The 57671-nt window shown below is 30.5% G+C and carries 46 protein-coding genes, 2 tRNA genes and 1 riboswitch (2 of these 49 only partly in view); of the genes, 26 read left to right on the top strand and 22 right to left on the bottom strand.

What is annotated here, in order from left to right:
- Positions 1-3187 carry the end of a T9SS type A sorting domain-containing protein gene (locus H0I27_RS03295; protein WP_218732486.1) on the top strand. The gene continues 5336 nt to the left of window position 1, outside the view, so the window shows 3187 of its 8523 coding nt (coding positions 5337-8523); the start codon falls outside the window, past its left edge; it ends in the stop codon at positions 3185-3187.
- 379 nt (positions 3188-3566) lie between these two features.
- On the opposite strand, the gene H0I27_RS03290 is transcribed toward H0I27_RS03295, so the two are convergent.
- Positions 3567-5162, bottom strand: a complete 1596-nt coding sequence (locus tag H0I27_RS03290; protein ID WP_218732485.1) for a hypothetical protein — start codon at positions 5160-5162, stop codon at positions 3567-3569.
- Positions 5163-6056: 894 nt separating this feature from the next.
- Here H0I27_RS03290 and H0I27_RS03285 point away from each other — a divergent pair.
- From H0I27_RS03285 to H0I27_RS03270, 4 genes are all read left to right on the top strand, one after another.
- A complete protein-coding gene (locus H0I27_RS03285) occupies positions 6057-10115 on the top strand; it encodes a T9SS type A sorting domain-containing protein (RefSeq protein WP_218732484.1) in 4059 nt (1352 codons plus the stop codon).
- A gap of 18 nt (positions 10116-10133) precedes the next feature.
- Positions 10134-10298 (top strand): hypothetical protein, encoded by a 165-nt coding sequence (locus H0I27_RS03280; protein WP_218732483.1) that lies wholly within the window; start codon positions 10134-10136, stop codon positions 10296-10298.
- 182 nt (positions 10299-10480) lie between these two features.
- Entirely contained in the window at positions 10481-11365 is an 885-nt protein-coding gene (locus H0I27_RS03275; RefSeq protein ID WP_218732482.1) for a LysR family transcriptional regulator, read from the top strand.
- Positions 11366-11441: 76 nt separating this feature from the next.
- On the top strand, positions 11442-12362 hold the full coding sequence (locus tag H0I27_RS03270) for a YeiH family protein (RefSeq protein WP_218732481.1): 921 nt from the start codon (positions 11442-11444) through the stop codon (positions 12360-12362).
- 108 nt (positions 12363-12470) lie between these two features.
- Here H0I27_RS03270 and H0I27_RS03265 read toward each other — a convergent pair whose 3' ends face one another.
- The 4 genes from H0I27_RS03265 to H0I27_RS03250 all read right to left on the bottom strand — a co-directional run bounded on the left by H0I27_RS03265 (position 12471) and on the right by H0I27_RS03250 (position 18132).
- Complete coding sequence (locus H0I27_RS03265; protein WP_218732480.1) at positions 12471-13589, bottom strand: PKD-like domain-containing protein; 1119 nt, start codon at positions 13587-13589, stop codon at positions 12471-12473.
- Between the two features lie 38 nt (positions 13590-13627).
- Entirely contained in the window at positions 13628-14767 is a 1140-nt protein-coding gene (locus H0I27_RS03260; protein WP_254713135.1) for a YncE family protein, read from the bottom strand.
- Entirely contained in the window at positions 14764-16773 is a 2010-nt protein-coding gene (locus tag H0I27_RS03255; protein WP_218732479.1) for a TonB-dependent receptor, read from the bottom strand. The genes H0I27_RS03260 and H0I27_RS03255 overlap by 4 nt, the downstream gene beginning before the upstream one ends.
- A 100-nt stretch (positions 16774-16873) precedes the next feature.
- A riboswitch (cobalamin riboswitch) is annotated at positions 16874-17061 on the bottom strand.
- Positions 17062-17637: 576 nt separating this feature from the next.
- Positions 17638-18132: a response regulator gene (locus H0I27_RS03250; RefSeq protein ID WP_218732478.1), complete on the bottom strand. Its 495-nt coding sequence runs from the start codon at positions 18130-18132 to the stop codon at positions 17638-17640.
- Between the two features lie 702 nt (positions 18133-18834).
- On the opposite strand from H0I27_RS03250, the gene H0I27_RS03245 reads away from it, so the two are divergent.
- The gene (locus H0I27_RS03245) at positions 18835-19506 is read left to right on the top strand and encodes a DUF6796 family protein (RefSeq protein WP_218732477.1); all 672 of its coding nucleotides are present in this window, start codon (positions 18835-18837) and stop codon (positions 19504-19506) included.
- Complete coding sequence (locus H0I27_RS03240) at positions 19503-21143, top strand: CRTAC1 family protein (RefSeq protein ID WP_218732476.1); 1641 nt, start codon at positions 19503-19505, stop codon at positions 21141-21143. The genes H0I27_RS03245 and H0I27_RS03240 overlap by 4 nt, the downstream gene beginning before the upstream one ends.
- Before the next feature lie 199 nt (positions 21144-21342).
- On the opposite strand, the gene H0I27_RS03235 is transcribed toward H0I27_RS03240, so the two are convergent.
- Together H0I27_RS03235 and H0I27_RS03230 are read right to left on the bottom strand one after the other, a co-directional pair.
- Positions 21343-21489, bottom strand: coding sequence for a hypothetical protein (locus H0I27_RS03235; protein ID WP_218732475.1), 147 nt, complete (start codon positions 21487-21489; stop codon positions 21343-21345).
- A gap of 356 nt (positions 21490-21845) precedes the next feature.
- The gene (locus H0I27_RS03230) at positions 21846-22043 is read right to left on the bottom strand and encodes a hypothetical protein (RefSeq protein ID WP_218732474.1); all 198 of its coding nucleotides are present in this window, start codon (positions 22041-22043) and stop codon (positions 21846-21848) included.
- Between the two features lie 353 nt (positions 22044-22396).
- On the opposite strand from H0I27_RS03230, the gene H0I27_RS03225 reads away from it, so the two are divergent.
- Positions 22397-23593, top strand: coding sequence for an Ig-like domain-containing protein (locus H0I27_RS03225; protein ID WP_218732473.1), 1197 nt, complete (start codon positions 22397-22399; stop codon positions 23591-23593).
- 7 nt (positions 23594-23600) lie between these two features.
- Positions 23601-24461 (top strand): hypothetical protein, encoded by an 861-nt coding sequence (locus tag H0I27_RS03220; RefSeq protein ID WP_218732472.1) that lies wholly within the window; start codon positions 23601-23603, stop codon positions 24459-24461.
- 253 nt (positions 24462-24714) lie between these two features.
- On the opposite strand, the gene rpsT (H0I27_RS03215) is transcribed toward H0I27_RS03220, so the two are convergent.
- The 5 genes from rpsT (H0I27_RS03215) to proS all read right to left on the bottom strand — a co-directional run bounded on the left by rpsT (H0I27_RS03215) (position 24715) and on the right by proS (position 27364).
- Positions 24715-24966 carry a 30S ribosomal protein S20 gene (gene rpsT / locus H0I27_RS03215; protein WP_068449447.1) on the bottom strand — a complete coding sequence of 84 codons (252 nt, stop codon included), beginning with the start codon at positions 24964-24966 and terminating at the stop codon, positions 24715-24717.
- 36 nt (positions 24967-25002) lie between these two features.
- Positions 25003-25074: transfer RNA gene (locus H0I27_RS03210), tRNA-Glu, on the bottom strand.
- Between the two features lie 358 nt (positions 25075-25432).
- Entirely contained in the window at positions 25433-25684 is a 252-nt protein-coding gene (gene rpsT, locus H0I27_RS03205; RefSeq protein WP_165733745.1) for a 30S ribosomal protein S20, read from the bottom strand.
- A 34-nt stretch (positions 25685-25718) separates the two neighbouring features.
- Positions 25719-25790 (bottom strand) — tRNA-Glu (locus tag H0I27_RS03200).
- Between the two features lie 95 nt (positions 25791-25885).
- On the bottom strand, positions 25886-27364 hold the full coding sequence (gene proS, locus H0I27_RS03195) for a proline--tRNA ligase (protein WP_165733746.1): 1479 nt from the start codon (positions 27362-27364) through the stop codon (positions 25886-25888).
- A 155-nt stretch (positions 27365-27519) separates the two neighbouring features.
- On the opposite strand from proS, the gene H0I27_RS03190 reads away from it, so the two are divergent.
- The 5 genes from H0I27_RS03190 to H0I27_RS03170 all read left to right on the top strand — a co-directional run bounded on the left by H0I27_RS03190 (position 27520) and on the right by H0I27_RS03170 (position 32775).
- Positions 27520-28788: a hypothetical protein gene (locus H0I27_RS03190; protein ID WP_218732471.1), complete on the top strand. Its 1269-nt coding sequence runs from the start codon at positions 27520-27522 to the stop codon at positions 28786-28788.
- A 43-nt stretch (positions 28789-28831) separates the two neighbouring features.
- Positions 28832-30217: an OmpP1/FadL family transporter gene (locus H0I27_RS03185; protein WP_218732470.1), complete on the top strand. Its 1386-nt coding sequence runs from the start codon at positions 28832-28834 to the stop codon at positions 30215-30217.
- Between the two features lie 132 nt (positions 30218-30349).
- Positions 30350-31255: a NifU family protein gene (locus H0I27_RS03180; RefSeq protein ID WP_218732469.1), complete on the top strand. Its 906-nt coding sequence runs from the start codon at positions 30350-30352 to the stop codon at positions 31253-31255.
- Between the two features lie 66 nt (positions 31256-31321).
- The gene (gene ubiE / locus H0I27_RS03175) at positions 31322-32053 is read left to right on the top strand and encodes a bifunctional demethylmenaquinone methyltransferase/2-methoxy-6-polyprenyl-1,4-benzoquinol methylase UbiE (protein ID WP_218732468.1); all 732 of its coding nucleotides are present in this window, start codon (positions 31322-31324) and stop codon (positions 32051-32053) included.
- Positions 32053-32775: a porin family protein gene (locus H0I27_RS03170; protein ID WP_254713134.1), complete on the top strand. Its 723-nt coding sequence runs from the start codon at positions 32053-32055 to the stop codon at positions 32773-32775. The genes ubiE and H0I27_RS03170 overlap by 1 nt, the downstream gene beginning before the upstream one ends.
- A 41-nt stretch (positions 32776-32816) precedes the next feature.
- On the opposite strand, the gene H0I27_RS03165 is transcribed toward H0I27_RS03170, so the two are convergent.
- Complete coding sequence (locus H0I27_RS03165) at positions 32817-33548, bottom strand: RNA methyltransferase (RefSeq protein WP_218732467.1); 732 nt, start codon at positions 33546-33548, stop codon at positions 32817-32819.
- Between the two features lie 69 nt (positions 33549-33617).
- Here H0I27_RS03165 and H0I27_RS03160 point away from each other — a divergent pair, with 69 nt between their 5' ends.
- The 7 genes from H0I27_RS03160 to H0I27_RS03130 all read left to right on the top strand — a co-directional run bounded on the left by H0I27_RS03160 (position 33618) and on the right by H0I27_RS03130 (position 44108).
- Positions 33618-36131 carry a BamA/TamA family outer membrane protein gene (locus H0I27_RS03160; protein ID WP_218732466.1) on the top strand — a complete coding sequence of 838 codons (2514 nt, stop codon included), beginning with the start codon at positions 33618-33620 and terminating at the stop codon, positions 36129-36131.
- 99 nt (positions 36132-36230) lie between these two features.
- Positions 36231-37298 (top strand): class II fructose-bisphosphate aldolase, encoded by a 1068-nt coding sequence (fbaA, locus tag H0I27_RS03155; protein WP_208891027.1) that lies wholly within the window; start codon positions 36231-36233, stop codon positions 37296-37298.
- Positions 37299-37462: 164 nt separating this feature from the next.
- Positions 37463-38320 carry an acetyl-CoA carboxylase, carboxyltransferase subunit beta gene (accD, locus tag H0I27_RS03150; protein ID WP_165733754.1) on the top strand — a complete coding sequence of 286 codons (858 nt, stop codon included), beginning with the start codon at positions 37463-37465 and terminating at the stop codon, positions 38318-38320.
- Between the two features lie 195 nt (positions 38321-38515).
- Positions 38516-38785: a 30S ribosomal protein S15 gene (gene rpsO / locus H0I27_RS03145; protein WP_068449458.1), complete on the top strand. Its 270-nt coding sequence runs from the start codon at positions 38516-38518 to the stop codon at positions 38783-38785.
- A 282-nt stretch (positions 38786-39067) separates the two neighbouring features.
- The gene (locus H0I27_RS03140) at positions 39068-41302 is read left to right on the top strand and encodes a polyribonucleotide nucleotidyltransferase (RefSeq protein WP_218732465.1); all 2235 of its coding nucleotides are present in this window, start codon (positions 39068-39070) and stop codon (positions 41300-41302) included.
- Positions 41303-41403: 101 nt separating this feature from the next.
- Positions 41404-42528 (top strand): 2-amino-4-hydroxy-6-hydroxymethyldihydropteridine diphosphokinase, encoded by a 1125-nt coding sequence (folK, locus tag H0I27_RS03135; protein WP_218732464.1) that lies wholly within the window; start codon positions 41404-41406, stop codon positions 42526-42528.
- A 65-nt stretch (positions 42529-42593) separates the two neighbouring features.
- On the top strand, positions 42594-44108 hold the full coding sequence (locus H0I27_RS03130) for an OmpA family protein (protein ID WP_218732463.1): 1515 nt from the start codon (positions 42594-42596) through the stop codon (positions 44106-44108).
- A 344-nt stretch (positions 44109-44452) separates the two neighbouring features.
- On the opposite strand, the gene gldC is transcribed toward H0I27_RS03130, so the two are convergent.
- Positions 44453-44785, bottom strand: a complete 333-nt coding sequence (gldC, locus tag H0I27_RS03125) for a gliding motility protein GldC (protein WP_165733758.1) — start codon at positions 44783-44785, stop codon at positions 44453-44455.
- Positions 44785-45744 carry a gliding motility lipoprotein GldB gene (gene gldB, locus H0I27_RS03120; protein ID WP_218732462.1) on the bottom strand — a complete coding sequence of 320 codons (960 nt, stop codon included), beginning with the start codon at positions 45742-45744 and terminating at the stop codon, positions 44785-44787. The genes gldC and gldB overlap by 1 nt, the downstream gene beginning before the upstream one ends.
- A 59-nt stretch (positions 45745-45803) precedes the next feature.
- Between gldB and nadE the strand changes: the two genes are divergently transcribed.
- A complete protein-coding gene (gene nadE / locus H0I27_RS03115) occupies positions 45804-46592 on the top strand; it encodes an NAD(+) synthase (protein ID WP_218732461.1) in 789 nt (262 codons plus the stop codon).
- A 59-nt stretch (positions 46593-46651) separates the two neighbouring features.
- Here nadE and H0I27_RS17715 read toward each other — a convergent pair whose 3' ends face one another.
- From H0I27_RS17715 to H0I27_RS03090, 6 genes are all read right to left on the bottom strand, one after another.
- Positions 46652-46783: a hypothetical protein gene (locus H0I27_RS17715; RefSeq protein WP_302849953.1), complete on the bottom strand. Its 132-nt coding sequence runs from the start codon at positions 46781-46783 to the stop codon at positions 46652-46654.
- A 102-nt stretch (positions 46784-46885) separates the two neighbouring features.
- Positions 46886-48904: a DNA primase gene (dnaG, locus tag H0I27_RS03110; protein WP_218732460.1), complete on the bottom strand. Its 2019-nt coding sequence runs from the start codon at positions 48902-48904 to the stop codon at positions 46886-46888.
- A gap of 263 nt (positions 48905-49167) precedes the next feature.
- A complete protein-coding gene (gene clpX, locus H0I27_RS03105) occupies positions 49168-50406 on the bottom strand; it encodes an ATP-dependent Clp protease ATP-binding subunit ClpX (RefSeq protein WP_218732459.1) in 1239 nt (412 codons plus the stop codon).
- Between the two features lie 77 nt (positions 50407-50483).
- Entirely contained in the window at positions 50484-51146 is a 663-nt protein-coding gene (gene clpP / locus H0I27_RS03100) for an ATP-dependent Clp endopeptidase proteolytic subunit ClpP (RefSeq protein ID WP_165733763.1), read from the bottom strand.
- A gap of 168 nt (positions 51147-51314) precedes the next feature.
- Positions 51315-52637 (bottom strand): trigger factor, encoded by a 1323-nt coding sequence (tig, locus tag H0I27_RS03095; protein ID WP_218732458.1) that lies wholly within the window; start codon positions 52635-52637, stop codon positions 51315-51317.
- 92 nt (positions 52638-52729) lie between these two features.
- Positions 52730-53089, bottom strand: coding sequence for a phage holin family protein (locus H0I27_RS03090; RefSeq protein WP_218732457.1), 360 nt, complete (start codon positions 53087-53089; stop codon positions 52730-52732).
- Positions 53090-53772: 683 nt separating this feature from the next.
- Here H0I27_RS03090 and H0I27_RS03085 point away from each other — a divergent pair.
- From H0I27_RS03085 to H0I27_RS03070, 4 genes are read left to right on the top strand one after another with little or no spacing between them, the layout of a single operon-like run.
- Positions 53773-54216, top strand: a complete 444-nt coding sequence (locus tag H0I27_RS03085; protein WP_218732456.1) for a GNAT family N-acetyltransferase — start codon at positions 53773-53775, stop codon at positions 54214-54216.
- 48 nt (positions 54217-54264) lie between these two features.
- Positions 54265-55071 carry a pyrroline-5-carboxylate reductase gene (proC, locus tag H0I27_RS03080; protein ID WP_218732455.1) on the top strand — a complete coding sequence of 269 codons (807 nt, stop codon included), beginning with the start codon at positions 54265-54267 and terminating at the stop codon, positions 55069-55071.
- A 1-nt stretch (position 55072) separates the two neighbouring features.
- Positions 55073-55843, top strand: coding sequence for a glutamate 5-kinase (gene proB, locus H0I27_RS03075; RefSeq protein WP_218732454.1), 771 nt, complete (start codon positions 55073-55075; stop codon positions 55841-55843).
- Positions 55844-55853: 10 nt separating this feature from the next.
- The gene (locus tag H0I27_RS03070) at positions 55854-57053 is read left to right on the top strand and encodes a glutamate-5-semialdehyde dehydrogenase (RefSeq protein ID WP_218732453.1); all 1200 of its coding nucleotides are present in this window, start codon (positions 55854-55856) and stop codon (positions 57051-57053) included.
- Between the two features lie 271 nt (positions 57054-57324).
- Here the strand turns inward: H0I27_RS03070 and H0I27_RS03065 are convergent, their stop codons facing one another.
- Positions 57325-57671, bottom strand: the 3' portion of a protein-coding gene (locus H0I27_RS03065; protein ID WP_218732452.1) for a lysophospholipid acyltransferase family protein. The gene runs 1462 nt beyond the window's last position; only the last 347 of its 1809 coding nucleotides appear in the window; its start codon lies off the right edge, out of view — the gene reads right to left on this strand; its stop codon occupies positions 57325-57327.

Here is a 57671-nt window from a genome sequence, read left to right as displayed (position 1 = left end):
AAAACCTTCTGGAGTAGGCAACGGAATAATAGACAACAACAATAATGGTGTAGATGACCAATATGAATTTAGCGCTAATATTGGCTTTATTCCAGAAAATACTGATGGAACGGATACTCCAGATTACTTAGATGCAGATTCAGATAATGATGGTGTACTTGATATTGCTGAAAATGGAGATTTACAAAATGAGCTAGCAACAGATGCAAGCGGTAAATTATTAGATACAGATGGTGATGGTTTAAATGATGCATTTGATGATAACCTAGACATTCTAAATAACGGATTTACAGTAAATGATGGAGGAATAGCACCTAATAACATAGTAACAACATTAGCTATTTTAGAAAACTCTTTTGGAGATACAGATGGTAATTTCGATCCAAATAACCCAACTAGTGGTAACCTAGATTATAGGGACATACCAGAAGCTGCAGACGTTATGATTACGCAAGTATATCAATTTGGCACTGAAAGATGGATTGAAATAACAAATATCGGTTCAGAAGATATTCCTGCTAACACCATTAAAATTCAATTGTATAAGAATCAAACAGTAGCTCAGGTAGATGCACTAGCAATAGCAACACCAACTGAAGAAGTTGTGGTAGATTCTGAGTTAAAAGTAGGTAAATCTGTCCTATTTAAAAACAATACAACTTCTGAAATAACAAATTTAGGTGATGCAACAATTATAGAAAACAGCGCATTAACTGATATCAGCGGAGCAAATGATATTATAACACTTTCTTCTGCTACAGGAAATTATGCATGGGCAAATAGATATGATATAATTTCTGATATTACCGACAAAACTTCATTTGTTAGAATAGATGAAGTAACAGCACCTAATAAAAATTATGATTCTAGTGAATGGGTAGTTTTTATAGATGATGCAATAAACTCATATCAATCTGGTTATGAAACTGGAGACAATAGTACAAAAAGACACTCTTTAGATCCATTAATCTCAGAAATAGAGAATTCTAATTCTGAAGCTAACACTTTGTTAGGTTTACATAGAATTAAGGAAACTACCACAAATACAGGTGGTACTTGGGATAATGGTTATCCAGACAGATCTCGTTATGTTATAGTTGATGAGTCTTACAACCATCAAAATAATCGATTAAGTGCTAGAAAATTAAAGGTTCTTAACACAAATGAGTTAAAAGTAACAGATCAATTATTAGTAGTTACAAATGATATAGAGTTAGACGGAGACATTCGTTTATCTGGTTCTTCTGCTCAATTGATACAGACGCATGAAAATGCTAGTACTGTTTCTGGTGATGGAAGATTGTTTGTAGATCAAAACTCAGAAGTACCAAGTAAATACCGTTATAATTATATGAGTTCTCCGGTTACTACTTTAAATAAGGCAACCTATTCTTTAGAATCTGTTCTTAGAGACGGTACAACAGCAAATACACCTAAAGAAATTACTTTTGTTGGTGGATATGATGGTTCTTTTACTGAATCGGGTATTTCCTTAGCAGATTACTGGGTATACACGTATGCTCCAGCTAGTAACGGAAGAGCAAATTGGTCTCATAAATATAAAAGCGGAACAATAGATAGAGGTGATGGTTATACATTTAAAGGACCTGGAAGAGAACAAAACTATACATTTGTGGGTACCCCTAATGATGGTGAGTTTAAAACAAAACAGATAACTGAAGGACAATCTTATTTAATTGGAAACCCCTTCCCTTCTGCTTTAAATGCAAGAAAATTTTTAGATGACAATAACGATTTAATATCAACACTTTATTTTTGGCAACATGTAGCAGAAACGAATGCTTCAGGAACTGCTGGTCATAATTTTGGAGGATATATTGGTGGTTATGCTGCTCAGAACGTTAGTATGGCAACAGCAGTAAAAACGGGAGAGACAGGTCCTGTTGACTTCACGTTAGAAGCTGAACATGTACCTGATGCAAATACAGATGGTGAAAAATTATCAATTCTAAATATTTTAGGTACAGTCGTTTCTTTAAATGATAGAAATTTTATTAAATTTTCAAATATTCCTAGAGGAGTAGAATCTTTAAAAATAAACTACGCATCTTTCTTGACTAAAACCTTTAATATAAAAATTAATAACGTAGATAAAGGAGAGTTTACTTTTCCTTCTACCGGTCTACTTTACAGTAATATAACATTTGAATTATGTATACCTGCTGGTAGTGATATTACCTTTACAGGAACCAACGATTCAGGTTTATTATATATGAATAATTTAACATTTCAAGATGATGACGGCCTTATATCTTGTGTTGCTAACTCTGGTGGTAATGAATATGAAAATTTATACAAATCTCCAGAACCTTATGTTGCAATAGGTCAAGGATTCTTTGTAGAAGGTATTGGTACCGGACAAATTAAATTTAATAATAGTCAAAGAGAATATAAAACAGAAGGAACTGGTGAATCTATATTCTTAAAAAGCGATCAGAAAACAACTTTAAAAGCAGTTAATAACAACCTATCTATATTAAAATTAGGAATGAGCTACTCTAATGATGAAGGAAGCAATTTACATCGTCAAATTGGAATTTCTTTTAATCAAGCAAATTCTTTTGAATATGAAAAAGGGTATGACTCTGAAATGTATGATGTGAACCCTACAGATTTCTATTGGAAGTTTCCAAATGATACAAATAGTTATGTAATTTCTGGAGTACAAGAAATATCGAATGCACTAGAAGTACCACTAGAAGTTATTGTAAGCGAAAACAGTATTATTACAATTGGTATTGATGAAATAAACAACATCAATCAAAATGTATACATTAAAGACAAATTAACAGGTAAAACACAGCTAATAAATGATGTTAGTACAGCATATCAATTAGAAGCAGGTACATACACAGACAGGTTTGTTTTGGCTTTTGAAGCGGCAGAAGACAGTGTACTTGGTGTAGAAGAAGATCTACTTGCTGGACAAACCAATATTTATGCAGATAACGACAATAACAAAATTGTAATTTCTAAAAATCAAGAGGTGAATATTCAAAAAGTAGAGTTATTTGATATTCTTGGTAAAAAAGTAAGTACTTGGAATATTAACGAACAAAAATCTACTTACCAATTAGACATCAAAAAACAAATACCAACTGGTATTTACATTGTTAAAATGAACACAGATAAAGGAGCAATCAATAAGAAAGTAGTAATTGAATAATAAACATCCCATGCCTCTAGTTAAAAAATGAGGTATAGATTTAATAAAAAACTCTAAAGATAATAATCTTTAGAGTTTTTTATTATTAGGAAGTTTTTAATGGTAATATAAGTTTCTATTAACCCCAACTATAAAAGTTCTTTTCTGAATCGTAATCCTACACATTATAAAATTCTAGGCTATTTTTTTAGAATGTAACCCAACCGCTACTATTATAAATTATCTACAAAATTATACGATATAGAGATGTAATCTGACAATATATTATTATATTTTAAAGAATTTAATTAAAAAGGATCAGTATATAATAGCTATTTCCATACAGTTAGCTTCTATCAATAGAGAAACCAATTCTAATTAGATGTTAATACTCTTAATTTTATGAGGAAAAAGAAGTGGTATCCTTAAAGGTTTCTTTTAAATAATCTACTAATTTAAAATCTTCTTTTTTAATACCTAACTTATTTGTAATTCGATATCTTTTACTCTCTACAGATCTAACAGAAGTGTTTAAGAAAACACTAATCTCTTTCGTTTTAAAGCCCATAAATAGATAGTAACATATAATCACTTCAGAAGGGTTTAACTCTGGGTGTTTTATAGACATTTGATTAAAAAACTCTGCATTAAGGTTATTTATTAAATCTAAATGATCTTCGCCTTTTACTAAAAGAACAGAAGAACTATGATGAATATCTTTATGAAGGCTTTTAATTTTATTTCTTTGGTCATCTATATTTGTAATTGAAGAAATGCTTTTAATTTCCTTCTTTAAATCTACGATATAGTTTTCTAAGCCTTTAACTTTCAACTTTAATTTATCATGATTATTCTCAATTAGAGAATATTCTCTTCTCCGTTTAGAAAAATCTTTTAAAACTCTTTTTAGACTCTTATATTTTACAAAAACAAAAACAACACCTACTACTAAAAGAGTAACTAAAAATGCAATCCAATTTCTATTTAAAAAGTTTTTCTTGGTTTCTACTTCTAAAATTCTAGAATTTTCTAAAAAAGATTCATTGATATTAAAACTGGCGTCGATATTTTCACTTATTAAATTCTGATTATGATTTTTAAGGGAATCTATATAATTGTTTTTATTTTGTGTATCCTCTAATTCATCGTAATAGGCTATATAGTTTTTAAACTGATTTTCTTTATCAAAATTATTCATATAAGATCGCATACCATCCACCTTTTTTAAATAAATAGCAGCAGAATCTAACTGTTTTCTTCTCAAAAATAGATCAGAAAAACTTATATTTAAGGTAACATCATGTATGTTATAAAGATATTTTGTAAGGGTAGTATCGTTCTCTAAAGTTTTAAAATCTGTATAATATTTTTTAATATTTGCGTCATCATTTAAATCTACAAAATTAGTTATAAGCATAAATAAAGCATATAATTGATAAAAAGAATCCTCTTTTATCGACTTATAATAATCTAACTTGGCAAGAATTAAATCGTTACTTTTTTTATAATTGTTATTATACAGTTCAGTATATGCTTTCATTTGCATCACATCTATCAAACCATATTTATCCTTAACAATTGTATAGAATTTTTCTGCTTTTTTAAGATAGTTTAGAGCTGTAGTATCTTTTTTTACGATATACAAATTATAGAACAACTCTATACTAGCTGTACCTGCTAACTTATAATTCTTCTCTAATTCTGCATATTTTAGTCCAAGAATATTATAATGATAAACTTCGGCACTCCTATTTAAGTAACTACTTAAAACTGCTTTAAGATGATAATAATCTGCAAGTTTACCCTTAATATTTTTTTCTAAAGGATTAGGGATAGAATCTAAAAATTGCTCAGCTATTCTTGGGTAATTATCTATTCTATTACTCGCAGAATCTATATATTTTAAATAAATATCCCCAGATTCCTGTGCATAAAAATTTATGCTTAGAAAAAAGATTATCAGCTTAAAAATGCTGTTATTATTATTTTTAATCAAAATAAGCGGAGACTTTAAAATTTGTTAGGATAATAAACAAAAATAGTAAAGTTTCATTAACAACCATAGCAATTAATAACTTTAACCTAAAAAGAAAGATAAGAAGTTCTATGGCAATATTTTATAAAAATGCTATAAAACCAACGTTAATTTTATTATTAATGTGCGTAGTTAGTGAGTAGTATAAAACAAGAACTATTCTTTTAAACTTATCCATATTTGTACTTTTAATTAATTCCCTATTTTAAAAACATGATTGATTCTTTAATGAGACAAAAATACTTTTAGAGAATAATTTGTGATCGCAAATAAACGTTTAACTTTTTACCCAATAGTTGATCTAAAAATAGTTGATTCGATATACATTTACCAAAACGTAGAGCACATCAAAACTGAATTCATGAAGACATTATTTTAACAAGTACAGAAATGTATGATGTAAATAAATATTGATGAGTTAGGTAATACAAATTACTAATAAAGCAGAATTAACTCTATCTAATAAAATTTTACCAGTAGTAAGTAATTTTACAATTATTGTAGCTGAAAGTAGTTGGGGGACTATGTTTGGCTAATGTCTTCCTTTTGATCGAGGGAAAAACATTAACAATTACTACTACTGGTTTTATCTAATTTAAGTGCTTTTAAATAAAACATAGTACTATTGTTACAATTAACGATATAAAAAATATCCCAATTATTAATACTGACTAGCACAACACACTTCAAGAAAAAAAGGAACCCCCAACTTAAATACCCTCTAATTAAATAACAACTAAAGAGCATGATACCAAAGTGCGTAGCTTGTGCGTAGTTTTATTTATTGAACCTGAATGTTTTTAAATTAAAAAAATATGATATTTGTATTAACATACTTTTAACATTAAATAAAACATGAAAAATACATTACACATCGTTTATTTTACTTTATTTTTTATTGGTTGCTTTCAGGTAAAAGCACAAACAATAAATTATAAAAAAGAAGCTTTAAAAGAAAATAGTAATTTCTTTGAAATTGTAAATAAAACAAGAAAGCAGTTTATAGAAAAAAGTAAATACGCTAAAAAAGCCGAAACTCGATTAGAGAAAAAAGAAAAAAAACAATTTGAACGTTGGGTTTGGATTTGGAAAGATAGAGTAAATGCAGACGGTACTTTTCCTAAAGAAGCAGTAAACAAACAAGACTATTTAAATTTATTAGAAAACAAGGCTAACACACTAGCAAGATCTTCTTCTACTGTAAAACCTTGGACACAAATTGGTCCAACAAAAATTGTAGAAAAAAATGGTAATTTCGATTACCCTGGTCCTGGTAGAGTTGATGTTGTAGCTGTAGACCCAAACGCTTTAGACCCTAATAATCCTATGATTATGTATGTAGGTACTCCTTCTGGTGGGTTATGGAAAACTACAGATGGTGGTGCTACTTGGTCTCCAAAAACGGATAATCTTGCTGGTATGGGGGTTACAGATATTTTAATAGATCCAACAAATACAAATATTCTCTATATGGCAACCGGAGATAGAGATAGTCAACATGTTAGTTCTATAGGTTTATTTAAGTCTACAGATGCAGGAGAAATTTGGCTACCAACCGGACTTACTTTTTCTTTATCTGAAAATGAATATATAAGAGATATAGCCTTTGCACCTGGTTCCACCTCCACAATATTTGCATTAACAAACTCTGAGATAAAAAAATCTACAGATAGTGGGGCAACTTGGACTAACATGACTGTTACAAGTAATGGTTCTACCCCAATTGCTTACGAAGCCAAATTCCAATCAATGGTTTTTGACCCAAATGATGCAAACAAAATTGTGGTATCAGATTATTGGGATGCAATTTATTATTCTACAGATGGTGGAAATAACTTTAAAGTACATCCTGCTTTTCCAGGTGGTGATAGCTCAAAAATATTAAGAATCGCCGCTTCTCCGGCAGATAACGATTATTTTTATGGTATTAATCAAGACGGGGTTTTTAGAAAATATTATTTTGACTTTGATGATACTGCGGCAGATATAGCAAAATCTACTAACGTTACAGCAAAAATTTTTGGTACTGACACACCATTTGATTCTCAACATGGGTATATACAATGTATCGCACTTTCTCCAACAGACCCAAATAATTTAATGGTAGGTGGTGTACAAGGATGGAAATCTACAGATAATGGAGATACCTTTACTCCTGTTTTAAATGCATATTCAAATCCACTACCTGCTGGTCAAATTCACGTACATGCAGATCATCACTTTTTCTTATTTACAGATAATTCTCATATTATCAATGGAAATGATGCAGGACTAAGAATGGGGTCTTTTTCACCAACTTCAGATGCAGATTTCCCTGATATTTCTAGCGGATTAATTATAACACAATCTTATAATATTGCAATTACTCATGGTTTAAATGGCGATGATTATATGATGGCAAACCAAGATAATGATGGTTTTTCTAAAGTTTTACAAGGCGGAGAACAAAAATGGGTTGCAGCTGTTGCAGGAGACGGAACAGGAACTGCTATTGATATAGCTGAACCTAATATTAGATATTTAGGGGGTACTAATGGCCAATTAAGTAGAACTGATGATGGCTATGCAAATGGTTACGCTTCAGCTATCAAAATTCTTAAGTCAGATGCAGCAAATGCGGCATTTATTTCTCCTATAGCTACGCATCCAACAGATGCTAACATCATTTATGTAGGTCATGGAGATGTAAAAAGAACTACAGATAAAGGTGGTGATGTGGACCTTGATTATAATGATGGAGCTTCGGATACTTTTACAGCACTTGGCTCAGGGTTAACAAAAACAGAATTTTTAGACGTTTCTCTTAATAATGCTGTTGTTAGAATATTCGCAATTGGAGAAATTGCAGAAATTTCAACACTTAAAAGAAGTGTAGATGACGGTGCAACTTGGTCTACCATAGCAAGCCCAAGTGGTGTTAAGATTAATAGCGTATACGCTGTACCTAATACAAACACAGTATATGCAACAGTAAAAAGTTACAGTGCAGGAAATAAAGTGTATAAAAGTATAAATAACGGAGATACTTGGACAAATATTAGTGGTGACCTACCTAATATCATCATGTTTAAAGTTATTTTAGATCCAAATAAAAATAATGAAACTATTTATTTAGCTACAGAAATAGGTGTTTATTTTACCGACAATTCTACTACCAACTGGTCTAAATTAGGTACCGATTTACCAAATGTAAGAATTAGTGATATTAAGATAAGTCCGAATAACGGAAACATTTATGTTGGTACATTTGGTAGAGGTATGTGGGTATATAATGACCAAAAATATTTTGATAATACAATTCCTGCAAACGTATATTGGTCAGACACTTCTAGTTGGGAAGGTAAAACTTTACCAACAACTGCAGATGATGTTTTTATAAAAACATCCGAAGAGGTAACTTTAGATTCTAATAGTGCCGTTGCAAAATCTTTAGAAATTGCAGACGGTGGTTATTTAAATATTGAAAAAAATGCTGACTTAACAGTTGAAAATGATGTTGATTCTCATTCTACAAATAGCGGTATATACATATATTCTGATACAGATAATAGTGGTGTATTAATTGCAAAAGGAAATAGCACAGGTAAAGTAACCTATGTTAGAGGTGGTTTATTAGCTTCTAAATGGAGTCTTGTTACACCACCCGTTACAGGACAAAAAGTAAAAGATTTTGCTTTAGATGCAAATAATGATATCAGAAAGAATACAGATACTGGCACAGATCCAAACAGATATGCAATTGCTAAATATAATGATGTAAATGCAACCAGTGAAAAATGGGAATATTTTGATGTAAACATTGATGCAGATGTAGAGTTCGAAAAAGGTATTGGATATTCTATGTCTAAAGGAACAGATGGTGAAGTTACTTTTACAGGTACTATACAAACAAGTTCTTTAAATATAGATGCCACGCATAACAAATGGGTTACAGTTGGTAATCCTTTTACAGCATATTACCCAGCAAATAAAGAAGCTACAGGAAACTTTATTTTAGAAAACACAACAAAACTTGCAGTTGATGCGCCAGCAGTATATGTTTGGGAAAATAGCCAAGAAAAATATGTTGCTTTTACAAATGATGCTTCTGCAGATTTAAAAGTATTGGCTCCAGGGCAAGGATTCTTTATAAAAATGAAACCATCTGGAACTGATGAAATAGTTACTTTTAACAATGCTTATTTAGGTACTAAAACATCATTAACAGGTAATCATACTTTTAGTAAAACTACGGAAACAACACCTTTTGTAAAACTATATGTTGCAAAAGGAGCTATAAAAGTAAATACAGATATTATCTTTTCTGAAGATGCAACTATAGGATTTGATGCAGGAAAAGATATTATCAATTTTAATTCATCGGCATTTGACTTAACAACTAAATTATTAGACAACTCTAGCGATAAAGATTATACAATTCAGTCTATACCTAATAACGATTACGAAAATCAAATAGTTCCTTTAAACCTTAAAGGAAAAGCGAATGAAGAAATTACTTTTTCTGCTTTAAATAGTAATTTACCAGAAGGATTAAAAATTTTCTTAGAAGATAAAGAGACTGGTAGTTCTTACGAGTTAAGCGATACAGAAAAACACACATTAACATTAAGTAGTGATACTAGTGGTTTTGGACGTTTTTATGTACACATCTCTTCACAAGCTCTAAGTGTAATTTCAGATGATGTATCAAAAATTCAGATTTTTAATCAGAATAACTTCTTACAAATAAAAGGAATAAACACTGGAACTTTAAAAATTGATTTATTTGATCTTAATGGTAAAACTATATTAAAAGAAAACCAATCTTCAGAAAAATATAGCCCTCTAGATTTAAATGGTCTTTCTAAAGGAGTTTACCTTGTAAAAGTTACTGCTGAAGGAAAATCAGTTTCTAAAAAAATAATTATAGACTAACCTCTTAATAACGAACACATGAATATTAAAGACAACAAAAAAATAGATAGAAAAGAAGCTCTAAAAGAAATAGGAAAGTATGGAAAGTATGCTGCTTTAACAGCCTTAGGTACCTATATGATCTTAAGCCCTCAAAAATCTCAAGCTTCATCAGCTCCAGAGAATCTTGGAAACGGATTTTAATAATTTTTAAAAAACTCGATACTAATACAGTATCGAGTTTTTTATTATTATAAATTCTACAAACAGTGTTATAAAATTATCAGTTTACAAACTATAGAATAATAAGATTACACGTACCTTTAGGCTATCAAAGAAATAATAGATTCATTTTACTGATAATTCTATTTTAGACTAAACTGCTGATGAAAACAAAACTTCTTATTTTTAAAACCGTTGCAACATATTTAAGTTTTACAAAAGCTGCTGAACAATTGTTTATTTCTCAGCCAGCTATTTCTAAATCAATACGAAATTTAGAAGAATCTTATAAAACTACCTTATTTTTAAGAAAAAGAAACTCCATAGAATTAACAAATGAAGGAAAGGCGTTTTTAATTTACACCAATAAAATTTTAGAAATTTATGCAGAAATGGAAAATCAATTCTTGCATAAAAATGAAAATCATCCAGATTTAATCAACTTTGGTGTGAGTACCACTTTGGCAAATTATATTATGCCTAAAGTAATTGCAAAATTTAGAGTACAATTTCCTAATACTAAATTTGAAATAACTGCTGGAAACTCAGACGATATTGAAGAACTCATACTAAACCAAACATTAAACTTCGGAATTATAGAAGGTAAAAACACCAATCGTAAATTACAGTTTAGTAAGTTTATGAAAGATGAAATTGTGTTAGTTACAAATGCTAAAAACAACACTTTTAAGAAAGGAGTTATTAGTTTAGAAGTTTTACAAAAAATTCCGTTTATTATGCGTGAACTAGGTTCTGGTACTAAAGAAATAGTTGTAGAACATTTAAATAAATACCACATTAAAAAACTAAATACAGTGGTAACACTAAACAGTACAGAGGCAATTAAAAATTATCTTTTAAATTCTGATAATTTTGCCTTTATTTCTATTCATGCTATTTCTGAAGAACTCACAAATAACAAGCTTAAAATAATAGATGTAAAAGACTTTTCTATTGATAGATGGTTTTATTTTGTTTCTAGAACAGGGTATCAATCTAACCTAATGAGCTACTTTGAAAAATACACACTAAACAACTATAACTTTTAGTTATATTAAACAATAAATTAGTTTGCTTAATAGTTATTCTTAGTCCTTAGTTTTGTATCGATAAATAAATCTCGATATGAAAACGACATTCCCTAAAATTATCTTTTTCTTAATTATAATTTTTGCACTATTTAGTCCAATGAATAGTCCAACGGCTTTATTACTTGGTTTTGTATTTGCTATTATCTTTAAAAGCCCATTTAAATCTAAAAGCTATAAAGCAATTCATATCCTTTTAAAAGTAGCGGTAGTAGGTTTGGGTTTTGGAATGCTACTTAAAGAAACATTAGCAACAAGTAAACAAGCTTTTAGTCTTACCTTCTTCTCTATCTTTTTAACTGTAAGCTTGGGTTTAATACTTACCAAGTTATTAAAATTAGATAAAAAACTAGGGCATTTAGTTACCTCAGGAACTTCTATTTGTGGCGGAAGTGCCATTGCCGCTATTTCTCCAGTAATTAAAGCAAATAGCAAAACGATAAGTATTGCTTTAGGTCTTGTTTTTTTATTAAATTCTATAGCCTTGTTTGTTTTCCCTGCTATAGGACATTTTTTACATTTATCTCAAGAACAATTTGGATTGTGGTGTGCTATTGCTATACATGACACTAGTTCTGTTGTGGGTGCTGCCTTAAGTTATGGAGATGAAGCACTAAGAATTGCTACAACAGTAAAACTATCAAGAACACTTTGGATAATACCTTTGGCTATTTTATCTATGTTTATTTTTAAAACAAAAGGAGAAAAAATTTCAATTCCTTATTTTATTTTACTTTTTGTGGTAGCTATTTTTATAAATAGTTATCATTTAATTCCTACAGCAATTACTTCTGAAATTGTTTTTTATTCTAAAAGAACCTTGGTAGTAACCTTGTTTCTTGTAGGAACTACAATCTCTATAAAAGACTTAAAATCAACAGGAATAAAACCTATTATACTTGCATTAAGCTTGTGGATATTTATCTCTATTTTTTCACTCATATACATTACACAATAAAGATAATAATTAAAAAAAACCTCTTCTTAATGATTAAGAAGAGGTTTTTAGGTTTCAATTAAAAATAGAAATGAATACTAACATTCACCCTATACTAAAACAAATTATTTAATTGTCTAACATATTTAAATCTGCTATTCCTGTTACCTCTGTAGAAAGTTCTCCTAACCACCCCATATTTGCTAAGATTCCTGTTTGAACTTTAATAAAGTCAATTCCTGTTAAGTTTACCGTATTTCCTTCGTTATCAACAGCGTCTGAAATATCTAATTTATCACCTCCTGGAGTATTATCAGCATATCCATATTCAAAAGCGTTACTTTTAATCCAGCTAGGGTTGCTCATGTCAATATTATTATCTGTCAAAAGAGTCCCTGTAATTGTATAAGAATCTTCTGTAATAAATTCTGGGTAAAATTTTGTTGATATAACACCACTTTCTCCTTCACTATCTGTCCAAGTTACAACTTCTGAATCTTCATTAGGTCTAGAGTAAGTTACACTATAGTTTTTTATGGTTCCTTCTAAAGCATCTGCACTTCCTTTAATTTCATACCAAGTATCATCTGCAATTCCATTTGCATTTTCATCTTGCATTACCCAAACAACACCAGGTTCTGCAAAACCAGAAAATGCATTTCCATACATCATTATATCAGCTGCATCTTCTGTATTTATAACTGTATGATCAAAAGTATAAGAAACAGTACCTCCCCATGCTCCTAAAGTAACCATTCCTTTTTTGCCTTCAAGAGTTTTAGCTCCTTCTAAAGTACCAATTGAACTATTAATTCTTTGACCAGGTGCAGGTAAATAATCTAGTAAAGTTGTTACATACAAATTACTTTCCTCTGTAATAGGACGGATTACTGCATTTACCACAATAGTATACTCATTTCTAAATACACCTGCATTATTAGATGATTTATACGTTACGGTATAAGTTCCAGTTTTTTCTGGAATAAAATCATAAGTAGCTGTAGAAGATGTAACACTACCTTCTAAAGACCATTCTTCTGTGTATTCTGCATCATTCATTTTTATTGCCGAAAAATTAATGGTTTCACCCATTAATATTTCTATATCATTATTTTTTTCTGATAATTCAATTACAGGAGGAACACCAAAAAGGTCTATTTCTGAAGTACAAGACGATGCCATTATTACTAAAAAGCAAGAGGTTAAGAAAACTACACGTGGTTTTAAAAGTTGACTAAATTTGTTCATAATTTTAATTTAAAAAGTTGGTTATTGAATGATAATTATTAATATTTAAATACTACTTTGTTAGGAATATCTCCTGTTTCTACAGACCACTTAAAAGCACCTTCAGATGAAAAACAATACAATGTTCCTGGAGTTACATAATCTTTAGCGTCGGTAATTAAAATGTCTTTAGTTTCTGGATTTATCGTAATACCATAAGGAATCTTTATAAGCGCTTTATCTTCATCTGCAATAAAAGAATCAGTAAGAATGGTTTCTGTTTTTGTATCTAACCTGTTATAAGAAATTGTATTTTCTCCTGTTAGATAACTAAATTCTGTGCTGTAGATATACATAATATCATCAAAAATAGTCATGTTACTTACGGCCAAATCAAACGTTTGTTTTACTTCATCTAACTCTGTATCAATTACAAAAAGTTTAGAAGGTGTTTGATAATAATCTCCTCTAGAAGAAACATAAATGTCCCCTTCACTATCAATTTGCATACGATGAAGATTGATGTCTACTTCTATACGTTTTGTTTCTTCAAAACTAGCAATATCAACTACAGAAACTGTAGATTCATACTCTGGCGGACTATACCCTCCTGAATTTGCCACGTAGATTTTATCGTTATGTATCACCAATTCTTCGGGTTGTCTACCTACATCCACAGAACGCGTAACACTAAGACTTGTAGTATCAATTTCCATGATTTTTCCGTTTACAGCATTCGGATCTCCAATACTACCTAAGTAAGTTGTTAAATACGCTTTTCCGTTGTAAAACTTAATGTACCTGCAATTATCAACATTTATTTGCTTAATTTTTTTACGAGTATTTACATCTAAAACCTCTACTTTATTAGATGCATTTACAACCACATATAATTTAGAACCATAAATCCCCATATCGTTACCAACATCTCCCAAGCCACCAACTTCTTCTGGATTTGCTGTTCTAAAAACTTCTTTTTCGTAGATTCCGGTCTCAAAATCCATATAATCTAAAGCCGCTTTATTCATAGACATATTCCCTTCATTCAATAAATAAAACCCCTTTAATTCTACAATAGGTTCTGTGGGAACTTCTGGATTTACTGAGTCATCAAAATTCTCATTGCTGCTACATGCATTGAAAAAAAATACAACAGCTAAAGCTGATGCAATCTGTACACTTAATTTTCTTTTGTTCATAATAAAAAATTTAAAGTAAAACGATAGGATCTCCCAGGCATCGGGAAGTTTTTTACTACCGCATATTGTTGATTAAAGACATTGTTTACTGCTACTAAAACTTTTAATTTCTTTTGATTAAATAAGAGCGTTTTTCCCAAACTTAAATCGTGTGTAAACCACGGATCTAAATAATTAGAACTGATGTTTGCCTTTTGGCTATATCTTTCTCCTGTATAAATAAAACTGTAATTAAATTCTAATTTTTTGTAATCTATCATAGCACTTATACTACCGCTATGCACTGGTATATACGGAATTTGATCTCCGTAATTACTAGCGCCAGCAGTAACATCTATAGATTCTTGGTACGTATAACTTAGGTTGGTATTGTACTTAAATTTTTTACCTATACTTCCACTCGCTTTTACATTTGTTTCTATTCCGGTTGTTTCTACTTTACCTAAATTAAACATAGACCAACGGAATAAATTAGCTCCTGGTACTGCAACAATTTTGTTATGTATCCAAATTTTATACACATCAGCTTGTACATCAAATGCTGTTTTTTTAAAGTCAGTTTGATAAGAAAACCCAAGATTTACCTGAGTAGCATCTTCCGGATCTAAAAAAGTATTTCCGATAAACGTATAGTACAAATCATTAAAAGTGGGTTGTCTAAAAATTTCTTTATAAAAACTCCTTATTCTAAATTTATTAGAATTAAAAGGTTGCCAATTCATCATAATTGTAGGCGAATACTTTTGTAAATCTTCTGCAGCTTCATAATATAGTACCGTTTCATCTACTGTTGTACTTAATAAACTTGCTTGAATGTGAATTTTATCAAAGTTAAAATCGGCAGCTAAAGCTGATAAAAGCGTGATTCTTTTAGGATATGAAAATCGATACAAATTTGCATCCATCGTGTTTTTTTGTAAATCTGTTGCCAAGGATAATTTCCAAAACGGTAAAACTTGAAACGTATTTACCATTGACAGATAATATTCTTCTTGTGTATATCGGTTATCTAACTCACCATCCACTTTTATAATTTCTGGATCTACATAACGAGAATAATTATGCGCATATTTACCTCTTAACACAAAAAAATAAAAGTCGTTTACATGGTTTGTAAATGCACCTTGCAGAAAGTTATTTCGATCCCATAAACGTTGAGGACGCTTAAAACGATTGGCAACGATAGCTCCTGGCAATCCTCGTTCAGAATCATAATGATATAGTTTTACATTCCAATTATTCTTAATTCCGTTCGAGCCATGCAAAGACGCTTCTGCCCTAAAAGATTCAATATCTGCATTATTACGCGTTGCTATTGTATCATAACTTCCATTGGTGTATCTAAATTTATATTTACCGTTGGCATTTAGATATTCGGTACTAAGACGTGCACTTAAGTGGTCATTAATTTTGAAGTCTAAATTTACAGAAGGATTCACCAGTCCAAAAGAACCTGTTTTTAAACTGACATTGGTATTACTATTTTTCCCTTCTGAAAATTGAGGTGTTTTAGACTTTAGATAAATACTATTGGAAGAAGCATACGATTTTGCAGATTGATCTAAATCTGAACGCTGCCCTTGATACAGGGAAACAGCCTCCATGTTTTGTACAGAATATTTCCCTAAATCTATTTGTCCGTTTTGTGCATTACCTAATTGAACACCATCATAAAAAACACCGGTATGTTGCGAGCCCATCCCTCTTACATTTATGGTTTTTATACCACCAATTCCGCCATAATCTTTTAACTGAACTCCTCCAAAAAAACGAATTGCATCTGCAACACTAGAATTACTTAAACGACTTAAAGTTTTCCCACTTAAAGTCTGAACAGTAACTGGTGAAAAGTGTTTTTTAAGTTTCTCTTTATTGGTTACTAAAAAGATTTCTTTAAGCTGAACTGCCTTTGTTGAATCAATTTTTTGGGCATGTAAAAAACTCGAATTACAGCACCCTATAATCAAAAATATGCCCCAAAAAGAATGTAAAAAAGAATTCCTCATACTTAAATTTTGCGTACGAGGATAGAATAAGAGAAGTGCTACATATCTAAAATTTTAGATAGGCAGATTCCTAATTCTAGCTTCAATCCTCGAAAGCTTAATGAATTAATAAAAAAATGGCAGGTCTTCTGACTTACTCCTTCCACCCGGTCTTCCCATTCTTTCGAAAAGTGACTATTCGGATTTCAACTTTAGAGCTTACAGCTGCGGGACAGTTCTAGAATTAAACTAGATTCCCATTTTAATATCAAGTTTTTAAACTTGATAACCATTCTTAGTTAAAAAATAAAGTACAAATTTATCTACTTTTCAGGAATAAACAACACGCTTTTATTGTTTATTTCTAAACAACCTCACTATTCCTTAAAACCTAAAAAAAGCACAAATAATTTGAATAAAAAGCAGCAATAATACTACTTTATTGAAGTAAAAAAAATGACTAATTTGAAAGGTAGAATATGTGCTTTAAAAAATAAAATACTTAAAAATAAACTATGATAAAGATCATTAGTTTTAAAATTAAAAAGCTTTATAAAGATTGTATAGAAAAAAACAACTTCAAATAAAATAACTTAATGACTGAAAACACTGTCCCCCAACAATATTAAAATACACAAAAATTATAATAAATGAAGTTGTAACAAATTTATTTATATAATGACATATTTCTAAATAGCATTATTTTTTAATAAACTAGAGTTAAAACAAAGACTTAAAAAAGCCTCACGGGTTTCCGTAAGGCTTGTAATGAGCACTCTTTCCTTTTCAATAGTTTCTTTTTCTAATTTCTATTCAAAGATATTCCAATAAAACATATAAATTTTACGGGTTCCCATAATTAGCACCTTTTTATTTTAAAAAAAATTACACTAACCCAAAATCTTTAGCAATAGCAACCAAATGCGTAGGATTACTTGCATTAAAATGTTCCTTCAAAAATTTTAATCTTTTTTCTATAGCATTTACACTAGAGGTAAAACACCCTTTTTTTTTCAGGCTTTTACTTATTTCTTCTTGCAGTGATTCCGTAGAAAGTGATGCTATTAAAAAAACATCAAAATCGGTAATCTCTAGAACTTTCTTTGGATGAACCGTAGTATTTAATTCTGGCGAAATATAAAACTGATTTGTTGTAGAAACTGCATGCATAGCATTCTTTAATTCTTTTAATCCGTCTCTATTCTTCCAAACATAGCCATCTACCTTTATATTCTTATATAAATGCTGAATTTTATAAGGTTTATCTTCAACAGAAAAAATTATAATCTTTAAATCTGAAAACTCTTCTCCTGATTTTAATTCTTGCGGAGTTCCATCATTTTCAAATAAAGGGTTACTTATATATTCACTGTTCATCAATTAATTGAGTCAAACTACCTCTACGATGGATTCCCTACATGAAGAGACAGTGTTATTTTTACTCAACAAGAGTTTCAGCAAATTATAGTTGATATAAAAAAATCAAAATCAACTGAAAAAGAAAAAGTCACTCAAAAAATTACACCATTAATTTCATTATTAAAACAACACCAATTAAACCCAATCCCTTCTGGTTTTAATAAAAATAGTTGGGTTGCAAATTGCCCTTCTAGAGGAAATCATTTTATACAAATTGTAACCTCTAACGAGCAATGGGGCTGCGGATATTGTAAACGTAAAGGAGGAAAAGAAGCATTCGGAAAATGGTTACAAGACCAAAAAAAAATGACTACCATGCTGAAAGAATTAGATAAAGGAAGTTTTCAAACTAAAAGTACTCTAAAATGGTGGTTGAATAGGTATTGAAGACTACCATTCTTATCAATGTAAAAAATTAAACATTACAGTAAGTTGCACTTTATAACACAAAAACAGTCTGCTTCACCACCTTCTTAAAATAATGTTAAGATTATTTTGTTAGTTATTGTCAACTTGATCGACAGATGACTATATCAAAGAAATATTCGAATAAAATAGCAAAATTGTACGGATACAATTGATATTCAATATGTATTAAAGAAAAAAACCTTAAATTACTATCCTAACGAGGTAAGTTATAGAATTAAAAATTACGTGAAATAAATGCTATTAGATAAAAATAAAATATTTATAACAGGAATTCTTGGAATATTAGGAAGTGTTCTTGTTGGTATTGGAGAGTTTCTTCTTCATTTTAGTCCACATATTATTGGTAATGCAGACAACTATCAGTTTTTCCAATTTGTACAAAAAAATAGTTTGATAACAGGGCATTTTTTAGCTGTACTTGGTGTTCCTTTTTATTTTTTAGGCTATTATCATATTTATAAAATGCTAGAAAAAGGGAATAAAAAACTAGCTTCTATCGTTTTTGGATTAGGTATTTTAGCTTTTACAATCGGCGGTTTTTGGATTACTTCTAGAGCTTTTTTAGGAACAATTGTTCATCTTCAAAATGATATTGATACTAATATTTATCAAGAAATATTAGACAATTACACCTTAATTAGTGAATCTCTTGTTCAGATATTAAGAGTAATCATTCTTTTACTTTCTGTATTTTTTAGTATTACAATACTAAAAGGAGGAACCTATTATAAGAAATGGATGGCTATTTTTAACCCTATCGTTTTATTAATTTCTGTATTTACATTGTACTTTATTTCTCCACAAATAGGAAAATACATAGCACCAATAGCAATGAATGTTGTTCATTTTATTGTATTTAGTTTATCATTATATCAACTCAAAAAAATCAACCAATTATCAATATGAAAATAATAAAAAGAATTGCAGGGATTATATTAACACTAATAGTATTATTAGTAATTATTGTAGCTGTTAAATTTAGCACTGATAGAAATAATCCATACAACAATGCAATAGCAGACAATTTAATTCCTACATTCAAGGAAATTCCCATCGATTTTACACATCAATTTAACGGAACTGAATCTTTACCTGTTACCGCATCTGTATTAATTGATATTGATAATGATGGTGTTGATGAATTATTTTTAGGAGGAGGATACAATCAGCAAGATGAAATTTTTAGTTATAAGGAAGGGAAATTTATTTCTATATCAGAAGAAGTAGGACTTCCTAAGAAAGAAAATAAGACAACTTTAAGTGGAGCTTCCACCGATTTTGACAACAATGGTTTTACTGACTTAATTCTTTCTAGAGAAGATGGCATTGTAATTTATTATAATAACAACGGAAAATTTACACCAAAGAAGTTAGAATATGATTTGGCTGACAACGCAACACCATTAGGTTTAACTTTAGGTGATGTAAATAAAGATGGTTTTACCGATATTTTTGTTGCTAATTACATTAGAAAAAAACAAATGGTTGGGCAGAATAATTTTAGCAAAAATTATGGTCCTCAAAGTCTTTTACTAATCAATAATGGAGACAATACCTTTAAAAACACAACTATTGAAGCTGGTTTAGAATACATTCATAATACTTTTATGGGGATTTTGATTGATATTGATAACGATACTTGGCTGGATCTTGTGATTGCTTATGATACAGGCGAAATTAGAACTTACAAAAACAAAGGAGATGGAACTTTTGAAATGAAAGAAAACCCATCTACCAATAAATATGGATACCCAATGGGAATAGCTGTGGGAGATTATAATAATGATGGCTTAGTAGATTTTATGTTTTCAAATACAGGATCTACAGTTCCTAGTTTTGTTGCTAGTGGAAATATTGAAGACAAAAGTCTTTTTAATCCTAATTGGATATTTTTCGAAAACAAAGGAAATTTCGTGTTTGAAGATGTAGCCGAAAAAACGCAAACTAAAGATTTTGAATTTTCATGGGGAGCAGTATTTGCAGATATGAACAACGATGGCTTACAAGAACTAATTGTGGCAGAAAACTACATTGATTTTCCACCACATAAAATATTTAAATTACCAAGTAGATTTTTAACCCAAAAAGAAGACCACACTTTTGTTGCTACAGAAGAAAAAAGTGGTGTTGTAAACCCTAATTATGCAATTACTCCTTTGGTAAGTGACTTTAATAAAGATGGCTATTTAGACATGATTTGGGTAAACATAGGAACACCCGTTTTAGCATACATTAACGATGGAGGTGATAATAATTTTATTAAAGTAAAATTAGATGATAATGCTGAAAATTTAGGAGCAAAAGTTGAAGTAATAACATCAAGCGGTAAAAAAATAACCGAAGATTTTATAGTTGGAGAAGGGTTAACTAGTGATCAATCTGCCACTTTACATTTTGGTTTAGGAAAAGATGCTATAAAAAGTGTTAGTGTAAAATATATTAGCGGAAAAGAATATACCTTCCAAAACCCTAAAATAAATTCACTATTAACAATTCCTAAAATTTCAGAAACGGCTACAGTAACTGATTTAACTCAAGAGTAATGAAACTTAAAAAAGTATTACATATTATTTTAATACTGATTTTTGTTTTAAGTATTTTAGGTGCAAGTAGTTTAGTTTACAATGAATATATAAACGAATCTATTTGCCCTAAAATATTTAACATACCGGCTTGTTATATTATAATGGGTTGCTTTATAATACCTTTATTCGCACACCTTTTAAAATGGAATAAGTATATCTATTTTATAGGAACAGGACTTGCTTTTTCTATTGCTTTATACGGCACAACAACACAACTATTAGAAATTGCACAATGCCCAAAGACTTCTACAGGCATACCAATGTGTTTTATTTCATTATCCATTTTTACAAGTTTAATATTCATAAAAATAATGTTATTAAAAATTAAGAAACAGATTTAAACTGTATCTAATTTATTGCTAGTCTTAGCCTATTATCTAAGTTATTTCTATTCGATTTTTATTTGGTAATTTACCTACTAAACCAAGCAACAAAATATAGCGAAAAATCTACTTTTTCAGAAAATACTAAAGTGGAAATTTATGATATAAAAGGAGTATTAATTCACACTGAATACACTAACCCAAAATCTTTAGCAATAGCAACCAAATGCGTTGGATTACTTGCATTAAAATGTTCCTTTAAAAATTTTAATCTTTTTTATATAGCACTTATACTAGAGGGATAAAAAGCTTTTTTCAGCCTTTTACTTATTTCTTCTTACAGAGATTCCATAGAAAGTGAAGCTAAAAAAAAAGCATCAAAATCGGTAATCTCTAGAACTTTCTTTGGAAGAACCGTAGTATTTAATTCTGGCGAAATATAAAACTGATTTGTAGTAAAAATTGCGTGCATAGCGTTCCTTAGTTCTTTTCTATTCTTCCAAACATATCCATCTATCTTTAGTTTCTTATACAAGTGCTGAATTTTATCAGGTTTATCTTTAACAGAAAAAACTATAATCTTTAAATCTAAAAACTCTTTCCTAATTTTATTTATTAACTCTTCTCCTGATTTTAATTCCTCTATTAATTACATCTAAATCTTCTAGGATTAAAACTTTTTGAAACATTTTTTATCTTTTAAAATGAAAAGTTCCTTTTAAGTTTCTCACTAATTTAATATCAAATTAAATTTTTCATTTTATAGTTTTTATACGAGTTTCCTTAATTTTAAGGATTTTCTTAAAAAAAAGTTAACTATTATAATAAATATTGTAAACAATTGCTTTTTTCTACGACAAAATTTTTAGAATTTTTAAAATAACACCAATGAGATCTTTACAATTTATTCTATTCCTTTCACTCATTTTTAATAGCTGTATTGAAGATGATATTATCGCAGATAATCAACCAGAAATATTAAGTTTTAACAACACCATTACAGAACTTGGTATAAAAAACACGCATCTATACAACACAAAATACACTAATAATATAGGAGAAATAACAACTCCTAAAATTAATTGGAACAGCAGCAATGCGGACATTATATCTGTTTCTAATACAGGCTTACTTAAAGCACTATCTATAGGAACATCTGTAATTACAGCTTCTGTAACAACTGAAAGTGGAAGTATTATTACAAACGAAAACAATATAGAAGTTATAGCTGTTGATAAAAAACTAACAATAGATAATGTTATTGAAGATATAATCATCTCTAAAACACACCAATACACTACAACTTTTACAAATGAACTGGGAGAGATAGACGATTTAAAAGTATCTTGGAATAGCTCTAACTCCTCTATTATTACGGTTTCTAGCGAAGGCTTAATTACAGCTATTAGTGAAGGTTTAGCAACCATTACAGCAAGTACCACAACAGCAGACGGAAATATAATTAACACGGAAGATACAGTAACGGTAGTAACTATTGACGAACGTATAAGTATTAACAACCCAATAGAAGACTTAAACATTAACAATACCCACCAATATACCACAACATACACAAACAGTAGTGGAGAAACAGAGAACATTACTATTACTTGGCAAAGTTCTAACACAAACGTATTAACAGTTTCTAATACGGGCTTAATAACCGCAATTGCACCGGGAGAAGCTGTAGTTACAGCAACAGTAAACTCTTCTAATAACACGCTAACAACCCAAGATACAGTAATTGTTATTGGCAACACCACTCAAGAAAAAACAGGAACTTTAAAAACATCAAGCAGTTATGAACTTAGAGGTGATTTTACTTTAAAAGAAATACCAAACACAAATGATTTAGAGTTAACAATTGACGAAAACTACAAAGCATCAGACAGACTACCTGGTTTATACTTATACTTTACAAATAATATAAATACAGTTGCAAATGCTAAAGAAATACAAAAAGTTACTGTGTTTGAAGGAGCCCACACATATATTATAAAAAACACAGGTATTAATGATTTTACACATTTATTATATTGGTGTAAACCATTTGGTGTAGACGTAGGAAATGGAGAAACTAAATAAAAGAAACATGAAAAAACATATAATTACATTCGTTTTAATAGTATTAGCAAGTAACATTAGTTTTGCACAATGGACTAAAGGAAAAGGAAAAGGGTATTACAAACTTGCAGGTTGGCAATTACAGTATGATGAGCATTATACAGATACTGGAGCAAAAGACCCTAATAGAACTAGAACTTTGTTTAACACTAGTATCTATGCCGAATATGGGCTAAGTAATAAATTTGATGTTATTGCATACGTACCATTCTTTGCTAGCTCTTCTCAAAATAATCAAATTTCAGGCACTACAGGAGGAACTATTAGCCAAGGAGAAACAGTAAATTCTTTTGGAGATGTAGATTTTGGTTTTAGGTATGGTTTATACAAAAGGGGAAATTGGGCTGCAGATATAAAACTTACATTAGGATTACCAACAGGTGATAATAATGGTGGTAGCGATGGTAGTTTTCAAAACGGAGATGGAGAATTTAATCAAATTCTATCATCATCTCTAGGTTACTCCACATCTTATAAAGACAAACCTGTTTATTTAAAATCTTATTTAGGTTACAACAATAGAAGTGAAGGTTTTTCTGATGAATTTAGGACTGGCTTAGAAGCAGGAATCAACTTAATAAACAATAAGCTTTGGTTAATTACAAGGTTAAATGTTGTAAAATCTTTAAAAAATGGATCATTAAATGCTACCAATAGTAATGGAAGTATTTTTGCAAACGATATTGAATACAGTAGTTTTGGTTTTGAAACGGCTTACTATATTACTAAGAAACTAGGTGTTTCACTAGGCTTCGACTCTGCTTTTTCTGGTAAAATAATAGCAGCAAGCCCTTCTTTTTCTGGAGGAATATTCTTAGATATAAAATAATTCTACATCATATAAAGTTAGTACATGAAAAAGAGGAATCAGAAATGATTCCTCTTTTTTTTGTTGAATGTTTCTCATGAAAGAATAAAAAGCCCTTAGAAGATAAATTATACACCTTAAACTTACAGATCTCTCCTTATACTAAAGTTAAAAACCACCTTTAAGCTAGAACAAAATAATTATTTAAATTTAGAACAAAAAAAAGCTCTGAATTTTCATTCAGAGCTTTTAAATTTTATATGCTTTTAAAACCTTACAATGCAGCAACCTGCTTTGTTAATTTAGATTTTAAATTAGCAGCTTTATTTTTATGGATAATGTTATTCTTAGCTAACTTATCTAACATAGAAATAACTTTACCTAATTTTGTTTCTGCATCTGTTTTATCTTCTGCAGCACGTAAATCTCTTACAGCATTACGTGTAGTTTTATGCTGATATTTGTTACGTAACCTTTTAGCTTCGTTACTTCTAATTCTCTTTAATGCTGACTGATGATTTGCCATAATACTTAATTTATTAGTTTTTTATATTAAAACTTGTAGTCCGTACGGGAATCGAACCCGTGTTACATGGATGAAAACCATGCGTCCTAACCCCTAGACGAACGGACCATAACAATTAACAATGCATTAATTGCGGCTGCAAATATACAATGTTTTTTAATTCCTGCAAGTAAATTTTATAAAATATACATTTTTTTTATAAAATAACTGATCAACATCGAACTAACACAAATCAAACACGAAATAACTCCCTTATTATCAATCAACTAAATTACATTTCTACTTTTTCAGAAAATAAGAAAATTATGAATTTTAAATAAATATCATACGAGTAGTAGATATTAAAGAAAACCTACACAGCATTTTCCGAAAAAATTAGATAGATAAATATTAAAACTTAAAATAAGGGCAAAAAAAAACTCTGAATAATAATATTCAGAGTTTTAAATGTTTTTAGGCGTAAATCTTACAATGCAGCTACGTGCTTTGTTAATTTAGATTTTAAGTTAGCCGCTTTATTTTTATGGATAATATTAGTTTTCGCTAATTTATCTAACATAGAAATAACTTTGACTAATTTCTCTTCAGCATCTTTTTTATCTTCTACAACACGTAAATCTCTTACAGCATTACGAGTAGTTTTATGCTGATATTTATTACGTAACCTTTTAGCTTCGTTACTTCTAATTCTCTTTAATGCTGACTTGTGATTTGCCATAATACTTTAATTTGTTTTTTTTAATAAAACATTGTAGTCCGTACGGGAATCGAACCCGTGTTACATGGATGAAAACCATGCGTCCTAACCCCTAGACGAACGGACCAGAACAATTAAGTATATCCTAATTGCGGCTGCAAATATACAATGTTTTTTAATTCTCACAATAGTTTTAGAAAAAAAAATGATTTTTTTTCTAAATTAATATGCTTTTGCAAAAAGAACTCGTTTAGAAGACGGTTTTCCTGTTAAAACACAAACACCAGCCTCTTCCTTAGCATCATTAGGTATACATCTAATTGTAGCCTTGGTATATTCTTTTATTCTATCTTCTGTTTCCTCTGTACCATCCCAATGGGCAGATACAAAACCACCAGTATTTTTAATCGCTTTTTTAAACTCTTTAAAATCGTCTACTACAGTTGTATGTTCTTTTCTAAAGTCGATTGCCTTATTAAACAAGTTCTCTTGTATCTCTTCTAAAAGGTTCTCAATAAAAGAAACAGCATCATCTTGTGCTACGATTTGTTTTTCTAAAGTATCTCTTCTAGCAATCTCTAAAGTACCATTTTCTAAATCTCTATTTCCTATTGCAATTCTTACAGGCACTCCTTTTAATTCGTATTCAGCAAACTTAGCTCCTGGTCTATATGTATCTCTAGTATCAAACTTTACAGAAATTCCTTTTGAACGTAATTCTTTTACAATTACATTCATTTTTTCGGAAATAGCCTCTAATTGATCATCTCCTTTGTAAATTGGAACAATTACAACTTGAATAGGCGCTAATTTAGGAGGTAATACCAAACCTAAATCATCGGAATGTGTCATAATTAACCCACCAATTAAACGTGTAGAAACTCCCCAAGAAGTAGCCCAAACATGTTCTTGTTTTCCTTCTTTAGAAGTAAACTTCACATCAAATGCCTTTGCAAAATTCTGACCTAAGAAATGACTTGTTCCTGCTTGTAAAGCTTTTCCGTCTTGCATTAAAGCCTCAATAGTATAGGTATCTACTGCTCCAGCAAAACGTTCGCTATCAGATTTTACACCTTTTACCACTGGCATAGCCATAAAGTTTTCTGCAAACTCAGCATAAACATCTTGCATCTGCTTAGATTCTGTTATAGCTTCTGCTTCTGTTGCATGAGCAGTATGCCCTTCTTGCCATAAAAATTCTGCTGTACGTAAAAACAAACGTGTACGCATTTCCCAACGAACTACATTTGCCCATTGATTTATAAGTAAAGGTAAATCTCTATAAGATTCAATCCACCCTTTATAAGTATTCCATATAATTGCTTCAGAAGTTGGTCTTACCACTAACTCTTCTTCTAATTTAGCTTCTGGGTCTACTCTTAATTTACCTGGATTTTCAGGGTCGTTTTGTAAACGATAATGTGTAACAACAGCACACTCTTTAGCAAAACCTTCTGCATTTTTTTCTTCTGCTTCAAATAGACTTTTAGGCACAAGTAAAGGAAAATAAGCATTTTCATGCCCAGTTTCTTTAAACATTCTATCTAGTTCTGCTTGCATTTTTTCCCAGATGGCATAACCATAAGGTTTAATAACCATACAACCTCTAACGGCAGAGTTTTCAGCTAAATCCGCTTTCACTACTAACTCGTTATACCACTTAGAATAATCGTCGGCTCTTTTTGTTAAATGTTTACTCATAATCAAAAGTTTGGCACAAATATTGTAACCTTTATTGTGTAAATGTTTGTTAAAAATTAGTTATAATATACGAAAACAACACAAAACTACTATAAATTAAAGAGTTTTAACTACATTTAATTAATAAAATAAGTATTCATCTAAATATATTCATTATGAAACTAAAATATACAAATCTTAACCTAAGCCAACTATTAACTATACTAACAACTAGTTTAGTATTGGTTTCTTGCGGTACTTACCAAAGTGCGTATAATAATGATGGTATTTATGGTAGCGATACAGCAAATAATGAAAATAGAAATGTAATTTATGTTGACCAAGATGAATATGATGATTACAATGATAATTATTTTTTAAACAAATTAAATAGTTTAGAAAATGTAGATAATAACGATGTTTTTACTGATGTTGACAACTACAATTCTGCAGATACCATTTATATTGATGAAGCCGATATAGATGAAACATTAAACTATAAATCTAACCAACCTTGGGGGCAAAACAGCAACAACGATGTAGCTGTAAATATAAATGTAATTGAAAGTCCATATTGGAATAATTATTACGGTTATAATTACTACGATACTTGGGGTTATAGAAACTGGAATTATAGAGGATATGCTTGGAATCATAATCCTTATTGGCATCCTTACCATAATTATTATGCTTGGAATATAGGTTTTTATTCTCCTTATTATTACCAACCTTATCATTATGGTTATACTAACAGATACAGAAATTACAATAATAGGTACACTAATAATACCTACAGAAACAATACTTACAGAAGAAGAACAACTAACAATAGTACATATAGAAGAAGTAGTACCATTAATTCTAGAAACAGAAATACAACAAGTCGAAGAAGTAGTACCGTAAATAGACGACCTACAAACACTACAAGCAGAAGAACTAGTACAACAACAAAAAGAAGCACAACTCCTACAAGAAGTACTAGAAGTAGTACTTCTACACGAAGCAGCGGAACAAGAAGTAGTAGCACAAGAAGCAGCGGGACTAGAAGTCGATCTACAACAACAAGAAGAAATAATAGCGCAAGCGTAAATAACAATACAAATAGTAGAAACAATAGGCAAGTTGTAGTTGTAAGAAGAGCATCAACACCTTCTACTACTAGAAGTTCTAATTCATCAACAAATAGAAATACTAGCAGAGCTGCAACAACTAGAAGCTCAAATTCTACAAGAAATACATCAACTAGAAGTAGAACCAATACTTCTAGTAGAAGTAACAATACATATACACCATCTACAAGAAGTTCGTCTTCAACTAGTTCATCATCTACAAGAAGTACTCCATCTAGGTCTTCATCTACAAGAAGCACACCAACTAGAAGTTCTTCTACCAGAAGTAGTAGCTCTAGTAGATCTTCTTCATCCTCATCTAGAAGAAGAGGGTAAGAAAAGTTTTACAATCTTTAAAAGGTAACAAACAAATACTAGTATGAAAAAAATTATAACGATAGCTTTCTTATTCGCAGCAACAGTTACGTCTTATTCTCAATCTTTAAGATACCAAGATTTGGGAGTTTTATTTTCTAAGAATGATGATAATGGCTCTGCCCGATTTACAGCAATGAGCGGCGCTTTTGGAGCATTAGGAGGAGATGTTTCTGCAATGAGTGTTAACCCTGCCGGTATTTCTGTATTTACAAATAGCTATTTTACAGGAACTATAAATTCTAGAAATACAGATATTTCTGCAAAATTTGGAGACGCTAACTTTAACGATAGAAGAAAGACAACAACTGATAATAAATATTTCAACCTTTCTCACGCAGGTGCTGTATTAGTTTTTGACAGTGCTTACAAATCTGACTGGAATAAATTTGCAATTGGTTTTAACTATAGAATTACTAACGATTTTGAAGACAGTTTTTCTGCACAAGGAAATGAAGCTGTTACTAGATTTGACACAAACCCTCGTAATCCAGGTACCATATACAATTTCACAGATGGTCAACTTTACGACACAAATTACAACGGAGAAACAACAGAGTTAAACATCGCTTTCTCATCAGTTCATCGAAACAAACTACATGTAGGTTTAGGACTTAATTTTTATGATTTAAACTTCACACAACAATCTGTTTTAACAGAGTTAAATAGTGATGAAGACGGCAATATCCTTGACGTAGAATTATATCAAGAAAACCTTACAACAGGAACAGGTTTCTCTGCAAACGCAGGATTTATTTATAAAGCCAATCAAAACTTCAGATTTGGTTTAGCTTACCAAACACCAACTTGGTATACCGAAATCTTACAAGACACAAATTACAACCAAGACAGTAATATTGATATTGGAGAAACAGCTTTTTTCCCGGATGAAGTTTACTCCTTTTCTGAAAACAATCCTCGTCAATTTATATCTTATAAATTAAAAACACCAAGTAAAATAACCGCAAGTGCCGCTTTTATTTTTGGGAAAGATGGTTTAATTAGTTTAGACTACATCAACAAAAATTATAAAAACATAAAATTATCCAACGGTGATTTTAATGTTGAAAATGAGTTTTTTGAAAACGACTTAAGAAACACACATTCTCTTAATATTGGTACAGAATGGCGTATGGATAGATTTAGTTTAAGAGGTGGTTATAAATTTGAGCAAGATCCTAGCAAATCATCTATAGCCTCAGATAATTTAAAAGGATATTCTTTAGGTGCAGGTTACAACTTTGGGAATATGAAATTAGACTTTTCTTTTAGCGATAATAATAGAACTGGTGTTTATAATTTATACTCAAACCTTAATACTGTAGTAAATCCATCAGAATTAAAAATAGACAATAAAACAATTACAGCATCGATTAGTTTTAATTTGTAAACGATAACAACATCTTATAAAAAATCCGCTTGTAGATACAACTAGTATCCGCAAGCGGATTTTTATTTAACATATCAAAAACAATTCTATCTCCCTTTTTTCCCTTAATTTTGCAAATCAATATTTAGCACCATGCAAGACGTAAAAATAACAGTTCAAGAAACGACAAATAATACCATTATAAAATTTAACACTAATCAAATTTTAATCAATGGAGGAAGTTATGAGTATAATAATATAGATGAAGCTAAAAACTCACCTTTAGCGCAAGAGTTATTCTACTTACCTTTTGTAAAAAAGATTTTTATTACCGCAAATTTTATTGCTGTACAACGCTATGACATTTTAGAATGGATAGACGTACAAGAAGAAGTTAAAGAACAAATTGAAGCGTATTTAAATGACAATGACGTTGTTGTAAATGAATCTCCAACTTCTAAAAAAGAAGCTATAGAGGTTTATGCAGAAGCAACTCCAAACCCATCTGTAATGAAATTTGGAAGTAGTAAATCTTTAACACAAACAGATGTTGAGTATAAAAATATAGATGAAGCTAGCAAATCATCTCCCCTAGCACAAGCAATTTTTAATTTCCCATTTGTAAAGGAAGTATTTATTTCTGATAATTATGTTTCCGTTACCAAATACGATATGGTAGAATGGAATGATGTTTATGCAGAAGTAAGAACTTTTATTCGTGAATATTTAGTTTCTGGAAAAACGATTATTAAAGAACTACCTACCGAAGAAAAATCAACATCAGAAAACAAAATACCTGAACCACAAGTAGCATTAGAAGGAATTCCTGCACAAATTTCAGATATTTTAGATGAATATATTAAGCCTGCAGTTGCAAGTGATGGTGGTAATATTGCTTTCCGTTCTTATGATGAAGAAAACAAAATAGTACGTGTAGTTTTACAAGGAGCCTGTAGTGGTTGCCCTTCTTCTACCGCTACTTTAAAAAACGGAATAGAAAGCTTATTAAAAGAAATGTTACCAAATCAGATTAACGAAGTAGTAGCAATTAACGGATAAACTTGCAATACGCACTATGCTTTAAAAACTCTTAAAGCATAGTGCCAAAAGCTTAAAGAAAAAATAATGTCAGCAGAAAAAATAAACCCTTACAAAGATTCTAAACTTGGCAAAAAAGAGCAAGTTGCTCAAATGTTTGATAATATCTCTGAAAACTACGATGGCTTAAACAGAGTAATTTCTTTAGGAATTGATGTTAAATGGCGTAAAAAAGTAGTAAAAATTGTTGGACAAAACAATCCGAAACAAATTTTAGACATTGCTACAGGTACAGGAGATTTAGCCATAATGATGGCTGCTTTAAACCCAGATAGAATTGTAGGTTTAGATATTTCTGAAGGAATGTTAGAAGTAGGAAAACAAAAAATTGCAAAAGCGAACCTTTCTGATAAAATAGAAATGGTTGTTGGTGATTCTGAAGAAATGCCATTTGCAGACAATACTTTTGATGCGATTACAGTTTCTTTTGGCGTTCGTAATTTTGCTAATTTAGATAAAGGAATTAAAGAGATTGTTAGGGTTTTAAAACCAACCGGTGTTTTGGTTATTCTAGAAACTTCTAACCCAACAAAATTCCCTTTTAAACAAGGTTACAAATTATATACTAATTTATTTTTACCTGTTGTTGGTAAATTATTTTCTAAAGATAAAGTTGCCTATTCATATTTATCAGAATCTGCAAATTCTTTTCCTTTTGGAGAAGCTTTCAACAATATTTTACAAAAAAATGGGTTTAGACATACAGAAGATACACCAGTAACTTTTGGAGTTGCTACAATTTATACTGCAAGTAAATAATGATGAGTAAGAAATTTATAATATTCAGTTTTTTCCTTTTAACTTCTATCGCTTTTTTTGCGCAGAGAGAAAAAGTGGAATACCTACCTACTTTTGATCAAAGAAAAATACATTATGGTTTTTACCTTGGTTTAAATCAGAATGATTTTAAATACAGCTTCAATAACAGTACTCCTATCGAAGGCACAAGTATAAAAATCGACCCTTCTATTGGGTTCAATGTAGGTCTAATAGCAGATTTACGTTTACATAAAAATGTAAACCTACGTTTAGAACCAGGTTTAATGACAAATACGAAAAATATAACTTTTGGTAATACAGACCTTAACTACCCTCTAGCGGATGAGGTTAGAGAGGTAAATTCCACATATTTACATGTTCCGTTAATTTTTAAATTTAGCACGGACAGATATAAAAATATTAGACCTTATGTATTAGGCGGAGTTTCTTACAACTATAATTTTTCTAGTAATGAACAAGGTGATGATAATGAACAAGGTCAATTTAGAACAACTACTCATAATTACATGTATGAAGTTGGAGTTGGTATAGATATTTACTTATACTACTTTAAATTTTCTCCTTCAATACGTGGTATTTTCGCTTTACCTAGCGAGTTAGTAGAAGATAACGCCAGTTCCTTTGGAGGAACTAGTCCATATACATCTCCAATAAACTATTTAGCAACTCGTGGTATATTTTTAACATTATCTTTTGAATAAAGATTAGCTGTAAAGCTATTGCTGTTTATCAAAATTAATAATTAACATCCTCTCTTAAATTCACTCAACAGAATAGCTGTTGCAGTAGCTACATTTAAACTTTCCGTTTCTTGAATATCTCCAAATCTTGGAATAGAAATCTTATGAGTAATTAGTTTTTTAATGGTATCTGAAACACCATTTGCTTCATTTCCCATTATTAAAACCCCTTCTTTTGGCAAACTTGTTTTGTATACATTTTCACCATCCATATCTGCTATAAAAGTTGGTTTTTGGGTTTCAGATAAATATTCAGTTAAATCTACATAACGAATAGATATTCTAGTTAAAGACCCCATACTTGCTTGCACTACTTTTTGATTATAACAATCTACAGTGTCTTTAGAGCAAATTAATTCAGCTACACCAAACCAATCGCATAAGCGAATAATAGTACCTAAATTCCCTGGATCATTTATAGCATCTAAAGCTACCGTTAAACCTCTATCTGAATCAAGTTTTTCGTCAGGTATTTTAAATATACCTAAAACCTTATTTGGTGTTTTTAAATTACTGATTTTCTTCAAATCAGCTTCAGAGACACGAACTATTTTTTCTTTTAAAACATCCGAAGAAAAATCATCCGTACAAAAAAGTGTTTCAAGTTCAAATGTAGAATTTAAGATTTCTTGCACAACCTTTATACCTTCCGCTATAAATAATTTATGCTTTTGTCTATACTTTTTTTGAGATAAACTTGTTATTAATTTAAATTGATTTTTTGAGATACTCATTAATTGATTGTAATTGGAAATAAACCGCCGAAAAATACTATTTTTGAATTTGATAGCACTGCTAAATTAATGAAAAAACTTTCTTTATCCCTTTTATTATTACTCCTTTTTGTTTCATGTAATTCTACAAAGAATGTTGCGGAAGGAAAACACATGCTTACTCAAAATTATATATATGTAGATAGTGTAAAAAATAATAGTAGTGATATTCAAAAATACATTCTACAAAAACCCAATCCAAAGTTTTTAAACTTACCTGTTGGTTTGTATTTTTATAATATAGGAGATCCAAACAAACCTAAAACGCCTGCTACCTGGGGAGAAAAAAATCCTCGTTCTTATAATTTTATTAAAAATGTTTTTTCTGAAAAACAAAGTATTGCATACGCAAAAACTTTTATCGGGTTAAATAGATGGTTTTTAAATTATCAGGGGCCCGTTATTGTTAGTGAGAGAAAAGTAAAAAATACCGAAAATAACTTATTAACCTATTACAAAAACCAAGGTTATTTTAAATCGAAAGTAACATCAGAAATTAATAGGGATTCAATCAGTAAAAAAGCTACAGTAGCATATAGAGTAAGCAAAGGAAAACCTACACTTTTAGATACTATAAATTTTAAAATAGAGTCTTTAGTGTTAGATTCCATTTACAGAAATACAAGTACACAATCTCTGTTAAAAAAGGGAAACCAATATAACGACAAAGTATTTAGAAATGAAGCAAGTAGAGTTTTAAAGTTATTTAGAAATAATGGAATTTATAATTTTACAGAATCTGCTTTAGGTTTTTATGTAGATTCTACAAGAACAGATAACAAAACAAATGTAGATTTCTTAATTTCTGGAAACAGACTGCAAGAAACAGACGGCGCCTATATTAACACCCCTTACAAAGTACAAAAAGTAACAGAGGTAAATGTTACTACAGATTATTCATTTACAAAAAAAGGAGAACCTCTAATAGACTCATTAAAGTACGATGGAATTAACTTTTTAGCCCACAGAAAAATTAAATACAATCCAAAATACCTATCTCAATCAATATTCTTAAAACCAGGAAGTATTTACAAAGACACCTTAAGAAACTTAACAAGAAATCATTTAAAATCACTTAAAAACTTTAAATCTACCAATATAAAATTCACTCCAATTTCAGGAACTGATAATGAATTAAAAATGGATATCTTTTTAGCACCTATAGAAAAATTTACTTTAGGCCTAGAAACAGAAATAACACATTCTAACATTAGAGAAATTGGTTCTTCTGCAAAGTTTTCAATTACAAATAGAAATGCATTTAGAGGTGCAGAGTTACTAAAGTTATCTTTTTTAGGATCTTATTTTAACTCAAACAGTGGTCCTGGTTGGGAATTTGGTGCCGATGCTTCTTTAGAAATACCAAGACTTATTGCTCCTTTTGGATTAAATAAATTAGTTCCTAAAGAAATGTCACCAAGAACCTTGTTTTCTATTGGAACTAGTTTTCAGAAAAATATAGGTTTAGACAGACAAACATTTACCTTTTTATCTGATTATAAGTGGCAGTATAATGCAAAAAAAACAATTCAATTAGAAATTTTAAACACACAATATATTCAAAACTTAAACATTAGTAGTTATTTTGATATTTATAGTTCGGAGTTTTCGAATCTAGATAATGTTGCTGAAGCTTATGATACTGCTAATAATATTACTACCAATCCTAACTATCCGCTTTCTACGGATATAAATGAACAGGTACCAGAAGCATTGGCTTTTATGAGAAAGGTTGCCAATGACACTGGTTTTAAAACAACAAATTCTGACGAATACAACGATGCTTTAAATATTTTAAATAGATATAATATTATAACATCCGATTTCTTAATTCCTGTGCTAGCCTATTCTTTTACGTATAATAGTCAAACAAATTTTAATGATAATAATTTCTCATTCTTTAAAGTAAGACTTGCAAATTCTGGAAATGCCTTAGGGTTACTATCAAACAAAACAAATGTAAACAACAAAAAAACACTTGCAAACATACCACTAGCACAATACTTTAAAACAGATTTAGAATATAAGAAATTTTGGGATGTTGGCGGTAATTCAGTATTTGGAATTAGAACTTTTTTAGGTGCAATTATACCTTATGATAATTCAGATATCCCTTTTACAAAAAGTTATTTTGCAGGAGGTTCTAATGATATTAGAGCTTGGCAAACTTATGAATTGGGTCCTGGAAGTAGAAATACAGGACTAGAATTTAATGTAGGAAGTCTTAAATTTTTAACCAGTGCAGAATACAGGTTTGATGTGGTTAGCAAATTAAAAGGAGCTTTATTTATTGATGCAGGTAATATTTGGGACATTACCGGTTCTGAATTTGTTGATGAAGAATCTAAATTCAATAATGTATCATCTCTAAAAGATATTGCCGTAGGTACTGGATTTGGAGCTAGATTAGATTTTAGTTTTTTAATTTTACGTTTAGATGTTGGCTTTAAAACTTATGAACCTTATTTAACTGGTAATAAATGGCTTAAAAACTACAACTTTTCTAATGCTGTTTATAATATAGGTATTAACTATCCCTTCTAAATTAGAAATAAAACCTATAACGTTTTCGTTATTTTATGCTTACATTCAGCTGTATTTTTAGTACTTTTGATAAGTAATTAATGATTAAAATATACAAACATGAGTCATAATATAAAGCCAGGTGTTGCAACTGGATCAGAAGTTCAAGCTATTTTTAATTTTGCAAAAGAAAAAGGTTTTGCTTTACCGGCAGTAAACGTTATTGGATCTAACACTATTAACGGTGTTTTAGAAACAGCAAGAGATTTAAATGCTCCTGTAATTATTCAGTTTTCTAATGGTGGTGCACAATTTAATGCAGGAAAAGGTTTATCTAACGAAGGTGAAAAAGCTGCCATTGCTGGTGGTATAGCTGGTGCAAAACATGTACATGAATTAGCAGTTGCTTACGGAGTACCTGTTATTTTACATACAGACCACTGTGCTAAAAAATTATTACCTTGGATAGACGGATTATTAGATGCTTCAGAAAAACATTTCGAAGAAACTGGTAAACCTCTTTATAGCTCTCACATGATCGATTTATCTGAAGAGCCTTTAGAAGAAAACATTGAGATTTGTAAAACATATTTAGCTCGTATGAGTAAAATGGGTATGACTTTAGAAATTGAATTAGGTATTACAGGTGGTGAAGAAGACGGTGTTGACAACAGTGATGTTGATGAGTCTAAATTATACACACAACCAGAAGAAGTTGCTTATGCTTATGAAGAGCTTTCTAAAGTAAGTGATAAATTTACAATTGCTGCAGCTTTTGGTAACGTTCATGGTGTTTACAAACCAGGAAACGTTAAATTAACTCCAAAAATCTTAAAAAATTCTCAAGAATTTATTACTAAGAAATATGGTGTTGAAGAAAATCATATCGATTTTGTATTTCACGGAGGATCTGGTTCTACATTAGAAGAAATTAGAGAAGCTATTGGCTACGGTGTTATTAAAATGAACATTGATACAGATATGCAATATGCTTTTATGAGCGGAATTAGAGACTATATGGGAGAAAAAGCAGATTATTTAAAATCTCAAATTGGAAGCCCTGATGGACCTGAATCTCCAAACAAAAAATATTACGATCCAAGAAAATGGTTACGTGAAGGTGAAGCAACTTTCATTACACGTTTAAAACAAGCATTTTCTGACTTAAACAACGTAGATACTTTATAAAAGCAATCTATAAAATACTTTTAAAAAGCACTTTGATTAAAATCAAAGTGCTTTTTTTATGAGTTTAGACATCAAAAAGGATACTTTTAAGAAAAAACTTTTACATTTGCGGTTCTAATTTTGTTTACATAAATTTAGAAATAACCTAAAACACAACAACTAGTATGGCTTGGTTTAAAAGAACGGATAAAGGAATACAAACTTCTACAGAAGATAAAAAAGACACTCCAAAAGGGTTATGGTACAAAACACCTAGTGGAAAAATAATAGATACAGAAGAATTAAAAAGAAACTTATATGTAAGTCCAGAAGATGGGTACCATGTAAGAATAGGTAGTAAGGAATATTTCGAATTATTTTTTGATGAAAATAAATTTAAAGAATTAGACGCTAACCTTACCTCTAAAGATCCTTTAAAATTTGAGGACACAAAAAAATATCCAGATAGATTAAAAGCTGCTCAAGAAAAAACAAAATTGAACGATGCTGTTAGAACAGCCGTAGGTTTGTCTTTAGGAAAAGAGATTGTAATTGCAGCCATGGATTTTGCTTTTATTGGTGGATCTATGGGATCTGTAGTTGGAGAAAAAATAGCAAGAGCTATCGATTACTCTATTAAAAACAAGATTCCTTTTTTAATGATTTCTAAATCTGGAGGAGCAAGAATGATGGAAGCTTCTCTTTCATTAATGCAATTGGTAAAAACATCAGCAAAATTAGCACAATTAGCAGAAGTAAATATCCCATATATTTCTTTATGTACAGATCCAACAACAGGTGGTACCACAGCTTCTTATGCAATGTTAGGAGATATTAACATTGCAGAACCAAATGCATTAATTGCATTTGCAGGACCAAGAGTTGTAAAAGATACTACAGGTAAAGATTTACCAGAAGGTTTCCAAAGATCAGAATTTGTTTTAGAACATGGTTTCTTAGATGCTATCTACGAACGTAAGAACTTAAAAAAACAGATTAATCTGTATATCGATTTAATACAAAACATACCTGTTAGAGCATAATTTAAAACTTCTTTATTAAAGGTTTAAAACCAAGTAACCTCTTAGTTTTAAACCTTTAAACAGATTATTAAACATATTACAAAGAGCTAAATAATCTATATATTTTACTATCTCAAATTAAAAAAATAATCATACCTTTGCAGCTTCAATGAAAATATCATTGATATACATAATAATCATTTAAATAATATTGGAATGTATTTAACTAAAGAAGTAAAAGAAAGCATCTTCGAGAAACACGGTAAAGGAAAAAACGATACTGGTTCTTCAGAAGGTCAAATTGCATTGTTTACACACAGAATTAACCATTTAACTGGGCACTTAAAAAATAATCGTAAAGATTATAACACAGAGCGTTCATTAGTAATGTTAGTTGGTAAGCGTAGAAGTTTATTAGATTATCTAAAGAAATCTGATATTTTAAGATATCGTGCAATTATTGCAGAATTAGGAATTAGAAAATAATTCTTATAGAAAAGAGGGGCTATAAACGTTCCTCTTTTTTGTTTTTAAATTTTAAAGCATTCCTTTAGAATAGTAAAAATTATTCTCACTAAACCGAGATAGAAAAAGGTATTAAATTCTGACTAACAAACAGAATCTATATAAAAAAGGTTAAATTAGTTAACCTCATTCCTGCAAAGGCAGGAAAAAAAATCAAAAATAGTAACAGCATTTTTGAATTTCCATTGCAACAACGTACAACAACACAACAACAAACAAATTAAAAATTTAGAATTAAAATTTATGATTCCAAAAGTATTTAGAGAGGTTATAGACCTTGGAGATGGAAGAACTATCTCATTAGAAACCGGTAAATTAGCAAAACAAGCACACGGTTCTGTTGTTGTTCAAATGGGTAAAGCAATGTTATTATGTACGGTAGTTTCTAACTACAAACAATCTGACGTTGATTTTTTACCACTTACAGTAGATTATAGAGAAAAATTTGCAGCTGCAGGTAGATATCCAGGTGGTTTCTTTAAAAGAGAAGCAAGACCAAGTGATGGAGAAGTATTAACAATGCGTCTAGTAGACCGTGTTTTACGTCCTTTATTCCCAAAAGATTATCACGCAGAAGTACAGGTAATGATCCAATTAATGTCTCATGATGATGACGTTATGCCAGATGCATTAGCAGGTTTAGCAGCATCAGCAGCTATTCAGTTATCAGATTTTCCTTTCGAATGCCCAATCTCTGAAGCAAGAGTAGGTAGAGTAAACGGAGAATTTGTAATAAACCCAACAAGAGCACAATTAGCAGAATCAGACATCGATATGATGATTGGAGCATCTGCAGATTCTGTAATGATGGTTGAAGGTGAAATGGATGAAATTTCTGAAGAAGAAATGGCAGATGCAATTAAATTTGCACATGAAGCTATTAAAGTTCAGTGTGCTGCTCAAGTTGCATTAGCTGAAGCTTTCGGTAAGAAAGAAACTAGAATTTACGAAGGAGAAAGAGAAGATGAAGAATTAGCTGCAAAAATTAACGAACTTACTTACGATAAGTGTTATGCTATAGCTAAAAAAGGAACTTCTAAAGTAGAGCGCACAAATGCTTTTGCTGAAATTAAAGAAGAAGTTAAAGCATCTTTTACAGAAGAAGAGTTAGCAGATTATGGAGATTTAGTAGGTAAATATTTCAACAAATCTCAAAAAGCAGCAGTTAGAGAATTAACTTTAGCAGAAGGTTTACGTTTAGACGGACGTAAAACTACAGATATTAGACCAATTTGGTGTGAAGTAGATTACTTACCATCTGTACATGGTTCTTCTATCTTTACGCGTGGAGAAACTCAAGCATTAGCAACTGTAACTTTAGGAACTTCTAGAGATGCAATGAAAATAGATATGCCATCTTATGAAGGTGAAGAAAATTTCTATTTACACTATAACTTCCCTCCTTTTTGTACAGGTGAAGCTAGACCATTAAGAGGAACATCTCGTAGAGAAGTTGGTCATGGTAACTTAGCACAACGTGGTTTAAAAGGAATGATTCCTGCAGATTGCCCTTATACAGTAAGAGTTGTTTCTGAAGTATTAGAATCTAACGGTTCTTCTTCTATGGCAACTGTTTGTGCTGGTACAATGGCATTAATGGATGCAGGTGTTAAAATGATAAGACCAGTTTCTGGTATTGCTATGGGATTAATTTCTGATGGAGATCGTTACGCAGTTTTATCTGATATTTTAGGTGATGAAGATCACTTAGGAGATATGGACTTTAAAGTTACTGGTACTTCAGAAGGAATTACTGCATGTCAAATGGATATTAAAGTAAAAGGTCTTTCTTATGAAATTTTAGTAAATGCACTAAAACAAGCAAGAGATGGTCGTTTTCATATTTTAGGTAAAATTACAGATACTATTGCAGCTGCAAATGAAGATGTAAAAGCGCACGCTCCTAAAATGGTTAACAGAAGAATACCTAATGAATTAATTGGTGCATTTATTGGACCAGGAGGTAAAAACATTCAAGAATTACAGAAAGAAACAGAAACTACAATTGTAATTACTGAAGATCCTGTAACAGAAGAAGGTATCATTGAAATTTTAGGTACTAAACCAGAAGGAATCGAAGCAGTTATTGCTAAGATTGAGTCTATGTTATTTAAACCAGAAAAAGGTTCTGTATACGAAGTAAAAGTTATCAAAATGTTAGATTTTGGTGCTGTTGTAGAATATACTGAAGCTCCTGGTAACGAAGTTTTATTACACGTAAGCGAATTAGCTTGGGAACGTACAGATAATGTATCTGATGTTGTTAAAATGGGAGATATTTTAGATGTAAAATACTTTGGTTTAGACCCAAGAACACGTAAAGAAAAAGTTTCTAGAAAAGCTATTTTACCAAAACCAGAAGGTTTTGTAGAAAGACCACCTAGAGATGATAAACGTTCTGGTGGACGTGATAACAGAAGTAGAGATAATCGCGGACGTGATGACAGAAAACCTAGAGCACCAAGAAAAGAAGAATAATTTCTTTTTTTAATTGATATTAAAAATCGCCAATTAATTTTGGCGATTTTTTTAGTTTATAGGGTATTTGTAGATTGCTTTTATTTTCTTTGCAGCCAATAATGAAATTACAACATATTACATATTTATCTTTAGGAACAAACCAAGGTAACAAACTTGAAAACCTGCAAAATGCTATTCATTCTATTGATGATCGCATTGGTGGTATTCAAAAAATATCCTCTATCTACAAAACTCCAGCCTGGGGATTTGATGGAGACGATTTTTTAAACATTTGTATAAAAGTAGCCACTAATTTAGAACCAGAAACCTTAATAAATTTCCTTTTAGAAATAGAGGAAGAATTAGGCAGGCAACGCTCTTCACTAGAAGGGTACCAAAACAGAAAGATAGATATCGATATTTTACTATATGATGCCGAAATAATTTTATCTCAAGCATTGATAGTACCTCATCCTAAAATGTTACAACGAAAATTTGTAATGCTGCCTCTAGCAGAAATAGCTGCATCAACGATTCATCCCTTAGAAAAAAAAGACATTACAGTATGTTTACAGGGTTGTGATGACCCATCAGAAATTGAGAAATTAAATGAAGTTTTAGAAAGACCTATTCCTATTTCTGAAAAGTATAATTATATTGCTATTGAGGGGAACATTGGAGCTGGTAAAACAACTTTAGCCAATTTACTCTCAAATGATTTTAATGCTAAAATGGTACTAGAACGTTTTGCAGACAACCCTTTTCTTCCTAAATTTTACGAAGATAAAGAACGATATGCATTTCCTTTAGAAATGAGTTTTTTGGCAGATAGATATCAACAATTAACCGATGATTTAGCGCAGTTCGACTTATTTAAGAGCTTCATTATATCGGATTACTATATTTTTAAATCTTTAATTTTTGCCCAAGTAACATTGCAAAAAGAAGAGTATTTATTATACAGAAAAATGTTTGATTTAATGTACAAAGAAATAACAAAACCAGACTTGTACATTTATCTATTTCAAAATACAGAACGTCTTTTAGAAAACATTAAAAACCGAGGAAGATCTTATGAACAAAACATAGAACCAGAATACCTAAAACGGATTCATAATGGATACAAAAATTTTATTAAGACCGAAAAAAGTTTAAATTTACAAGTAATAGACGTTTCAGATATGGATTTTCTTAACAATCAGGATGATTACAAGAACATTGTTAACAAAATAAAGCAATTCTAAAAAAAAATATATATTTTTGCGGGAATCATTCCCCTATATTATTTAAAACAAAAAATCAAATTAAAATGAGGAGAATTATACTATTTATTTTATTGAGCAGTACTATTATAGCTCAATCATTCGGTCAATCTACCGAAAAAAACATCATAAACACAGACAGTACCGAAGTAAAAGGTAAGGACATTATTAAAGACAATAACACCTGGGCAATTGGTGGTGGTTTTAGTAATTTTATCATGCATGGAGATTTACGTTCTATAAGCGTTGCTGATGATTCTAATTATTGGAATTTTGGTGGTTATATATATGTAGATAAAATGTTCAACCCAATCTTAGGTTTAGAGCTTAAAGCTACATATACTAAAATGTCTGGAGGAGTACAATCATTCTCAAACGGATATTCTCTTAGATATGTACCAAATAATGTTATTAGTGATGCTGATTTTCGCTTTGAAGGTAGATCTTACGGTGCTGAGTTAAATTTAATCGTAAGTTTTACAAATATGTTTAAAAGAGAATCTACTAAATGGCATGCTGCAGGATATTTTGGAGTTGGATATCATCAATATGATTCTGCTCTTTATAAAACAGATCCAACAGGAGCAACACCAGATGAACTTTTAGTTGACTTTGGTTACAACCGTGATAGAAATAGTGTAAATGAAGCAAGTTCTATCTTTTTATCTGCACAACTAGGGGTAAAAAGAAAAATAAGTAGAAGATTAGATCTAGAATTTAGAACAGGTATGTACTTTAATAATGAAGATCATTTAGATGCAGCTGTTTCTGATAAACAAACTTGGGAAAGCTTTTTTGTGACTAGTTTAGGAGTTGTTTTTAAATTAGGAAAGAAAAAAGAATACATTATATGGGCTGCTGAAGAAGCTCCTGGAGCACAATTTAAAATTGTTGACACAGATAACGATGGTGTAATGGATGAATTAGATGTAGAGCCAAACACTCCAAAAGGTGCAATGGTATATGGTAACGGTCAGGCTGTAGATACAGACGGAGATGGTTTACCAGATTACAAAGATAAATGTCCTTTAGAATATGGACCACTATCAAATGAAGGTTGTCCTTTAAATATAGATACAGACGGAGACGGTGTAATGGATGCAAAAGATTTATGTCCTAATACTCCAGGTCCAGTAGAAAACAGAGGTTGTCCTAAACAAGAAGCAGTAGCTCCTGTTAACATTACACAACAAATTGGATTGTTAGCTACTAGTATTTACTTTGATACCAATAAAGATGTAATTAAGTTAGTGTCTTATAGTACTATTGATGAAATCGTAGGACTAATGAAACAAGTACCAGATGTAAGATTTGTTATTGAAGGTCATACAGATGATAGAAATAGTGATAGATACAACTTATATTTATCTCAAAGAAGAGCAGAAAGTGTAAGAAAATACATGATCAAACAAGGTATTGCTAACGAAAGATTAGAACCTAAAGGTTATGGTGAATCTAGACCTAAATTCTCTAACGAGAATGCTGGAGGTAGACAATTAAACAGAAGGGTTGAAATTAAACCAATAAATGCGAAAGTACCAGTAGAAGTACTTCAAGAATAATTACCACATTATTTTATAAAAAAGAGGCTACTTATGTAGCCTCTTTTTTTTTGCAGTATCAAACAATATTGAATGGAATTTTACAAAACCGAATTTTATTATTAACACAAAAAGCCATTACTCCTAAAAAGAGTAATGGCTTTTATTAAAAATATAATTGTCTTTTTTAAAGTAATAAAAAATGAAATACATAATTAATTTTACTTTGTTCAGAATCTCACAAAACATTTAGACAATATTCTATATTTACTTAAAACACAAATTAAAGTTATTACTAATTGTAATAACAGAAAAAGGTTATCCAAAATAATTGGACAACCTTTTTTATAAAAATAAATGTGCTTTTATTTCAGCTCTAATTTCTCTGCAAAATAATCACAAAAGTCACGCATAGTAGCACTCATTTTCTGATCATCAGTTGCACGTTCAAATGAATCTGCCATAGACACTAATGTCTGATGATAAAACTGTTTCATTTCATCTACAGGCATCTCTTTTGTCCATAAGTCCATACGCAAAGTATCTTTTTTCTTATGATCCCAAACAGAAATCATAATCGCTTTGGATTCTTCATTATCTATACCACCATCTTTTGCTGTCCAGTAAATTTCTTCTGGGACTTTGTTTTCATCTAAACCAATTTCAAAATTAATTTGTGAATTATGTTTTATTGACATTATTTTTTAGGCTTGTAATTTGATTTTTGGAATAATTCCTCAAAATCAATAATTAATAATTCTTGCAAAGATACATCATTATTTTGCATAAAAGACTTTACAATCTGCCACCCTAACCATGCACCAATTCTTCCTGGAGAATCATTATCATTCTGTAAATAAAATTTAGAAAAGGGAGCATTGTCTAAAAACCTTTTATTTAAGGCTGTTTCTGTGCTAAATAGCAACTTTCTTTCTACAAAATATTTCCAAATATTTTCTTCATTGGCAATAGCCCAGTCTAACTTTTCACTTGAATACCCAATTTTAAATTGATCTGAAATGGTAGGCAAATACAAATCTAACGCATACAATTTCTTTCCTTCATGAATCATTTTTGATAAAAAACTTCTATTAGGTAATGCTACAAATTGCTTTTCTATCATAGAATTTGCTACATCAACAACTATATTTTCTTTGGTATTGTTTTCTTTGATGTATTTTGGATAATCTGCATAAAATCTGTGTGTTTTACCTAAGTACACATCCAAAGAAATAAACAATAAACTATCTGCATAAATCACTCTACTATTATAATCTATATTAGAAATCATAGTAACCACATCGGGAGCTTTAAAATTGGTATTATAATATTTAACATGCTTAAAAAGAGAGGTTAATTGAGATTCTAAGGGAGAAATATCTGCATATAACTTTTGAGTCTCTAAAAATAATTCTTGCTCATCTTTATCGGCTATTTTTAAAATAGCCAAACTATCTGAAAATGATTTTGGAAATAAATAAGGATATTTATTTTTAAGCGCAGGTAATGTATTTACTGTTGAATTATAAAAATCAACTTCGTATCTTTTTGTGGTAAAATCAATATTTACTGTAGAAACATCAATTTGAGTGTTTTTTTTATCAGAACACGAAAAAAACACACATAAAACCATTAAAATCATAAAATAAAATCTCATATTCTTTGTACCTTAGTCATTAGATTTAAGAACGCTAAAAATACTAAAATAGTTTATCAATGAAGACTGAAAAGGTTGCCGAATACATTATAAAATGGCTAAAAGATTATGCTGAGAATGCAAAAGTAAAAGGATTTGTAGTTGGAGTTTCTGGCGGTATAGACTCTGCCCTTACCTCTACTTTATGTGCTAAAACTGGTTTACCTACTTTATGTGTAGAAATGCCAATTCATCAATCTCCAATTCAGGTTAGTAGAGCACAAGAGCATATTACACAATTAAAAAATAATTTTGATAATGTTTCTGATGTTTGCGTAGATCTAACCTCTACTTTCGAGGATTTTAAAAATGTTGTACCAAATGCAGATCCTTCAGCTAAAGTAGATTTGTCTTTAGCAAATACAAGAGCTAGACTTAGAATGACAACTTTATACTATTTAGCAGGTCTACATAGCTCTTTAGTAGCTGGAACAGGTAATAAAGTAGAAGATTTTGGCGTTGGATTTTACACCAAATATGGTGATGGTGGTGTTGACTTAAGTCCTATTGCAGATTTAATGAAATCTGAAGTATATGCATTATCTGAGTTTTTAGAAGTACCAAACTCCATACAAAAAGCACAACCAACGGATGGGTTATTTGGGGATAGCAGAACTGATGAAGATCAAATAGGTGCTTCTTATGATGAATTAGAATGGGCCATGGTGATGCAAGAAAAAGGAAAATCTGAAAATGATTTTTCAGGAAGAGATCTAGAAGTTTTTAAAATTTACACAAGATTAAATAGAATTAACCAACATAAAATGCTACCAATTCCTATTTGTGAAATTCCAAATGAAATAAAATAGAAACATAAAAAAAGCCTTAATTCTATTAAATTAAGGCTTTTCTATTTATAATTTTATTATTACAGCAAATTTGCTGCAACCATCATCTTTTTAATCTTTAAATATGCTTTTTTCTTAGAACCTGATGAAATTTCAAATGGTAACAATAGGAATAATTGAATAATTTTTAAAAATTGTAATGATCTTTTCATAATACTGAGGGTTTTCTTTTTGCGAGTGCAATATACAAAAAATCTATTTGATTATAAATTAATGCTATAGGGATAAACACCCGATTTTACAATTTAATAATATTAAACAACTCTATTCAGCTTTTCAAAGAGCCTCATTTTCAGGTTTGTATAATTCCTAATAACCTCTAAATCTATTGGTGAGCCTTGGTTTGCTACAGCCTCACTCATCAATTCATCTATCTTTTCTCCTATTAAAACGCGTCTTAAATTATACACCACATCATTCACATCTTTGGCCAAAACTTCTAAAGCAGACTTTACCTCTATGTTTTGCCCTTCCCAATTACTTAGCTGTCTATTAGGATTTTCTTTTTCCATTAAAATAGAAGTTACAATGGTAGATATTTCTGAATTCTTATGATTAATTAAACCATCAATATCTAATTTTTCTAACTGATTTAACTGATGAATAATTTCGGTATAAATTTCTTGAAAAAGTACGTTAGAAAATTCTATTTCATCTTCATGTAAATGCACATAAATTTCTGCTGAAACCGTATTTTCATATTTCCTTGTATCTATTTTCTCTCTACCTGCATCATCTACATTTATAACTTCTTCCGTAAACTCTACTTCTTCATTTCCATATAAAAGTAAAATTTTAATAATCTCATTTTCTAAAATAGAAAGTTGATCTATTTTCTGGTTAGCAACTACACCACCTTTAACCAAGCCCATTTTAGTTTGTTCTTGTCCACTAGCATAATCTGGTGGAGGCTCGTTTGGGTTTTGTTGTGGGGTGTTTAGCTGTCTGTTAGATTTACTTTTTTCTTGTAATCCCTTTTTTAACAACTGCGCTAACTCACTAAACAATACGCGTTCTGAAATATCCATGATTCTAGAACATTCTTGTACGTAAACTTCTCGCTGAATACCATCTGGAATTTTAGCTATACTTGTTACAATATCTCTAATTACACCCGCTTTTTTTATAGGGTCGTTATTAGAATCTTTTAATAAAAGGGATACTTTAAAATTGATAAAATCTTGTGCAGAATCCTCTAAATAAGCTGCTAATTCTGCATTTGAATTGGCTTTTGCAAAACTATCTGGATCTTCGCCATCAGGAAACTGAACTACTTTTACGTTCATTCCTTGCTCTAGAATTAAATCGATACCACGAATGGAAGCTCTAATTCCGGCTGCATCTCCATCAAAAAGTACAGTAATATTTTTTGTTAATCTATTTATTAACCTAATTTGATCTGGTGTTAAAGCAGTACCAGAAGACGCTACTACATTCTCTACTCCAGATTGATTAAAAGAAATTACATCCGTATAGCCTTCTACCAAAAAGCAATTGTCTTGTTTGGCTATTTCTTTCTTAGCTTGGTATAATCCGTATAGAATTTTACTTTTATGGTAAATATCACTTTCTGGTGAATTTAAGTATTTAGCTGCTTTTTTATCAGCCGTTAAAATACGCCCTCCAAAACCTAAAATACGTCCCGACATAGAATGTATCGGGAACATTACACGTCCTTTAAAACGGTCGAATTGTTTGTTCTCTTTTACAATTGTAAGTCCTGTGGATGCTAAAAACTTTAAATCGTAGCCTCTTTTTAAAGCAGCATTTGTAAAATTATCCCACTCGTCCATACAATATCCTAACTCGAACCTTTTAATAGTTTCATCTGTAAAACCACGTTCTTTAAAATATGACAATCCTATGGCTTTTCCTTTATTAGAAGTAAGCATTAACTCATGAAAATAATCTTTAGCAAAGGTTGAAACCAAATACATGCTTTCTCGTTCATTCATCTGAGCTTTTTCTTCAGATGATTGCTCTGCTTCTTCAATTTCTATATTGTATTTTTTAGCCAACCACCTTAATGCTTCTGGATAGGTATAATGTTCATGCTCCATTAAAAAGGAAACAGAATTCCCTCCTTTTCCTGTAGAAAAATCTTTCCAGATTTGTTTTACTGGAGAGACCATAAAAGAAGGTGATTTTTCGTCTGTAAACGGACTCAAACCTTTAAAGTTACTTCCTGCTTTTTTAAGCACAACAAATTCTCCAATAACCTCTTCTACTCTAGCTGTTTCGAAAATGCGGTCTATGGTACTTCTTAATATCATTTATTGGTTTTATTGGAAAGTGATGACAAAGATAATAATTAGAACGTTATTTTTTCTATTATAAAAAGTTCTAACAAAATAAAACCTCAAAGGTTTTAAAAACCTTTGAGGTTTGTATAAATTTTAAATAATTGTTTTTACAAACTTCCTTTTTTAGTTTGCGATACGCGTTAAGGATTGCGCAATTGTTTGAGCTCTTTTTTGTTTTTCTACAAAAAAAGCGAGTGCAAAAGCCTGCCCCTTGTGGTAACGCCCAAAGAAAATTAAGAAGCTGCCTTTAATTTCTTTAAAGTTGAATTAGATAATTTTGCTTCTGCATACTCCTTAGTTACATTTAGTTCTTTTTCATCAGAACTTGGTAAATCGAACATGGCATCTGTAAAAATTGCCTCACATAAAGAACGTAATCCTCTTGCTCCTAATTTATATTCTACCGCTTTTTCTACGATATAATTTAAAGCTTCTTCTTCTATCGTAAACTCCACATCATCCATTGTAAACAACTTAGAATATTGCTTAATAATAGCGTTTTTAGGCTCTGTTAAGATTGCTCTTAACGTGGTCGCATCTAATGGATTCATGTAGCTTAATACTGGTAAACGCCCAATAATTTCTGGAATTAAACCAAAAGCTTTTAAATCTGAAGGAATAATGTATTGTAACAAGTTGTCTTCATCTACTTTATCATCATCTAAAGAAGCACCAAAACCAACAGCTTGCATATTTAAACGCTTACTTATATATCTTTCGATTCCAGAAAAAGCACCACCTGCAATAAATAAAATCTCTTTAGTGTCTACTTCTATAAATTTTTGCTCCGGATGTTTTCTACCTCCTTTAGGCGCTACATTTACAACTGTACCTTCTAATAATTTTAATAAAGCTTGCTGTACTCCTTCTCCAGAAACATCTCTTGTAATAGAAGGATTGTCTCCTTTACGAGCAATTTTATCAATTTCATCAATAAAAATAATACCTCTTTGCGCTTTTTCTACATCGTAATCTGCAGCTTGTAATAATTTACTTAAAATACTTTCTACATCTTCACCAACATAACCAGCTTGCGTTAAAACAGTGGCATCTACAATAGCAAAAGGAACGTTTAACATTCTTGCAATTGTTTTTGCTACTAAGGTTTTTCCGGTTCCGGTTTCTCCAACTAAAACAATGTTAGATTTTTCTATTTCTACATCGTCTTTATCGTCTTTGGTTTGTAATAATCTTTTATAATGATTATAAACTGCTACTGCCATTGCTCTTTTAGTTTCTAATTGACCAATAATATATTGATCTAAAAACTCTTTAATTTGCAAAGGCTTTCTAAGCGTTAAATCTTTAGATAAGTCGCTAGATTTTGCTTCAGTAATTTCTTCTTCTACAATTCCGTGCGCTTGCTCTATACATTTATCGCAAATATGAGCATCCATACCTGCTATTAACAAGTCTGTTTCTGCTTTTTTTCGTCCGCAAAACGAACATTCTAAATTTTCTTCTTTCGACATTTTTCCTCGCTTTAGGCTCTAGGCTTTAAGCTCTAGGCAGGCTAACTGCATAGAACTTATTGCTTAAAGCAAACTATTTACTTTTTTCTTGCTAAAACTTCGTCAATCATTCCGTACGCTTTTGCTTCATCTGCTTTCATCCAATAATCTCTATCAGAATCATTGTGTACCTTTTCTACAGTTTGACCAGAGTGGTTTGCAATAATATCATACAACTCTCCTTTTAACTTTATAATTTCTCTTGCAGTAATTTCGATATCTGAAGCCTGACCTTGTGCACCACCTAAAGGTTGGTGAATCATAACTCTAGAATGTGGTAATGCAGAACGTTTACCTGCTGCTCCTGCACACATTAAAACGGCTCCCATAGAAGCTGCCATACCTGTACAAATCGTTGCTACATCTGGTTTTATGAACTGCATAGTATCATAAATACCTAAACCTGCATACACTCCCCCACCTGGAGAATTGATATAAATTGAAATATCTTTATTAGCATCTACACTTTCTAAAAATAATAACTGAGCTTGAATAATATTTGCTACCTGGTCATTAATTCCTGTTCCTAAAAAGATAATTCTATCCATCATTAAACGAGAAAAAACATCCATTTGAGTAATGTTCATTTGACGCTCTTCCATAATATATGGCGTTACACTACTTGTAATCTTGCCATAATAGTTGCTGTTAATTCCGTGATGTTTTGTTGCGTATTTCTCGAACTCTTTTCCGTAATCCATTATTATGATGCTTTTTTAAGTTTAATATTGTAAATATAAGAACTATTTCTTACTATTTTGTTTCAGTTTGTCGCTAAAAAAACCTGAATATAACAATTCAGGTTTTTAATTATTTATAATTTTAAAACCTCTCGACTGTGCTCGAGGTGACCTATAAATAACTTACTGTTATTTATATACTTCTTTAATAAAGTCTTCGTAAGAAAGCTCTTTAGATTTAAAACTCATGTTCTCTTTGTAAAAAGTTAATAACTTGTTACTAATTAACTGAGATTGTAATTTCTGAGCTTCTTCTTGGTTTTGTAAAATTCTACCAGCAATATCATCCAATTCTTTTTCTTCTGGATTTGTATTACCAAATTGAGCCATTTGCGTACGGATAAATCCTTTTGCATAGTCTACCAATTCTGTATAATCTATTTTAATATCATTATCTTTCATAACCTTTCCTTCGATTAATTGATAACGTAAACCTTTTTCTGATTTTTCAAATTCTGCAGTAGCTTCTTCTTCTGTTAAAGGCTTTTCTCCTGCAGTTCTTAACCATTTCTTTAAGAAATCTGCTGGTAAATCAAACTTTGTACTTTCTACTAAATACTCTGTAATAGCATTTAATAATTGTTGATCTCCTTGCTGTTGAAATTGCTTTTCTGCGTCTTCTTTAATTTTTTCTCTTAATTCAGTTACAGAAGTTACACTTCCATCAGGAAATAATTTATCGAACAATTCCTTGTCTAAATCTGCTGGCTCTGTTTTTGTAACTTCTTCTACGGTAAAAGAAACAGTAATGTCTAAATCGTGAATTACATCATGAGAAACACCTAAAATGTGTTCTAATCTATGAGCATCTTCAAATAAATTTTTTGTACCTAACTCTACTACGTCACCAACTTTAGCTCCAACTAATTTAGAGATGTTCTCATCACCATTTAAGTCTTTTACGATAAAAGTAGATTTTTTGTTGATTTCATTTTCTTCATTTACAAAAGTACCTGTAATATTAGATTCTTCAGTAGCTTCTTCTATGGCACTTACTTTACCGTAACGAGTTTGAATGTTCTTAACTTCTTCGTCAAGTAATTCTTCTGTTGCAATAATATTGTATTGTGTAACTTTATCTTTAGCTTTTAAATCTACCTCAAAAACAGGTGCTAAACCTAATTCAAATTCAAAAGAAAACTCTTCTGCATCCCAGTTAAAATCTTCAGTCATTCTAGGTAAAGGATTACCTAACATTTCTAATTTTTCTTCTGCTATAAATTTATTTAAAGACTCTTGTAAAAGCTTGTTAACCTCATCTATCATAATAGATTTACCATACTGCTTTTTAATCATCCCCATTGGTACATGTCCTTTTCTAAAACCAGGAACATCTGCCTTTTTACGGTAATCTGTTAATAAACTTGATACTTTTGCTTGATAATCTTCTGCTACGATATCTACTTTTACAACTGCGTTTAACGCATCAATGCTTTCTTTTGTAATATTCATTTCTTGTTCTTTTATCTTGAAAAATCGAGTGCAAAATTAATAATTTTAATTGATTGCACAAATGTTAAATACTTCTAATTCAGTATTGTTATTTAGTTTTGAATTGTTTTGGTATCCTCTTTTAATAATGAAAATAATGCCGATCTAAAAATAGACAGTAAAACACTGAATAATAGGGCAGCAAAAAATCCGGAAACAGCAAAACCATCTACTAACTTATCTGCCAATAATATAATGCACGCATTAATTACAAAAATAAATAAGCCAAAAGTGACAATAGTTGCAGGTAATGTAAAAAAGATTAAAAGTGGTCTTACAAACATATTTAGTAACGATATAACCACAGCAACAATAATTGCCGCAACATAACCTGCTACAGAAATACCTGGTAAAATATTAGCTAAAACAATTACTGCTAAAGCCGTTAATAAAATTTTTAAAAAGGTTTTCATACTGTTTATTTTTAGAGATAATTGCCAAAACTGTACCAAATGAAAAAGTCTGCTTTTTTGTCATGCTTTGAATTTGAGCTAGCTTGTATTTAAGCATAAAAACGAATAACTATGCTAAACAGAATTCAAGCCAATCACTATATATCATACATTTATAGGTAAAAACTAAAACCAACAATCCTTAAAGAATCAAATCTTTAAAATTATCGAAAATCAAACAAGAGATCATATCCTAAAGAAACCAGTGTCACTTACAAAATGTTATGGATATCGGATTTAACAAAAAACACCACAATCATTTGTTTGGGAGCATTTTCTTCGGATGTATATATCACTTAAAAAAAAACAATTTTACGTCCCGCTAACAATATTGATACATAATATTTAAACAACTACATTTTTTTACCTTTATAAATCTATAAAACAAGATATTTTGGTATTAAACCTATATAATTTGATAGTAGCATATGCTTTTTGTACCTTTGCATTATGAAAATAAGGATACACAAACAGCGTAACTTTAGAATATTCAACTTTAATTTTTTAGTGTTTAAAAACCAACCTAAAAAATTCATACCTCCTCACTCTTTTTTTAAATAAACGCTCCTAGCGTTTAACTTCTTTTTTAAGCTTTTTAGCTTTTCATTTTTTATCGTTTTAGATAAATCAAATCAATAGAAATAATGATGATGATTAAAACTTTTGACGCCTTTACGAGGATGTCCTACATAAATATTAATAAAATTTCAAAATTTTTACACAAGCACTTAGAAGACGACTGTAAAGAGGACAAAAGTGCCATTCGTAAATCACTTTTATATGCTGCCAAAGAAACATCTAATCTAGGTGGCTATGCATTTGTTATAGAAGAAAAAGACAAAATAATTGGAGCAATTGTAGTTAATAAAACGGGGATGAGTGAATATCAATCTGAAAACCTAATTACCTACCTGGCAGTTCATAAAGAATATAGAGAACAAAAAATTGCTACAAAACTAATAAAAGAAGCTACCAAATACTGCAACGGAAACCTATCTCTAAACATTAATAAAAATAATAATGCTATCGAGTTATTCAAGAAAAACGGATTTGTATCACAAAAAATTCAAATGACATTACATAAATAACACTCAGAATAAAATTCAAAAAGAATAATAGTAACTTAAAATAAAAAAATGAAAATACTAGTAATTGGCGCAGGAAATATGGGGCTAACGTATGCTCAAGGAATGTCTAAATCTAAATTGTTAAAGAAAAAAAACATTATGGTTTTAGATAATTCTGCAGAAAAGTTAGAAGAGTTAAATGAAATATCTCATTTTGATGCCTTTAAAGAACTAGAAGACTGCGTACCAAAAGCAGACATCATCTTTATTGCTGTAAAACCATACCATGCAGAAAAACTTTTTAAAGCATTAAAACCCTTTACAAAACCGGGTCAGGTTATTGTATCTATTATGGCTGGTGTTAATATAGATAACATTAAAAAATATTCTGGATTAAACAAAATAGTAAGAGCAATGCCTAATTTACCAGCTCAAATTGGTAAAGGTTTAACATCTTATGTAACTTCAGAAGAAGTATCTAGATTAGAAAAATTAACCGTAGAAAGCTTATTAGACACCACTGGTAAATCTATGGAAGTAAGCAGCGAAAAACTGATTGACGCTTCTACAGGAATTTCAGGAAGTGGACCTGCTTACGTATTCTACTTCATGCAAAGTATGATGGAGGCTGCCTTAAAAATGGGCTTCTCTAAAAACGATTCTTCTGTTTTAGTAAGTCAGACTTTTACTGGAGCTATCGAATTATTTAATCAATCTAATTTATCGCCAAATTCTTGGATGGAAAAAGTAGCTTCTAAAGGAGGTACAACTCGTGCCGCTTTAGACTCTATGGAAGATAATAATGTAAATGAATTAATTAAAGACGCCGCTTTTGCCGCTTTTAACAGAGCTGTAGAAATGGGTAAAGAACATTAAAATGTATAAAGAAAGAATAGTAATTAAAGTAGGTACCAATGTAATGACAAACAGAGATAACAGAATTGTTAGACCTGTTTTAAGACGCTTGGTAAAACAAGTTGCAGAATTATACGAACGTGGTATTATTTGTATTCTAGTTTCTTCTGGATCTGTAATTGCAGGTAAAGAAATTCTAGGAGAATCTAGTATTGAAAATAATACGCAAAGAAGGCAAGTGTATTCTGCTATTGGGCAACCAAGAATGATGCGTCATTATTACAACCTTTTTAATGATTACGGTATGAAATGTGCACAGGTTTTACCTACAAAAAGAGATTTTTCTCCTGGCGTACACAGACAAAACATGATTAATTGTTGCGAAGGTTTGTTAGCAGAAGGCGTAATTCCTATTGCCAATGAAGATGATGCTGTTTCTGTAACAATGTCTATGTTTTCTGACAATGATGAGCTAGCTAGTTTAATTGCACAATTAATAAATGCTGATAAATTAATTATTCTAACAGATATAGACGGATTGTACACAGGACATCCGGAAGCTGAAAGCAGTAATTTAATTACCAATGTAAATCCAGATGACGATTTAGATAAATATATAAAAGATAGTAATAAAAAACCTGGGGAAGGTAGAGGCGGAATGGGTTCTAAGTTAGATTATGCCCAAGAAGCAGCATCTAACAACATCCCTACTTTTATTGCAAACGGAAAAAGAGATAACACCATTATTGATATTATTGACGGAAAGTCCGTCGGTACAAAAGTGGCACTTTAAAATCTATAAGATGAAATTATTAGAAACAACCATTAAAAATAACGTACTAACAAGCATGACCAAGATTCTTGATAAAAATCGAGAAGCCTTATTAAAAGCAAACAAAAGAGATTTAGATGCTTTTAATAAAGAAGATCAAGCAATGTTTGACCGTTTGATTTTAAACGATCAAAAAATTGATGGAATGATAAAAGCCATCAATGAAGTTAAAGCGCAAGAAGATCCAGTAAATCAAATTATTAGTGACATTACTTTAGAAAACGGATTAAAAGTAACCAACAAAACAGCACCATTTGGTACCATCATGATTATTTATGAATCGAGACCAGATGTTACTGTAGAAGCGGCCGTTTTAGCCTTTAAATCTAACAATAGAATTTTATTAAAAGGTGGTAAAGAAGCCTTATACAGTAATAAAATATTAGTAGATTTCTGGCACAAAGCATTAACAGAAAATAATCTAAGTGAAGATTATATTAAGTTCTTGCAAATGGATAGAACCGAAACACAAGAATTTTTAAGAAACCCAACAGAACAATTAGATTTAATTGTACCAAGAGGAGGAGAACGCTTAATTAGTTTTGTAAAAGAACATGCAACTTGTGCCGTTTTAATTAGCGGACGAGGTAATAACTTTATCTATATTGATGAAAGTGCCGACTGGAACAAAACATTAGCGGTAATCATCAATGCAAAAACTGCTAAAATTTCTGCATGTAATGCATTAGATAAAATCCTTATCAATAAAAACATAGAAGGTTACGAGTCTAAATTAAAAGATTTACAAACTGTTTTAAAAGAAAAGAAGGTTACTATTTTAGTTGATAAAAGCGTAAAAGAAGTATTAACAGACGAAGCTCTAATACCTGAAGAAAGTGTTTGGAAGGAAGAATTTTTAGCTTTAAAATGTTGTATTGGTGCCGTAGAAAATTTAGATGAAGCTACAGAAATGATTAACAAATATTCTGGAGGTCATTCTGCCGCAATAATGACCACTAATGATGAAAATGCTGATAATTTTATGCAACAAGTAGATTGTGCTGCTGTTTACAAAAACTCTTCAACGAGGTTTACAGATGGTGGTCAGTTAGGTGTTGGTGCAGAATTAGCGATAAGTACAGACAAATTACACCACAGAGGTCCGTTAGGATTAAAGAAATTAGTCACCAATAAGTATTATATTATTGGAGATGGAAATGTGCGTGCATAACCTATTTCACAAATTATATTAACTTTTGGTTTTCTTGTTATAAAGCAGGAAAACCAAAATTTTTTTAAATACTAAATTTATATATATCATTCTTTAGAAACTAGCGACAGAAATTCATCTTAAAGAAGTAAAATATAAAATTAGAAGACATATTTCTACAAACAAGCCCGCGTTAGGGATTGCAGTGAAAAGCCCACAGGGAGGAACGACCGAGGACTTGAAACGTAAAGCCCGACCCTTTTGGGTAACGCCCTAATAAAAATATTTTTTTTTATTTATCCTGTAACTCTGTAGCCTTACGCTCTAACTCTGCCTGAAATTCTTCCATAACTGGTTTTACAGTGCTATCTGGTATGTCTGATACTTTGATGTACATTAAGCCATCTACGGCATTATTAAATTTAGGATCTACATTAAACGCAACCAAACGTGCGTTTTGTTTTACGTATTTTTTAATCAACACAGGAATTCTTAGTGCTCCTGGTTCAATTTCATCGATAATTTTATCGAACTTTTGCATGTCTGCTTTGGTAGCATCAAACACAAAATCTTTGTCACCGTCTTTTAATTTTACTTTGTATTCTTTCTTCGGATGAATGTATTGCGCAATATATGGGT

This window comes from Polaribacter sp. HaHaR_3_91, assembly GCF_019278525.1.
In the GTDB taxonomy this organism is placed as follows: Bacteria; Bacteroidota; Bacteroidia; order Flavobacteriales; family Flavobacteriaceae; genus Polaribacter.
This window is presented reverse-complemented; position numbering and strand designations above follow the sequence as displayed.

What these genes read in the sequence shown, in the direction of transcription:
- H0I27_RS03285 (WP_218732484.1), top strand. Translation starts at nt 6,057, where the DNA reads ATGAAAAATACATTACACATCGTTTATTTTACTTTATTTTTTATTGGT.
- H0I27_RS03280 (WP_218732483.1), top strand. Translation starts at nt 10,134, where the DNA reads ATGAATATTAAAGACAACAAAAAAATAGATAGAAAAGAAGCTCTAAAA.
- H0I27_RS03275 (WP_218732482.1), top strand. Translation starts at nt 10,481, where the DNA reads ATGAAAACAAAACTTCTTATTTTTAAAACCGTTGCAACATATTTAAGT.
- H0I27_RS03270 (WP_218732481.1), top strand. Translation starts at nt 11,442, where the DNA reads ATGAAAACGACATTCCCTAAAATTATCTTTTTCTTAATTATAATTTTT.
- H0I27_RS03265 (WP_218732480.1), bottom strand. Translation starts at nt 13,589, where the DNA reads ATGAACAAATTTAGTCAACTTTTAAAACCACGTGTAGTTTTCTTAACC.
- H0I27_RS03260 (WP_254713135.1), bottom strand. Translation starts at nt 14,767, where the DNA reads ATGAACAAAAGAAAATTAAGTGTACAGATTGCATCAGCTTTAGCTGTT.
- H0I27_RS03255 (WP_218732479.1), bottom strand. Translation starts at nt 16,773, where the DNA reads ATGAGGAATTCTTTTTTACATTCTTTTTGGGGCATATTTTTGATTATA.
- H0I27_RS03245 (WP_218732477.1), top strand. Translation starts at nt 18,835, where the DNA reads ATGCTATTAGATAAAAATAAAATATTTATAACAGGAATTCTTGGAATA.
- H0I27_RS03240 (WP_218732476.1), top strand. Translation starts at nt 19,503, where the DNA reads ATGAAAATAATAAAAAGAATTGCAGGGATTATATTAACACTAATAGTA.
- H0I27_RS03235 (WP_218732475.1), bottom strand. Translation starts at nt 21,489, where the DNA reads ATGAATATTAAACTTGTAAAAATGGATAATGAAATAAAACACATTGGT.
- H0I27_RS03225 (WP_218732473.1), top strand. Translation starts at nt 22,397, where the DNA reads ATGAGATCTTTACAATTTATTCTATTCCTTTCACTCATTTTTAATAGC.
- H0I27_RS03220 (WP_218732472.1), top strand. Translation starts at nt 23,601, where the DNA reads ATGAAAAAACATATAATTACATTCGTTTTAATAGTATTAGCAAGTAAC.
- rpsT (WP_068449447.1), bottom strand. Translation starts at nt 24,966, where the DNA reads ATGGCAAATCATCAGTCAGCATTAAAGAGAATTAGAAGTAACGAAGCT.
- rpsT (WP_165733745.1), bottom strand. Translation starts at nt 25,684, where the DNA reads ATGGCAAATCACAAGTCAGCATTAAAGAGAATTAGAAGTAACGAAGCT.
- proS (WP_165733746.1), bottom strand. Translation starts at nt 27,364, where the DNA reads ATGAGTAAACATTTAACAAAAAGAGCCGACGATTATTCTAAGTGGTAT.
- H0I27_RS03190 (WP_218732471.1), top strand. Translation starts at nt 27,520, where the DNA reads ATGAAACTAAAATATACAAATCTTAACCTAAGCCAACTATTAACTATA.
- H0I27_RS03185 (WP_218732470.1), top strand. Translation starts at nt 28,832, where the DNA reads ATGAAAAAAATTATAACGATAGCTTTCTTATTCGCAGCAACAGTTACG.
- H0I27_RS03180 (WP_218732469.1), top strand. Translation starts at nt 30,350, where the DNA reads ATGCAAGACGTAAAAATAACAGTTCAAGAAACGACAAATAATACCATT.
- ubiE (WP_218732468.1), top strand. Translation starts at nt 31,322, where the DNA reads ATGTCAGCAGAAAAAATAAACCCTTACAAAGATTCTAAACTTGGCAAA.
- H0I27_RS03170 (WP_254713134.1), top strand. Translation starts at nt 32,053, where the DNA reads ATGATGAGTAAGAAATTTATAATATTCAGTTTTTTCCTTTTAACTTCT.
- H0I27_RS03165 (WP_218732467.1), bottom strand. Translation starts at nt 33,548, where the DNA reads ATGAGTATCTCAAAAAATCAATTTAAATTAATAACAAGTTTATCTCAA.
- H0I27_RS03160 (WP_218732466.1), top strand. Translation starts at nt 33,618, where the DNA reads ATGAAAAAACTTTCTTTATCCCTTTTATTATTACTCCTTTTTGTTTCA.
- fbaA (WP_208891027.1), top strand. Translation starts at nt 36,231, where the DNA reads ATGAGTCATAATATAAAGCCAGGTGTTGCAACTGGATCAGAAGTTCAA.
- accD (WP_165733754.1), top strand. Translation starts at nt 37,463, where the DNA reads ATGGCTTGGTTTAAAAGAACGGATAAAGGAATACAAACTTCTACAGAA.
- rpsO (WP_068449458.1), top strand. Translation starts at nt 38,516, where the DNA reads ATGTATTTAACTAAAGAAGTAAAAGAAAGCATCTTCGAGAAACACGGT.
- H0I27_RS03140 (WP_218732465.1), top strand. Translation starts at nt 39,068, where the DNA reads ATGATTCCAAAAGTATTTAGAGAGGTTATAGACCTTGGAGATGGAAGA.
- folK (WP_218732464.1), top strand. Translation starts at nt 41,404, where the DNA reads ATGAAATTACAACATATTACATATTTATCTTTAGGAACAAACCAAGGT.
- H0I27_RS03130 (WP_218732463.1), top strand. Translation starts at nt 42,594, where the DNA reads ATGAGGAGAATTATACTATTTATTTTATTGAGCAGTACTATTATAGCT.
- gldC (WP_165733758.1), bottom strand. Translation starts at nt 44,785, where the DNA reads ATGTCAATAAAACATAATTCACAAATTAATTTTGAAATTGGTTTAGAT.
- gldB (WP_218732462.1), bottom strand. Translation starts at nt 45,744, where the DNA reads ATGAGATTTTATTTTATGATTTTAATGGTTTTATGTGTGTTTTTTTCG.
- nadE (WP_218732461.1), top strand. Translation starts at nt 45,804, where the DNA reads ATGAAGACTGAAAAGGTTGCCGAATACATTATAAAATGGCTAAAAGAT.
- H0I27_RS17715 (WP_302849953.1), bottom strand. Translation starts at nt 46,783, where the DNA reads ATGAAAAGATCATTACAATTTTTAAAAATTATTCAATTATTCCTATTG.
- dnaG (WP_218732460.1), bottom strand. Translation starts at nt 48,904, where the DNA reads ATGATATTAAGAAGTACCATAGACCGCATTTTCGAAACAGCTAGAGTA.
- clpX (WP_218732459.1), bottom strand. Translation starts at nt 50,406, where the DNA reads ATGTCGAAAGAAGAAAATTTAGAATGTTCGTTTTGCGGACGAAAAAAA.
- clpP (WP_165733763.1), bottom strand. Translation starts at nt 51,146, where the DNA reads ATGGATTACGGAAAAGAGTTCGAGAAATACGCAACAAAACATCACGGA.
- tig (WP_218732458.1), bottom strand. Translation starts at nt 52,637, where the DNA reads ATGAATATTACAAAAGAAAGCATTGATGCGTTAAACGCAGTTGTAAAA.
- H0I27_RS03090 (WP_218732457.1), bottom strand. Translation starts at nt 53,089, where the DNA reads ATGAAAACCTTTTTAAAAATTTTATTAACGGCTTTAGCAGTAATTGTT.
- H0I27_RS03085 (WP_218732456.1), top strand. Translation starts at nt 53,773, where the DNA reads ATGATGATGATTAAAACTTTTGACGCCTTTACGAGGATGTCCTACATA.
- proC (WP_218732455.1), top strand. Translation starts at nt 54,265, where the DNA reads ATGAAAATACTAGTAATTGGCGCAGGAAATATGGGGCTAACGTATGCT.
- proB (WP_218732454.1), top strand. Translation starts at nt 55,073, where the DNA reads ATGTATAAAGAAAGAATAGTAATTAAAGTAGGTACCAATGTAATGACA.
- H0I27_RS03070 (WP_218732453.1), top strand. Translation starts at nt 55,854, where the DNA reads ATGAAATTATTAGAAACAACCATTAAAAATAACGTACTAACAAGCATG.